The organism is Kineococcus rubinsiae (assembly GCF_011839805.1).
GTDB classification, from domain to species: domain Bacteria; phylum Actinomycetota; class Actinomycetes; order Actinomycetales; family Kineococcaceae; genus Kineococcus; species Kineococcus rubinsiae.
This window is the reverse complement of the sequence record NZ_VWPY01000030.1, coordinates 1-55,949: the sequence shown is the minus strand read 5'-3', so window position 1 is coordinate 55,949 and position 55,949 is coordinate 1. Positions and strand designations below refer to the sequence as shown.

The following is a 55,949-nucleotide window of genomic DNA, read 5'->3' as shown; positions in this document are numbered from 1 at the left end:
CCCGGGGGTGCGGCGCTTGAACCCGAACATGTCGTGTGGCTGGCACATGTGGTACTGCCCGCGGTCGCAGTAGCGGCAGTTCCAGCACGGCACGATCTGCTCGGCCACGACCCGGTCACCCTCGACGACCCCCCACCGGGCGGACGCCTCGGCGTCGATCTCGACGATGCGGCCGGTGAACTCGTGACCGGGGCTGGTCATCGTCTCCGCCCACGCGGGACGGTTCTCGTCGCCCCAGAACTTCGCCGCACCGTGGTAGCACTTCAGGTCCGAGGCGCAGATCCCGACGGCCTCGACCTTCAGCAGCGCCTGACCCGGACCCGGCGTCGGGATCGGCAGCTCTTCCAGCCGGTAGTCGCGCGGGCCGTGGACCACGACCGCCTTCATCGTGCTCGTCATGACTGCTCCTTCGCAGAGGGATGCCCCTGCCGGAGCGGGGACGGGGGCGGTGAGCGGACGTGCCGCTCGCCGCGCGGGCCCGTCCACGCTATGACGGCTCTGCACATCTGTCCAGCACAGATGTGCAGAGCCGTCGTGCGGTGCGGCCGGGCCGCCCCGGAGTCCCGCCGCTCAGCCGAGCAGGCGGGCCAGGTCCTCCAGCGCCGCGAGGCGGTCGGCCCCGACGGGGATGAGGACGACGCTGTCGGCGCCCGCGGCGTGCAGCTGCGCGACGCGCGCCCGGGCGGCCGCGGGCGTGCCGACCACGGCCAGCTCGTCGACCCACGCGTCGGGCAGGGCCGCCGTGAACTCCTCGCGCGTGGCGCACCGCTCGCGCAGCGCCCGGAACTCGGCCGCGAAGGGCGAGGGGGCGATGTGCACGGCGCAGTCCGGCTCCCCGGCCCACTCCAGCGCCGGCCGCACCAGCCGCCGCGCCCGGTCCGCGTCGTCGTCGACCACGGCCACTTCGAAGGCCACGAGCTCGTGCGGCCCCGTGGCGCCGATCTGCTCGCGCGCGGCCGCCAGGTACTCGGTGGTGACGGGCTCGGCGAGGATCGTGCCGTCCGCGCAGCGCCCGGCCACGGCCAGCGAGCGCGGGCCGCGCACGCCCGCCAGCACAGGCGGGGCCTGCGCCGGCGGCGACGCCAGCTGCAGGTCCCGCAGCTGCACGTAGCGGCCCTCGACGTCCACCCGCTCCCCGTGCAGGAGCGCGCGCACGGCGCCCAGCTGCTCCTCCAGCAGGGTCAGCGGGCTGGCCGGCCACGCGCCGACCTGCCGCATCCAGGCGGGCATGCCGTGGCCGATGCCGAAGGACGTGCGCCCGGGGAACAGCTCCGCGAGCGTCGCCGCCTCCATGGCGGCGAAACCCGCGTTGCGGGCGCCCGCCGGGGCGATGCCGATCCCGACGGCGATCCGCGAGGTGCTGCCCAGCACGGCCCCGGCCTGGGCCACACCGCCGCGGAACGACAGGTCCTCGACGACCCACAGCTCGTCGAACCCCAGCTCCTCGGCGCGCCGCGCGAAGGGCAGCACCTGCGCCGTCGGCAGGTCCCGGGGCAGCATCACCCCGGTGCAGCTCACGGCTGCGCCTGCGCGTTCGTCGCGGCGGCGCGCTCGGCCAGCGAGCTCTCCTCGACGGGGGAACCCGGGAACCGGGTCAGGCGCACCAGGGGGATGGCGCGCATCATCTGCCCGTTGTGCGGGTCGTCCAGCATCCCCTCGAAACCGGTGCCCGCGATGGCCTCGCGCAGCACCGGCCCGGCGACGGGGTGGGCCAGCCACTCGCCCACCTCGGAGTCCGGCGCGAGCGGCGGCCGCACGTCCTCACCCGTCAGGCGCACCGTGGCGGCCAGCCGCACGTCGCGCGAGGAGGCGCCGACGCGGACGCCGAACTCCCCGCCCTCGACGGTCCACCGGCCGAGGACGCTGTGCCAGAACGCGAACGCCCGGGCGTCGAGGCGGACCGCCACCTGCTGCGACGCACCGGGGGCGAGGTGCACGCGGGTGAACCCGCGCAGCTCCTGCTCCGGGCGCTGCACGCTGGCCTCGGGGTCGCTGACGTAGACCTGCACCGTCTCGGTGCCCTCGCGGTCGCCGGTGTTCGTGACCGTGACGCGCACGTCCACCACCGGCACCGGCCCGTCGGTGACCACGTCGACCTCGAGGTCGGTGTAGCCGAACGTCGTGTAGGACAGGCCGTGGCCGAAGGGGTGCGCCACGCGCAGGGCGTGGGCGTCGTACCAGCGGTAGCCGATGAGCAGCCCCTCGCCGTAGCGGACGTGCCCGAGCTCGCCGGGGAACGCCCCGACCGTGGGGTTGTCGAGGTAGTGCACGGGCAGCGTCTCGGCGAGGCGGCCCGACGGGTTCGCCCGGCCCAGCAGCAGGTCGGCCGTCGCGGCCCCGCCGGCCTGGCCGAGCAGCCAGCCCTCGAGCAGGGCGCGGGTGCGCTCCTGCCACGGCTCGACCGCGACGACGGAGCCGTTGGACAGCACGACGACCACGTTCGGGTTCGCGTCGGCGACCGCGTCGAGCAGCTCCAGCTGCGTCGCGGGCAGGTTCAGGTGCTCGCGGTCGTAGCCCTCCGACTCGTAGGAGGCGGGCAGGCCGAGGAACAGCACGACGACCTCGGCGGCCCGGGCGGCCTCGACGGCCTCGGCGACCAGGGCCGCGTCGGTCTCCTCGGACTGCGGGTCGTAGCCCGCCGCGAAGGTCACCTCGCGCGAACCCGCGAGCTCGGCGCGCAGGCAGCCCAGGGCGTCGTCCAGCCGGGTCGGGTTCACCTGCGAGCTGCCGGCGCCCTGGAAGCGCGGGGTGCGGGCGAACTCCCCGACCACCGCGACCGGGCCGCCGGTCGCGGCCAGCGGCAGGACGCCGTCGTTGCGCAGCAGCACGGCGCTGGCCGTGGCGGCCTCGCGGGCGAGGGCGTGGTGGGCGGCCGCGTCGACGGTCAGGGGTTCCGCGAGCCCGGGCGCGGCGCGCCGGACGAGGTTCAGCACCCGCAGCACCGCGCGGTCGACGTCGGCCTCGGCGAGGGTCCCGGCGCTCACGGCCTCCAGGATCCGCTGCGCCCCCAGGCCGCCCGAGCCGGGCATCTCCAGGTCCAGCCCCGCGCGCACGCCGTCCTCGCGCACGTCGACCGCACCCCAGTCGGACACGACGAGACCGTCGAAGCCCCAGTCGCCGCGCAGCACGTCGGTCAGCAGCCACGGGTCCTGCGAGGCGTAGACGCCGTTGATCTTGTTGTACGAGCACATGACCGTCCACGGCTGGGCCGTGCGCACGACCCGCTCGAACGCGGGGAAGTAGATCTCGCGCAGCGTGCGCTCGTCGACGTCCGCGGAGATCGTCATGCGCTGCGTCTCCTGGTTGTTCGCCGCGAAGTGCTTCAGCGACGTCCCGACGCCCTGGCTCTGCACGCCCCGCACGAGGCCCGCGGCGAGCTCGCCGGCGAGCAGCGGGTCCTCGGAGAAGTACTCGAAGTTCCGCCCGCACAGCGGCGAGCGCTTCATGTTCACGCCCGGCCCGAGGAGCACGGCCACGCCCTCGGCGCGGCACTCGCGCCCCAGCGCCTCCCCGACCCGGGTGAGCAGGTCGACGTCCCACGTCGAGGCCAGCCCCGCGGCGGGCGGGAAGCAGGTGGCGGGCACGCTCGCGGTCAGGCCCAGGTGGTCGCCCTCGCCGTCCTGCTTGCGCAGGCCGTGCGGGCCGTCGGTGACCATGACCGCCGGCACGCCGAGGCGCTCGACGGCGGTGGTGTGCCAGAAGTCGGAGCCGCCGAGCAGGTCGGCCTTCTCCTCCAGCGTCAGCTGCCGCAGGACCTCGGTGGGCGAGGCGGGGCGGTCGGAGGGCAGGGCTCGGTCGGAGTGCAGGGCGTCGTCGTCGTGCACGGCGGGAGGGGTGCTCATGGCCGAGACCGTACCCCCGAAGCCGACCGAGTGGTAGCTTTCCGGGGTGGCGGAGGAGCGCGGGTACGCCAAGGGCCGGGCCCGCCGGCAGCAGATCCTCGAGGAGGCCGTGCGCCTGTTCGGGGAGGTCGGCTACCGGGCGGCGTCGCTGCGCGAGCTGGCCCAGCGCTGCGGCCTGTCCCACCCCGGGCTGCTGCACCACGTGGGGGACAAGGAGTCGCTGCTGCTCGCCGTCCTGGCCCACCGCGACGCGGCGGACGCGGCCGAGACCGGCCTGCTGGCGGCCGAGGGCGCCGACCGCCTCGACGCGCTCGTCGAGGTGATGCGGCGCAACGCCTCCCGGCGCGCCATCGTCGAGCTCCACTGCGTCCTGTCCGCCGAGGCCACGGCGGCCGACCACCCCGCGCACGCGTTCTTCGCCGAGCGCTACGCCCGCACCGTCGCCTCCCTCGTGCCCGCCTTCCCCGGCGAGGCCGACCCGGTCTCCGCGGCCCGCCGGGTCGTCGCCCTCGCCGACGGCCTGCAGGTGCAGTGGCTGCTCGACCCCGACGGCGTCGACATGGCGGCCGAGCTGAGCCGCCACGTGGCGGGACTGCGCGGCGCCGCGCAGGCCGGCTGACGCGGAGCGGCCTCGGAGCGCGCCGTCCGGCGCGGTCGGGACTAGGGTCCCTCGTCGTGTCCATCCTCGTCGTCCGCCACGGTCAGACCGACTGGAGCCTCACGGGCCAGCACACCGGCACCACCGACGTGCCGCTGACCGCGCAGGGCGAGGCGCAGGCGCGCGCCCTGGCTCCCGCTTTCGCGCACCGCTCCGTCGCCCTCGTGCTCACCAGCCCCCGCGAGCGCGCCCGCCGCACCGCCGAGCTCGCCGGCCTCACGGGCCCCGGCGGGTCCGCCGCCCAGGTCCGGGTCGACGAGGACCTCGCGGAGTGGGACTACGGCGCCTTCGAGGGCCGCACCACCGCCGAGATCTCCGAGGAGCTCGGCCGGCCGTGGTCGGTCTGGCACGACGGTGTGGAGCCCGGGAAGACGCCGGGGGAGACCGTGCACCAGGTCGCCTCCCGCGCCCGCGGCGTGCTGCGCGCGGCCACGGCGGCCGACACGGGGGACGGCGACGTCGTGCTCGTCGCGCACGGGCACTTCCTGCGCATCCTCACCGCCACGTGGCTGGGCCTGTCCCCGACCGCGGGCGCGCTGTTCGCCCTCGAGGCCGGCACGTGGGGCGAGCTGGGCCGCGAGCACGACCGCCCCGTGCTGACCCGCTGGAGCGTCCCGCCCGTCATGTGAGGACCGCGCTCCGGGCGGCGGGGTCCGCGAGCCCTCACGTCGGGCACCCGCGGGCCGATGGACGGGCGTGCCCCCCGCCACCACCGCCTGGGTCGCGCTCGCCCTCGTGGTCGTGGTCGCCGCCGTCGCGGTCACCGTGCTCGTCGGGCAGCGCGACCGCGCCCGCCGCCGGCAGTCGCTCACCGACCCGCTGACGGGGCTGGGCAACCGGCTGGCGCTCGCCGAGGCCGCCGCCCCGCTGCTCGCGGCCGGGACGCCCGTCGGGCTGCTGCTGCTGGACCTCGACGGGTTCTCCGCGGTCAACGACACCCTCGGGCACGCGGCGGGCGACGAGCTGCTCGTCCAGGTCGCCGACGCCCTGCGCGCCGGGACCGGGCCCACCGGCACCGTGACGCGCCTGGGGGGCGACGAGTTCGCCGTGCTCGCGCCCGCCCCCGTCTCCGCCGAGGCCGTCGACGTGCTCGGCCGGCAGCTGCTGGCGGCGCTGAGCATGGGCGCGTTCTCCGCGGCCGGGATCCAGATCGACCTGCAGGGCAGCATCGGGACGTCCCGCTCCCCGGCCGACGGCACGACCCTCGGCGACCTGCTGCAGCACGCCGACGTCGCGATGTACGCCGCCAAGCGCGGCCGCCTGGGTCTGCTGGCCTACGACGCCGCGACCGACGGGCACTCCGCGCGGAGCCTGGAGCTCCTGGGGCAGCTGCGCGCCGCCCTGGCCGACGGTGAGCTGCTGCTGCACTACCAGCCCAAGGTGTCCGGGGCGGGGGGCCGCCTGCTGGGGTTCGAGGCCCTGCTGCGCTGGGAGCACCCCGAGCGCGGCCTGCTGCCCCCGGCGGAGTTCCTGCCGATGGCCGAGCGCACGAACCTCGTGCACACCCTCACCCGCTGGGTGCTGCTCACCGCCCTGCAGCAGGCCTCGCGCTGGCGCGCCCAGGGCCTGCTGGTCTCGATGTCGGTGAACGTCAGCGCGGTGTCGCTGGAACCCGGGCTGCTCGGCATCGTCGAGGAGGCGCTCGCGCTGACGCGGTGGGCGGCGGCGGACCTGGTGCTGGAGGTGACGGAGACGGCGATCATCGCCGACGGCGTCCGCGCCCGGGCCACCATCGACGCGCTGCGCGCGCGCGGCGTGCGCGTCTCCGTCGACGACTTCGGTGCGGGGTTCACGAGCCTCGCGCACCTGCGCGGCCTCGCCGTGCACGAGCTCAAGATCGACCGGCAGTTCATCAGCGACCTCACCGACTCCCCAGACGACGACGTCATCGTCTCCGCCGTCATCGACCTCGGCCACCGGCTGGGGCTCGTGGTGGTGGCCGAGGGCGTGGAGACCTCGGAGACCGCGCTGCGGCTGGAGGCGCTGGGCTGCGACGAGCTGCAGGGCTACCTCTTCGCCCGGCCGCTGCCGCCCGCGCAGGCGCTGGCCTGGGTGCGCGAGCGCGGCCTCGTACCCGATCCCGTTGCGGCGCAGGCCGACTGAACCCGGGCGGGACCACGGCCCCCGTCTGCGAGGATCCCCGGGTGAGCCCCCACCCCACCCCGCGCCGGCCGGACGTGACCGGCGCCGAGATCGTCGGGGGGCCCGAGCGGCTCGTGGTCGGGCTCGCGGAGCACGACGACCGCTGGGCGCAGGCCTACCGCGAGCACCGGCGGCGGATCCTCGCCGCGCTCGCCCCCGCGCCGGTCTCGGTCGAGCACATCGGGTCGACGGCGGTCCCCGGGCTGGCCGCCAAGCCCATCGTGGACATCGCGGTCGCGGTGGAGGACGTCACGGCCGAGGAGGACTACCTCGAACCGCTGCTGGCGGCGGGGTACGTGCTGCGCGTGCGCGAACCGGGACACCGCCTCGTGCGCACGCCGTCGCGGGACACCCACGTCCACGTCTACGGCCGGGGCGACCCCGCGCTGGCGGAGTACCTCCTGCTGCGCGACCACCTGCGCACCGACGCCGCGGACCGGTCCCTGTACGAGAGCACGAAGCGCGACCTGCTCCGCCGGGCCTGGGACGACATGAACGCCTACTCCGACGCCAAGACCGAGGTCATCGACGCCGTCAAGGCGCGGGCGCGGGCCGCCCGCGCCTGACGCGGGGCGCTCAGCCGCGACGGTCCGCCCGGCGGCGCCGCAGGGCGGCCAGGCCGACGGAGGCGGCCATCGTCAGGCCGGCGAGGGCCGCCTGCAGGAACGGGGCGAAGAGCAGGCCGAGCGAGGCGGTGGAGGACTCCGACGTCACGACGCTCCACAGCAGCCAGCCGGTGAGGGCCGTCAGCAGCAGGCCCCCGGCGAGCGCGGCGGGAACGCCCCCGCGCCAGTGCCGGTGCACGGAGACGCCCACCGCGACCGCGAGCGCGAAGGGCAGCAGCGCCCACACCGCGAACACGAGGGTGAACAGCACCGCCCCGGCGTCCGCGGTGACGAGGTCCCAGCTCGTCAGGCGCGCCGAGACGACCAGCGTCGTGACCGCCCCCACCGCGGGCAGGGCCACGAGGGCCGGCAGGAGGGGGTCCCGGCGCCGGGCCCGGGCGGTCGCGGTGCTCACGCTCCCACCGTGCCACGCCCGCGACCGGGCATCAGGAACTCAGGCCAGGACGGCCAGCGCGTCGATCTCGACGAGCATCTCCTCGCGCGGCAGGCCCGTCACCACGGTCGTGCGGGCCGGCAGGACGCCCGAGGGGCAGCGGGGGACGAGGAACGCCCCGTAGGCCTCGTTCATCGCGGCGAAGTCGTCGCGCGTCGTCAGGTAGACGCGGAGCATGAGGACGTCGTCGAAGCTCGCGCCACCGGCCGTCAGGACGGCCTCGACGTTGGCCAGGGTGCGGGCGGTCTGCGCGCGCACGTCGCCCGGGTGCAGGTACTCCCCGGTCGCCGGGTCGACGGGACCCTGGCCCGCGACCTGCAGCAGGGGTCCCTGGCGCACGGCCTGCGAGAACGTGTGGGCGGGCGCGGGGGCGTCCGGGGTGCTGACGGCGGTGCGGGCGGTCATGAGGGCTCCTCCGGGAGGTGGGGGCGGTACCCGCAGTCGCGGGAGACGTCCGCGGTCGCGGACAGCAGCGGGGGAACGAGGTCGAGGACCCGTTCGCGGGGCAGCAGCACGTCGGGCACCGACACCGACACGGCCGCGAGGGTGCGCCCGTCCGGGCCCAGGACGGGCGCGGCGACGCAGTTGATGTACGTCTCGTTCTCGGCGTGGTCCTCCGCCCAGCCGCGGCGCTCGACGAGCGCCACCTCGGCCAGCAGGGCGGAGGCCGTCGTCAGGGTGCGCGGCGTGAGAGCCGGCAGGTCGAGGCCCGCGACGAGGTCGGCCCGCTCGCCCGGCACGATCCCCGCGAGCAGGACCTTGCCGACGGCGGTGCAGTGCAGCGCCGCGCGCTGGCCGATCCGCGAGGACATCCGCACGGCGGTCTCGCGGGGTTCCAGCTTGTCGACGTAGGTGACGGCCGCGCCGTCCAGCACCGCCAGGTGGACCGTCTGCCCCGTCTCGTCGCGCAGCCGCCGCAGCCGGGCCGCGGCCAGGGCCCGCACGTCGACGGAGTCCAGCGCCTGCTGCGCGAGGCGGAACAGGTGCGCACCCAGGGCGTAGCGGTGCTCCCCGTCGCGGTGCACGTACCCCTCGTCCTCCAGGACGCGCAGCACCCGCAGCACGGTGCTCTTGTGCACGCCCTCCGCCTCGGCGAGCTCCGTCAGGGTCGAGGTGCCCGCCGCGACGCGGTCCAGCAGGGACAGGGCGCGCGCGACGGACTGGCTCACAGCCCGGCCGGCAGGTCCACCGGCCGGTCCTCGCGCACCACGAGAGCGGCTGCGGCGCAGCGGTGACCGAGTTCCACGGCGGGCACGACGTCGAGGCCGCGGACCGTGCCGGCCAGGTACCCGGCGGCGAACGCGTCGCCCGCCCCGACGGGTTCGACGACCTCGACGGGCTGCACGGCGACGTGGTGGGTCACGGCGCCGCCCTCGACGACGACGACGCCGCGCTCCTCGTCCTTGAGCAGGATCCGGCGGGCGCGGGGCAGCAGGGCGGCCAGGCGCGCCGGGTCGTCGGTGCCGAACACCACGCGCGCCTCGTCCGCACCCAGCAGCACGTCGTCGGCCGCGTCGAGCAGGTCGCGCAGGGGGGCGTCGCTGCGTCCCGCCCACAGCAGGGGTCGGTGGTTGAGGTCCACGCAGAGGCGGGCGGGACCGGCGGCCACGGTCGCGGCCAGCGCCGCGCAGAAGGCGGCGGCGCCGTCGGAGAGCCCCGGCGTGATGCCGCTGACGTGCACCACCTCGGCGTCGCGCAGCCGCTCGGCCACCGCGCCGTGGCGCAGGAACCCCGGCGTCAGGGCCGCGGCCGCGGAACCGCTGCGGTAGTAGTGCATCCGGGAGCGGCGGGACCCGTCGGCCGCCACCGCGGGGGCCTTGACGTACAACCCGGTGGGGCGCTGGGCGTCGACCTCCACCCCCGCGGTGTCCACGCCGTGGGCGCGGGCCACGGCCAGCACGTGCTCGCCGAACCCGTCGTCGCCGAGCCGGGACAGCCACGCGGTCGGGACCCCCAGGCGCGCCAGCGTGAGCGCGACGTTGAGCTCGGCGCCGCCCACGGTGCGGGTGAACGTGGCCGCCTCCGCGAGGGGCACGTCCTCGGTGGGGGTGAGGACCGCCATGGCCTCACCGACGCAGACGACCTTTGACCCGGGCACCCGGCGATGCTAGAACGGCTCGCGACGAGGACGCAACCACCGTTGCGCTCCGTGCAACGGTGCCGAGGGTCTCGGTGCGGGGCAGGGCGCAGCCGAGCGACGGAGGCGGGATGAGCGAGCGGTACCGCTACGACGCAGCGGACCTGGGGGTGCTGGGGCCGGAGTTCAAGGCCGTCCCCGTGACGGCCCACGACCTCACCGGCGCGCAGTTCGTCGCCGAGACGCCCGCACTGGGCGACCTGCCGACCCCCCTGCTGACGCTCGACGCCGGGGCGCTCGCCGCCAACGTCGCGACGATGGCCGGCTGGGCGCGCGCCGCGGGCGTCGACCTGGCCCCCCACGGCAAGACGACCATGGCGCCCGCGGTCTGGCGCCAGCAGCTCGCGGCCGGGGCGTGGGGCATCACGGTCGCCACCCCCTGGCAGCTCGGCGTGGCCCTCGCCTCCGGCGTCCCCGTCGTCCTCGCCGCGTACCCGCTGCTGGAACCCGCGGTGCTGCGGGCGCTCACGACCCGGCCCCGCACGGCGCGCGTCCTCGTCTGGGCCGACGGCGTCGACGTGGTGGAGGAGATGGCCCGGCACCTGCCGGGAGGCGCTGCGGCGCAACCCGTCGACGTCCTCGTGGAGCTCGGGGCGAGCGGCGGCCGGACCGGGGCACGCTCGGTCGAGGCTGGCCTCGAGGTCGCGCGAGCGGTCGGCCGGGTCCCCGGGCTGCGCCTGGCCGGGGTCGCCGGCTACGAGGGCGCGCTGGCCCACGACGCGTCGCCGGCGAGCCTGGAGACGGTGCGCCGCTACCTCACCGACCTCGCCGGCCTGCACGCCCGCGTCCTCGCCGCCGGGCTGTACGGCGAGGTCCCCGGCGGCCTGGTCGTCAGCGCGGGCGGCAGCGCCTACTTCGACGTCGTCGCCGACGTCCTCGCGCCCCTGCACGACCCCGCGGGGGAGCACGGGCCGCCCGTGCGGACCGTCGTGCGCGCCGGGGCCTCCGTCGCCCACGACGACGGGTTCTACCGCGGCATCACGCCCATGGGCCGCGAGACGGGCGGCACCCTGACCTCGGCGATCCACGGCTGGGCGCGCATCGTCTCGCGCCCCGAACCCGGCCTCGCGCTCGCCGACGCGGGCAAGCGGGACCTGCCCTTCGACGAGGGCCTGCCGCAGGTGCAGGCCGTGCGCCGCAGCGGGTCTGGGCCCGCCGTACCCGTGACGGACGCCGTCGTGACGGCGCTGAACGACCAGCACGCGTTCGTCCGCCTCGGTCCCGCCGCCAAGGACCTCCGGGTCGGGGACGTGCTGCGGCTGGGGCTCTCCCACCCCTGCACGGCGTTCGACAAGTGGCGGCTGCTGCCCGTCGTCGACGACGCGCTGGCCCCGGAGCCCGTCGTCGTCGACCTCGTCCGCACGGTCTTCGGGTGAGCTCGCCGGACGGGGGACCCGCGCCCGCACCGCTGCACGTGCGCGGGGCGCTCCTCGTCGACGGCACGGGCGCCCCCGCGCGCCGGGGCGACGCCCTCGTGGTCGACGGGCGGATCGCGCAGCTGGGCGACGTGGACGCGCCCGCCGGTGCCCGCGTCCTGGACGCGGGCGGCCTCGCCCTCGCGCCGGGGTTCGTCGACCTGCACGCCCACTCCGACCTGGCCGTGCTCAGCGACCCGCAGCACCTCGCGAAGACCACGCAGGGGGTCACCACGGAGGTCGTGGGGCAGGACGGGCTGTCCTACGCGCCCGTCGACGACGACAGCCTGGCCGTCCTGCGCGAGCAGCTCGCGGGCTGGAACGGCACGGGCGACGACCTGGGCGCGGGGGCGGGTCCCGACTGGCGCAGCGTCGGGGAGTACCTCGACCGCGTCGACGCCGGGGCCGCCGTGAACGTCTGCTACCTCGTGCCCCAGGGCACCGTCCGACTGCTCGTGGTGGGCACCGAGGACCGGCCCGCCACGCCGGAAGAGCTGCGGGCCATGCGGGACGTCGTCCGGACCGGCCTCGCGGAGGGGGCCGTCGGGATGTCCAGCGGCCTCACCTACGTGCCGGGCATGTTCGCGGACACGGCCGAGCTCGTGGCCCTGGCGGAGGTCGTCGCCGAGGCGGGAGGTTTCTACGCCCCGCACCAGCGCTCCTACGGACGCGGTGCGCTGCAGGCCTACGCCGAGGTGATCGACGTCGCGCGCCGCTCCGGCGTCGCACTGCACCTGACCCACGCCACGATGAACTTCGCCGTCAACGCCGGCCGCGCCCGGGAACTCCTCGACGCCGTCGACGCGGGCCTGGCGGAGGGGATCGACATCACCCTCGACAGCTACCCGTACCTGCCCGGCTCGACCACCCTCGCGGCGCTGCTGCCGAGCTGGGCCTCGGCCGGCGGACCGGCCGCGACGCTCGCACGGCTGGCGGATCCGGCTGCGCGGCAGCGCATCCGCACCGACCTGGAGGTCGAGGGTTCCGACGGCTGCCACGGCGTCCCCGTCGAGTGGGGGACCCTGCAGGTCTCCGGGGTCCGGCACGCGGAACTGGGCGACGTCGTCGGGGCGCGGCTCGACGAGCTCGCCCGCCGCCGCGGCGCGGAACCCTTCGACGTCTTCGTCGACCTGCTGCGCACCGACTCCCTCGGCACCACGATCCTCCAGCACGTCGGCCACGAGGAGAACGTCCGGGAGATCATGCGGCACCCGCGCCACACCGTCGGCAGCGACGGCCTGCTCACGGGCGCCCGGCCGCACCCCCGCGCCTGGGGCACGTTCCCGCACTACCTGGGCCACTACGTCCGCGAGACCGGCGTGCTCGGGCTGGAGGAGTGCGTGGCCCGCATGACGTCGCGCCCCGCCCGCGTCCTCGGGCTGCGCGACCGCGGCGTCCTGCGGCCCGGCGCGGTGGCCGACCTCGTCCTGTTCGACCCCGCGACCGTCGCGGCCGGGGCGAGCTTCGACGAACCCCGCCGGCAGGCCGTCGGCATCCCGCACGTCCTGATCGCCGGCGTGCCCGTCGTCGCCGACGGCGAGCGCACCGCCGCCCTCGCCGGGCGCAGCCTGCGCTCCGGGCGCGACACCGTGCCCCGCCGACCACCCGCCCGACCACCCCAGAACCCCACTCCCGGAGGACCCTCGTGACCGACCCCACCCCCCCGAGCGCCCTCGACGCGATGGTCGCCGACCGCGTCATCTGCGTCGTGCGCGCCCCGCAGCTGCCCGACGCGCAGGCGCTGTGCCACGCCTTGGCCGACGGGGGCATCCGCACGGTCGAGCTGACGTTCACCACCCCCGACGTGCTGCGGCACCTGCGCGAGGCCGCCGACGCCGTCGCGCCCCGGGTCGTGCTGGGCGTCGGGACGGTCGTCTCCGCCGACGACGCCCGCGCCGCGATCGACGCCGGCGCCCGGTTCCTCGTCACCCCCGGGCTGCGCCCCGAGGTGGCGGCCGTGGCCACGGCCGCCGGCGTGCCCGTCCTCATCGGGGCGCTCACGCCGACGGAGGTCCTGCAGGCGCACGAGGCGGGGGCCAGCGCCGTGAAGGTGTTCCCCGCCTCGGTCTTCGGGCCCTCCTACCTCGGGGCGCTGCACGGACCGTTCCCGGACATCGACCTCGTCCCCTCGGGCGGGGTGACCGCGGACAACGCGAAGGACTTCCTCGACCACGGGGCGGTCGCCGTCACCGCGGGCACCGGCGTGGTGCCCCCGGCGACGGTCGCCGCGGGGGACTGGGCGGAGATCACGCGCCGGGCCCGGGAGTTCGTCGCCGGCTGGTGACGCGGGTGCGGGTGCCGGCGCGGCCGGGTGGTGATCGGCTCGAGCCCGGGTGCGCGGGGCGCCGCGGGTGGACCATGGGAGGGTGGACGCTGACGAACTGCCGCCGACCGGGTACGACCTCGCCCCGCAGGTCCTGAAGGCGCTCGCCGACCGGCTCGGCGAGGTCTCCGGGGTGGTCGGCGTCGCCCTGGGCGGCAGCCGGGCCCGCGGCACCGCCTCGCCGGACTCCGACTACGACCTCGGCGTCTACTACCGCCGCCCGCTGGACGTGGCCGGGGTGCAGCGGGTCGCCGAGGAGTTCGCCGGGGCGCCCACGAGCGTCAGCCGGCCCGGGGCCTGGGGGCCGTGGGTGGACGGCGGCGCCTGGATCAGCGTGCAGGGCACCCCCGTCGACCTGATCTACCGCGAGCTGGACCGCGTCGACGACGCGTGGTCGGACGCCGGCGCCGGGATCAGCCACTTCCACGCGCAGGTCGGCCACCCGCTGGGGTTCCCGCAGTTCGCCTACGCCGGCGAGCTCGCCCTCGCCATGGTCCTCGCCGACCCGTCCGGGTCGCTGCGCGCCCGCCACGACGCGATGGCGGAACCGCCCGCACCGCTGCGCCTCGCCCTCGTCTCGGGCCTGTGGGAGGCCGACTTCCTGCTCTCCTCGCTGGGGGGTGCCGCCGCGCGCGGGGACGTCGTGCACGTCGCGGGCGTGCTGTTCCGGGTCGTCGGCGTCTGCGCGCACGCCCTGCACGGCCACGCCGGGCGGTGGCTCGTCACGGACAAGGGCATGGTCGCGGCGGCGGCCGGCCTGCCCTGCGCACCCGCGGACTTCGCCGACCGGGCGCACGAGCTACTCGGGGCGCTCGGGCGCGCGCCGGCCGACCTGGCGGACGCCGTCGGGCGGGCCCGGGCGCTGGTGGCCGACGTCGTGGCGGCCTGCACGCGCTGACCGGTCCCGCTCCTCTCACCCCTTCCGGAACGACACTCAACGATATATCGTTGACGTGTCGGGACAGCACGGTGCTGCCCGCACGAGAGGAGCGCGAGATGCGCGGGATGTTCGAGGGCCCCGGACGGGGCCGAGGCCGGCACCACTTCGCCGAGGCGATGGCGGCGGCCGGCGGGCCGGGTGGACGACGAGGCCCCGGTGGGCCGGGAGGGTTCGGTCCCGGGGGGCCGGTGTTCGGCGACTTCGGGATGGGCGGCTTCGGCCGCGGGTTCGGGCGCGGCGGCTTCGGCCCCGGCGGGTTCGGCCCCGGGCGCGGCGGCCGCCGCGGGCGGGGTGACGTGCGGGCCGCGGTGCTCGCGCTGCTGGCCGAGGGGCCGAGCAACGGCTACCGCATCATCGGCGAGGTCGCGCAGCGCAGCGGCGGGGCGTGGCGGCCGAGCCCCGGGTCGGTGTACCCGACGCTGCAGCAGCTGCAGGACGAGGGGCTCGTCGAGACCGACCCCGCGGACGCCAAGCAGTTCGCGCTGACGGAGCAGGGCCGCGCCTACGTCGAGGAGCACCTCGCCGGGAAGCCGGCCCCGTGGGAGGCGCCGGAGTTCCGCGTCGAGGAGGGGGAGCAGTCGCTGCACACGCAGGTGCGCCAGATCGCCCTGACCCTGCAGCAGGTCGTCCTCGCGGGACGGCCCGGTGACCTCCAGCGGGTCAGCGACGTCCTGGAGCGGTGCCGCCGCGAGCTGGTGGCGATCCTCGGCGAGGACCTCAGGCCTGGGTCGGGAGACTGATCCGCAGCGGGCCCACCACGGGCGTGACCGCGTGCAGCAGCGTCCAGGCGCTGCGGCGCAGCCCGTCCGCGAGGTAGGCGTCCATGCGCAGGGCGAGGTTGGCCGTCAGGGCGTGGGTCGCCCCGCCGTCGCGGACGGGGCCCGTGCTGGCCGTGGCGCCCGCGACGTGGTGACGGGCGTGCTCGGAGATCCAGTCCGTCCCGACCGTGACGCCGGGACGGGTCGCCAGCAGCAGGGTCGTGCGCGGCGCGGTGCACCGCGCCGCCGCCTCGGCCGCCCCGCGCTGCAGGGCCTGATCCTCGTCGGCACCGCCCGCGACGGGGACGAGCCGGAGGTCGACCCCCTCGACCAGCGAGACCAGCGGCTGCCAGGGGTTCAGGACCGCGCTCGCGGCCGCGACGGGGACGGCCGCGACGAGGACCGTGGTGACGATCCCGCCCGCCGAGGCCTCGTCGGCCGCGGCGACGAGGTGCTCCAGGCACCCGTCGAGGGACGCGACGTCAGCCGGGAGCACGGGCAGGACGACGAACGCCCGGTCGATGACCACGCCGCCCCCCTCCCGCTCGCCGTCCCGCGCGGCAGGCCCGGAGAGCGCCGCCAGATGCACTGAACGTACACAGCAGTCGACAGGCTGTCACCGGAACTGGAGCGCCGGGAGCGGTCGGCCGCGCAGTTCGCCCACGGGGTGCCCGCCGCCCAGCACGGCGACGCTCGCGAACGGGGCGAGCAGCCCGGGGTCGACGCCCAGCCGCTCCAGACCCGGCACCGCGACGGGCAGCCGCGCGCGGTCGCTCCCGTCGGCGATCTTCAGGGCCAGGGCGCCGCCGTCGGGGAGCCCGGCGATCTGCACCGCCTCCGCCCCGTCCTTGGCGAGCAGCCCCGGCACCGCCCGCACGAGGGCCGTCACGTCGCGGCCCTCGCCCGCGACGAGCTCGGGGTGGGTGCGCAGCGCGTGGGCGACCCTGCCCTCCGCGCTGCCCTCGGCGGCCCCCGCGATCCGGCCCACGGCCCGCGCGAGGGCGTGCAGGCCGAGGGAGAACAGCGGTGCGCCGCAGCCGTCCGTCGTGCGGTGGGCCGGCTCCTCACCCGCGAGCTCGGCGACGGTCGCGGCGACCGCCTGCTGGAGCGGGTGCTCCGGGTCGAGGTAGCCCGCGAGGTCCCAGCCCGCGGCCCGGCACGTCAGCAGCATCGCGGCGTGCTTGCCGGAGCAGTTCTGCGTCAGCGGCTCCGCGACGCCGCCCGCGGCGGTCCACGCTGCGCGCTCCTCGGCGCCGAACGGCAGGTCCGGGGTGTTGCGCAGGTCCGCCGTCGTGCAGCCGGCCAGCTCGAGGATCCGCCGCACGCCGTCCAGGTGCACGGCCGAGCCGGAGTGGCTGGCGCTCGCGAGCGCCAGCAGGTCCGGCGGCAGGTCGAGGCCCGCCCGGACCATCGCGACCGCCTGCAGCGGCTTCAGCGCCGAGCGCGGGTACACGGGGGACACGACGTCGCCCACGGCGGCCAGCAGCTCCCCGTCCGCGCCGACCACGGCCATCGACCCGGAGTGGACGCTCTCCACGAGGCCGCCGCGGACCAGGTCGGCGACGGGGACGTGGGCCGGGGGCGGGGTGGGCTGCGGGTCGGCGGGCACGGGCTGCGGGGGCGCGGAGGTCACCGGGGCAGTCTGCCGCCCCGCGGAGTTCGCCGGCCGGGCACCCGGCCGCCACCGCGGTGTCGGAGGCCTGCCGCAAGGTGGGTCCCATGAGCGCCTCCCCGAGCGAGCCCGCGACGACGGCCGGCACCGCCGCCGCCCCACCCCCCGGGCTGGACGGCCGGGCCGGCTACGACCCGCGGTTCCTCGCCCCGGGCCCGGAGCTGCCGGTGCCGCTGCCCACCGACGGCACCGAGGTCGTGGTGCTGCCCTACACGCACTTCTCCGTGGTGCTGCGCCCGGACCGGCGGCTCGCGGCCGCGACCGTCGTCGGCATCGACGGCGCCGCCCTGCTCGACCTCGACCGCGGGGACGACGCCTGGTACCTCGACCCGCGCGTGCGCCCCGACGAGCAGGCGGGCGCGGAGCTCTACGCGCGCAACGACCTCGACCGCGGTCACCTCGTGCGCCGCCGCGACCCGGTGTGGGGGTCGGCGCAGGAGGCGCGCGCCGCGAACGCGGACACCTTCAGCTACGCGAACGCGGCCCCGCAGCACGCCCGGTTCAACCAGGCCCTGGAGCTGTGGCTCGGCCTGGAGGACCACGTCCTCGCCTACGCGCAGCGCTGGGCGCAGCGCCTCGTCGTCGTCACCGGGCCGGTGTTCGCCGACGACGACCCGGTGTACCGGGGCGTGCGGATCCCGCTGCGCTTCTTCAAGGTCGCCGCCTACCTGCTGCCGCAGCCCGACGGCGAGGTGGCCGCGCTCGCGTCGGCGGCCTTCGTGCTGGACCAGACGCCCCTCGTGGGGGAGGTCCTGGCCTCCGCGGCACCGGAGGTCCCGCCCCTGGGCGCCTACCGCACGTTCCAGGTCCCGGTCGCCGACGTCGCCGAGCTGACGGCCCTCGACCTGGGCCCGCTGGTGGCCGCCGACCGGCTCCCCGTGCTCGTGGCCTCGGCCGCACCGGACGGTGGTGCCGGGAACGAGGGTGGAGCCCAGGGGGACGTCCCCGCGTGGCGGTCGGTCGCCGGCGCGGGCGACCTGCTGCTCTGACGCGGGGCGGGCCGGCTCAGTCGCCGACGGGCTGGTCGCCGACGGGCTGGTCGCCGAGGGGCAGCGGGTCGGGCCGCTTCCCCGTGCGGTGCGCCCCCGAGGAGGTGCGGCGCAACCGGCGCCCCACCCACGGCAGGACGTGCACGCGGCCCCACCGCAGGTCGTCCTGCCACACCTCGCGGCGCGCGCGGGCGAGGGCGGCGGGCAGGGGGTCGCGGTGGTCCGGCGCGCCCTCGGGGCGCTCGCGGCCCAGCGCCTCCAGCGCCGCCAGCGCGACGGTCGCGTGCGCCGCCGACGACAGGTGGATGCGGTCCTCGCCCCAGGACCGGCGGTCGTGCAGGGCCTCGAGGTTCCACAGGTCCAGGACGCTGCAGCCGTACCGGCGGGCGATGCCCCACAGGTGGTTGTTGTAGATGGCCACGGCGTTCCGGTTGCGCCGCAGCAGGGTCGCGGTGCGCGTGTCGAAGCCGGTCCCGATCAGCACGTGCGCGCCGGTCGCCGTGAGCGTGGCGACCGCCTCGGCGAAGAGCGCCGCCATGCTGTCGGGGTCGTTGCCGGGCCGCAGCAGGTCGTTGCCCCCGCCGACGAGGCTGACCAGGTCGGGCCGCAGCGCCACGGCCTGCGGGACCTGCTGCGCGACGATCTCGGGCAGCAGCCGCCCGCGCACCGCGAGGTTCGCGTACTCCAGCGGCGCTTCCCCCGCGGCGCGCAGCGGGGCGTCGAGGTGCTCCGCGAGCCGGTCGGCCCAGCCGCGGTACCCGCCGTCGGGGGTGGCGTCGACCATGCCCTCCGTCAGGGAGTCGCCGAGGGCCACGTAGCGGTAGGGGCTCACGCCCGCATCCTTCACCCCGCCGTGCGGTGGCGCGCGGCGCGGGGTGCGGCGCCGGATCCGCTGGGCCGCAGCCGTGACGGCCACCACACGCGGTCGCCCAGGTCGTGCGCGAGGGCCGGGACGAGGAACGAGCGCACGAGCAGGGTGTCGAGCAGGACGCCGAAGGCCACGAGGAACGCGATCTGCGCCAGGAACAGCAGCGGCACCACGGCCAGGGCCGCGAAGGTCGTGGCCAGCACGACGCCCGCGGAGGTGATGACCCCGCCCGTGGCCCGGAGGCCCCGCAGGGTCCCCACCCGGGTCCCGTGGTGCACGGACTCCTCCCGCACCCGCGTCATGAGGAAGATCGAGTAGTCGACCCCCAGGGCGACGAGGAACACGAACGCGTACAGCGGCACGACCGGGTCCGCGCCCGGGAACCCCAGCACGTGGTCGAACACCAGGGCCGCGATGCCGACGGTCGCGGCGTAGGAGAGCACCGTGCAGGCCATCAGCACGGCGGCCGCGAGGATCGAGCGCAGCAGCAGGACCAGCACGACGAACACGGCGGCGCCGACGACGGGGATGATCAGCGCGCGGTCGTGGCGGGCCGCGTCGAGGGTGTCGAGCTGCGTCGCCGTCGTACCGCCCACGAGGGCGGGGACGTCCGCGCCGGCCAGGGCGGTGCGCAGCCGCTGCACCGTCTCGGTGGCCGCGGGGGAGTCCGGGCCGTCGGAGAGGACCGCGTTCACGACGGCGGTCGTCGCGTTCGCCGGGCCGGCGGCCACGGAGTCGATGCCGGCGACGGAACCCGCGACCCGGGTGGCGGCACCGGCGTCCGCCGCGGCCACGACGACCTCCGCGGGTTCCCCGGACCCGGCCGGGAAGTGCTCGGCCAGGACCTGGCTGCCCTCGACCGACTCGACGCTGGAGAGGAACGTGTCCGACTGGCTCACGCCGTCGGCCTGGAACGTCGGGAAGAACGCCGCGAACGCCGCCAGGACGACCGCGCAGACGATCCACGTCCGCCGGGCGTGCCGCTCCACGACGCCGGCGACGCGGTCCCAGATCCCGCGGCGGGCGGGGCGCGCGGGGGTCGCGACGGTGGTCGCGGGGATCTCATCGGGAGTTCCGGCGGTAGTTCCGGCAGGGGCCGCGGCGGTGGCGCGCGGGATCCGCGGCCAGAACAGCCAGCGCCCGCCCAGCAGCAGCACGGGCAGGAACGTCAGCGCGGAGAGCAGGGCGGCCACGATGCCGATCGCGGCGACCGGGCCGAGGGAGCGGTTGGAGTTCAGGGAGCTCAGCAGCAGGCACAGCAGGCCGATGACGACCGTGGCCCCGGACGCCGCGATCGGTTCCAGCGCAGCGCGCCAGGCCCGCCACAGCGCCGTCCGGGCGGAGGCGGTCAGGCGCAGCTCCTCGCGGTAGCGGGACACGAGCAGCAGCCCGTAGTCGGTGGCGGCGCCGACCACGAGGATCGAGAGGATCCCCTGGCTCTGCCCGTTCAGCGCGAGGACGTCGGACGCGGCGAGGTGGTAGACGACGAGGCCCGCGAGCGAGAGCGCGAACACCGAGGTGAGCAGCACGGCGAACGGCAGGACGGGGGAGCGGTAGACCAGGACGAGGATGACCAGCACCGCGCCGAGGGCCACGAACAGCAGGACGCCGTCGATGGCGCCGAACGCGGAGGACAGGTCGGCGCTCAGCCCGGCGGGGCCGGTGACCCACGTCTGCGCGCCGGGGAACTGCGCGAGGGCGGCCGAGCGCAGCGCGTCGACGACCGTCGCCAGGGGGGTCTCGCCGTCGGCGCCCGGGGCGGTGACCGCGGCCGCGTCGAGCGAGACCGCGACGAGGACGGCCTTGCCGTCCTGCGACGGGACCGGCGGGCTCGCCTCGCCGGCGAGGTAGGTCTGCAGCGGTTCGTCGCCCGCGGCCAGGGTCGGCAGCCCGGCGCTGAGCTCCTGCGCGGCGGCGAGGTCGGCGGGCGTCACGCCCGACGGCCGCTCGACGAGCAGGAACGCGGGCAGGGTGCCCGTCGCCTCGAGGCCGCGGACGGCGTCGGCCGCCCGCGTCGACTCGGCGTCGGCGGGCAGGAACGTCGAGGCGTCGTTGCTCTGCACCGAGGACAGGCTCCCGATCGCCGGGCCGCCCTGCGAGGCCAGGAACAGCCACAGGACGCCCAGCAGGCCGAGGCCGACGCGGATCAGGACGGACCGCCGCCGCCGATTGCTCACCATGCTTAGTGTTGTACCCGGTGCGCGCCGCGGAATCCAGTCCGGGAAGGTGGCGGGGTCGGCGCCGGGCCGGCGGGCGGGAGGAGGTGGACCGTGAGCGAGGGCGACGAGTGGCCCACGGGACGGCTGCTGTCCACGGCGGCCCGCCTCGTCGAGCACGCCTGGGACGACGTCCTCACCGGCTACGGCCTCACCCACTCCCGGCTCGTGATCCTGCACCTGCTGGCCGCGGGGCCCGCGACGCAGCGCGAGCTCGCCCGCCGCTCGGGTCTCGAGGAGCAGACGATGGGCCGGATGCTGCGCGGCATGGAGGAGCACGGCCAGGTGCTCCGCGAGCGCGACCCCGCCGACCGGCGCCGCAGCGTCGTCACGGCGACCGACGAGGGCCGGCGCGCGCTCGCGGCCGTCGTCGGCTCCACGAGCGCGGACGACCTGCTCGCCGACGTCCTCGGCGGCAGCGGTCACGACGCGGAGGAGTTCCGCGCCACCCTCCTGCACGTCGTGCGGCACTTCTCCGAGCGCCGGTGGCCCCAGGGACGGGGCGCGGGGGCCGCGGGGGACGACCCGCCCGCGGGCTGACGCCGGCCCGCGCTCACCCCGGCGGCTGGTCCTTCGTCAGGTGCAGCAGCCAGCCCTGCCCGGTGCGGATCAGCGCGTACCGGCGGGACTCGCTGCCGTGCAGGGTGAACAGCAGCCGGCGCTCGGTGCGGTCGTGCTCCTCCCACCACCCCGTGTCGGCGATGGACTTGTCGGCGTCGGTGTAGGTCAGGTGGTCCATCGCGTGGTCGGGCACGGCGATCGCGAGGCGGTTCTCGCCCGGGGTCGTCGGCATCCCGCGGGGCACGGCCCACGAGCGCAGCACGCCGTCCTCCTCCAGGCGCAGGTCGAGGTGCGGGCGCGGGCGGCGGTGGTCGTGCAGGACGAAGGCCGGGCGCATCCGCCCAGTAGAGCGGCCCGGGCTGAGCAGGGCTGGGCCGGGTCGGTCCGGCCGGGGTGGGCTCGCGGGACCCGTGACAGGCCTCACGGGTCGACCGTGCGCGCCGGCCGGGAACTCGTGCACGACGGCACGGGCCGCGGCCCCGGTCGGCACCCAGGCTGGACGCATGACGAACCTGGACGGGCTCCTCCACCGCCCCGCCTCCCCGCGCCCCGCCACCCCGCGACCCGCCACCCCGCCGCCCGGCGGGCCCGGCGCGAACGCCGTCGACGTCACCGACCTGCGGCGCTCGTTCGCCTCGGGCGCGGAGGCGGTGCGCGGCATCAGCTTCAGCGTCCGCCCGGGAGAGGTGTTCGCCCTCCTCGGCACCAACGGCGCGGGCAAGACGTCCACGGTCGACGTCGTCGCCGGGCTGGCCCGCCCGAGCGCCGGGACGGTCCGCGTCCTCGGGCACGATCCCGTGCGCGAGCGGCGCCTGGTCCGCCCGCGCACGGGCGTCGTCCTGCAGTCCGGCGGCCTGCCGGGCGAGCTGACCGTGGCCGAGGCGGCGCGGATGTGGGCGGGCACGCTCAGCCGTCCCCGCCCGGTCGAGGAGGTCCTCACCGCCCTGGACCTGCTCGACCGCGGCCCCGTCGCGGTCAAGGCGCTGTCCGGGGGCGAGCGCCGTCGCCTCGACCTGGCCCTCGCCCTGCTCGGGACGCCGGACCTGCTCCTGCTCGACGAGCCGACGACGGGTCTGGACGCGGAGAGCCGCCGCCGCGTCTGGGACCTCGTGCGCGCCCTCGTCGCCGGCGGCACGGCCGTCCTGCTGACCACCCACCACCTCGAGGAGGCGGAGGAGCTCGCCGACCGGCTCGCCGTCCTGCACCGCGGCCGCATCGTCGCGGAGGGGACGCTCGAGGAGGTGGTCGCGACCCACCGCGCCGAGATCCGCTGGCTCGCCGCGGCGGGTTCCCCGCCCGCCGCCGTCCTCGACGGCGGCGAGACGTCCGCGCTCGACGGCCGCCACGTCGTCGTGCGCACCAGCCACCTGCAGCGCACCGCCTCCCGCGTCCTGCGCTGGGCCGACGACGCCGGCGTCGAGCTCGCCGAGCTGCGCGCGACCCCGGCGTCGCTGGAGACCGCGTTCCTCGCCCTCGCCCGCACCGACCAGGAGGTCCTCCCGTGAGCACCACCGCACCCGCCGCCCACCCGACCGCCCCCGTCCCGCCCGTCCCCGTCCCGGCCGCGCCCGGCCGCCGGGACGTGCTGCGCCGCAGCTGGTCCCTGGCCCGGGCCGAGGTGGTCCTGCTGCGGCGCAACCGGACCCTGCTCTTCTCCGCGACGCTGCTGCCGCTGGGCCTGGTGGCGCTGCTGGCCACCACGGGCGGGGAGCGGCTGCGGACCGCCGACGGCGCCGCGGCCGTCGTCAGCCTGCTGACCGGGACGCTCCTGCTCCTCGTCGTCTTCTACACGGTGCTGAGCACGGCCGTCGCCCGCCGCGAGGACGGCGTGCTGCAGCGGCTGCGGACCGGGGAGTGCTCCGACGGGGAGGTCCTCGCGGCCCTGTGCGCGCCGCCCCTCGTCCTCGCCGCGGCGCAGGGCGTCCTGCTCACGGCGCTCGCCGCCGCCGTGCTGGGCCTGCCGCTGCCCGGGGCCCCGCTCCTCGCCCTGGCCGGGCTGCTGCTCGGCGCGGTCCTGTTCTGCCTCGTCGGCCTCGTCACGGCGGCGGCCACCCGCACCGTGGAGTCCGCGCAGCTCACGAGCCTGCCGGTGCTGGCCGTGTGCCTGCTCGGCGCGGGCCTGGTCGTCCCCCTCGACAGCCTGCCGCCGGCCGCGGCCGCGGTCGCGGAGCTCACGCCGCTGGCCGCGGTGCTGGAGCTCGTCCGCGCCGGCTGGGCCGGCGCCGTCGACGGGAAGGAGGCCGTCGGGCAGCTCCTCACCTGCGGAGCCTGGACCGTCCTGGGCGCCTTCGCCGTGACCCGCTGGTTCCGCTGGTCGCCGCGCCCGTGAGCGCCGGCGGGCACCCCGCGGCTGGCAGGGTGGGCCGCGTGGACACCGGACGCGTGCAGACGGGGCGCGTGGGCACGGGGCGCGGCCCGGGGCGGTGGCGGGGGCGCTGGGCGCAGACCGACGACGTCAGCCGGGTCGTCCTCTACACCCGCACCTCGCTGCCGCCCGTCTTCGTGGTCGTCGTCGCGGCCGCCTGGGTGGGGCTCTGGCCGCAGGTCCCGGACTCCGTGCCTGACGCTGTCGTCGTCGCGCTGCTCGCCGCGACCCTGCTGCAGACGGTCGTGACCTCGGTCGTGCTGGACCGCCGGGTCCGCGAGCGCCCCCTCGGGCGGCGCGGGCGGGTGGTGTGGGCGGCCCTCACGCTCGTCGCCGTGCTGCTGTGCTTCACGACGTCGGAGAACGTGCGCGGGCCCGTCCTCGGGTGCGTGCTGGCGCTGGCCGTCGCACCGCTGGGCGGTTGGGGCGCCCGCCGGTGGGTGCCCGCCTCCGTGCTCGGGGCCGTGCTGATCACGGCGGTCTCCGACGCGCCGGCCGAGGGCGCGCGGCTCGTCGTGCCCTTCCTCGCCGGGTTCACCGCGCTGTTCTGCGGCGCCGCCGGCACCGTGGCCGTCTCGCTCTGGATCGTCGACGTCGTGCGTCGGCTCGCGCGCGCCGAGGAGGACCGGGCGCGCCTCGCCGTCGCGGAGGAGCGGCTGCGCTTCGCCCGCGACCTGCACGACGTCGTGGGCCGGGACCTCGCCGCGATCGCCGTCACGAGCGACCTCGTCGCCGAGCTCGCCCGGCGCGGCCGGCCCGAGGCCGTCGAGCGGGCCGAGGAGGTCCGGCGCATCGCGCAGGACTCGCTGCGCGAGGTCCGGGCCGTCGTGCGCGGCTACCGCGGGGTCGACCTGGCCACGGAGCTCGACGGGTCCGCCGCGCTGCTGGCCTCGGCGGGCGTGCGCTGCACGGTCGAGGCCCGCACCGACGGGATCTCGCCCACGGCGAGGACCGCCGTGGCGTGGGTCGTGCGGGAGGGTGTCACCAACGTGGTCCGGCACTCCGCCGCCACGTGGTGCCGGCTGCGGGTCGCCGCCTCGGACGGACGCGTGGAGGTGCTCGTGGAGAACGACAGGCCGGTGGACGGCTCGCCCGCCGGCACGGGCTCGGGGCTCGCGGGGCTGGCCGAGCGGCTGCGCCCGCTCGCCGGCACCGTCACCGCCGGCCGCGACGGGGACCGCTTCGTCCTGCGCGCGCAGCTGCCGGCCGACGCGACGGCGGTCCCGGCGTGAGCGCCCCCGTGCGGGTGCTGCTCGCCGACGACGAGCACCTCGTGCGCAGCGCCGTGGCCGGGCTGCTCGACCTGCAGGACGACATCGTCGTGGTCGGGCAGGCGGCGTCCGGGCCGGAGGCGATCGCGGTGGCGCGCAAGGTGTCGCCCGACGTCGCGGTGCTCGACCTGCAGATGCCGGGGGCGGACGGGCTGGCCGTCGCCGAGGCCGTGCACGCGGGCGTCCCGGGCTGCCGCACGATGATCGTCACGAGCCACGGCCGGCCCGGCTACCTCAAGCGGGCGCTGGAGCTCGGTGTGCGCGGGTTCCTGCCCAAGACGGCGTCCGGCGCCGTGCTCGCCGACGCGATCCGCACGGTGGCGCGCGGCGGCCGCTACGTCGACCCGGAACTCGCGGCCGACGCGATCGCCGCGGGCGAGAGCCCGCTGACCCCGCGCGAGGCCGACGTCCTGGAGCTCGCGGCCGACGGCGCGGGCATCGAGGAGATCGCCGCGAAGGTGTCGCTGTCGCCCGGGACGGTCCGCAACCACCTGTCCTCGGCCACCGGCAAGCTCGGCGCGGCGAACCGGCACGAGGCCGTCGTCACCGCGCGCCGGCTCGGGTGGATCTGAGCGCTCCCGCTCAGACCGGCGGGACGGCCCGGCCGTCGGCCAGCGGCCGCAGCAGCGCCGACCGCCCCGCGGCCCAGGACGCGAGCAGGTGCTCCGACAGCCGCTCGTCGAGCACCGCCGTGGCCTGCATGCCGAAGACCACGTCCGCGGCCATCGCGGGGTCGGCCGCGACGAGCGGGGCGATGATGCCGTGCCGCACGACCTGCTCGTGCACGGCGTCGGCCTCGACGTGCTCGGCGTAGAACCCCTCCGTGGCGGGGCCGCAGCGCAGCCGCTTCGCCGCCCGCACCAGTCGGTCGGAGCCGGGCGACGACGTGAGCTCCACGACCGCGAACTGGCCGACCAGCGCGCCGCGCAGCGAGCGGTGCAACCCGCAGAGCGACATGAGGTTCACCTCGGCCAGGACGGCCGCGGGCGCCACGTCGAGGTAGTGGCCGTAGTCGTCGGACAGCCCCAGCTCGCGCATCATGTCGGCGAACAGCTGCGCGTGCATGCGGTCCCCGCGCCCCGCGCCGTACTCGTCGTGCTCGACGGTGACGAGCGCGGCCTTGGCCTCGCCCTCCAGGCGTGGGATGACCCAGGCCTGCGGGTCGGCCTCCTTGAGGTGGTAGATCGAGCGCAGCGCGATGTACTCGCGGAACTGCCACAGCTCGCCGTGCTTGCGCAGGTGCGCGGAGACCCCGGGTGCGTCGACGTGCTCGACGAGCAGGGCGTCGATCTCCCCGGCGAGGTCGTCCCCGCCCGCCACGGCTGCGCGCAGCGCCGCGAGGAAGACCCGCTCCAGGTCGCGGCGCAGCGCCAGCAGGTCCGGGTCCCACTCGAGGTCGTCCGCCACGCCGGCGAACCCCCGGTAGTGCAGCTCGTAGCAGGCGCAGAGCGCCAGCTGCAGGTCGTCGCCGAAGGGGTCGGCCGCCGCGACGTCGCCCCGCAGCGCGGCCGCGTCGGCCCCGCCGCCGCGCAGGGCGTGCAGGACGGCGGCGGACAGGGGGCCGCGGGCCTGCGGCAGCGCGGGACCGCTCGTGCGGACCGCTGCGCTGGTGGTGGTCATCGCTCCTCCTCGGGCTCCGCGCGGACGCGGCGGCGGTGGCTGGTGTCGCAGAACGGGTAGCGCTTCGAGCTGCCGCAGACGCAGAGGGCCGTCACGGGCCGCTCGGAGACGACGCGGCGCCCGTCGGGCAGGTCCACCTCGACGGGGCCCTCGAGGAGGATCGGCCCGTCGCCCGTGATGCGGACGCGGCGCGGGGCGCGGTCAGCGGGCACGTCCGGCCTCCCGCCGCGAGGCGTCCCGCCGCTCCTCGTCGAGGGCGGGGTCCACGAGGACGGGGTTCACGAGGGCGGGGTCCACGCCGACGGGGCGGTGGCCGTCGCGCAGGTCGAGGACCGGGCCCCGGCGCGCGGGGGTGGCGGGCGGCGGGTCCGCGACGGGCACGGCGACGGCCCGCGCCTCGACGACGACGAGCTCCTCGTGGTCGGCGTCGGGGGGCAGCAGCCCGCGCTCGCGCAGCAGGGCGGCCCGCCGGCGCATCACGGGGCCGAACGGCTCCGGCCGGCGCGCCACCACCTCGGCCTGGAGCCCCGCCTCCTGCAGGCGGCGCACCGTGAGCTGCTCGTCGGCGAGCACGGACTGCGTGAGCAGCAGGACGCCGTCCTCGGCCAGCACGTCGCCCACCCCGGCGCACAGGCGGTCCAGCAGGGCGCGGCCGTCGACGCCGGCGTCCCAGCAGCGGGCCGAGCGGTGGCGGGGGAGGGCGTCGGTCGCGGCCGGGACGTAGGGCGGGTTGGCGAGCACGAGGTCGAAGCGCTCCCCGGCGACGGGCTCGAACAGGTCGCCGCGGCGCACGTCCAGGTGGGCGTGGTGCAGCAGGCCGTTCAGCTTCGCGGTCACCACGGAGCGGCGCGAGAGGTCGACGGCGGTCACGGACGCCGCCCCCTCGGCGGCCGCGGCGAGGGCCAGCGCGCCCCCGCCCGTGCCGACGTCCAGGACGCGGCGCGCGGGCGCCAGCGCCCTCTCCCGCAGCGTGTCGGCGAGCAGCCGGGTGTCCCCCTGGGCGGGGTAGGTCCCGGGGAGCCGGATCAGGTCCACGCGGAACAGCTTCACCCGGTCCGCCGCTCGCCGCCCGCCGGCGCGGCGCGGGGGCGCGGCCGGCGGGAGGAGTCCCCGGACGCGACGGGGCCCCGCCGCGCGTGCCGAGGGGCACGCGCGACGGGGCCCCGGGGGGTCGCAGCGACTCAGGCCTTGGCGACCTGCACGACCGCCCACGACAGGGGCGGCAGCACGACGCTCGCGACGCCGTCGGTGACGGTGGCGTCCTGCAGCGGGCGCAGGCCCACCTGGTCGTGCGCGCCCGTGGCGTTGGTCGTGTCGCGGGTCTGGCCCTCGGTCGCGGCCAGGACCTTGGCGGTCACGACGCGGGAGACGTCGAACCCGCGCAGGTCCACGGTCACGGTCGCGGAGTCCTCCAGGTCGCGGTTGGCGAGGAACAGCGACACGGTCGAGGTGTCCTCGTCGTAGGTCGCGGAGGCGTCCACGACGTCGACGTCACCGAAGTCGGTGGTGGAGTACTTGTCGCTCGAGCTCGCGACCCGCAGCACGGTTCCCGTGGCCAGGCGGCGCATCTGCTCGAACGGGTGCGCGATGCTCTGCTTCCACGCGTCCCCGCCCGGCTCGCTGCGCAGCAGGCCGATGACGTTGACGAGCTGCGCCTGCGCGCCGATGGTGACGCGGTCGGAGTGGCGCAGCAGGGAGTTCAGCAGGGTTCCGACGACGACGGCGTCCGTGATCGAGTACTCGTCCTCGATGACGCGCGGGGCGACGTCCCACGGCTGGACGCCCTCGCCGTGGTGGGGACGCTTCTGGTACCAGACGTTCCACTCGTCGAAGGACAGGTTGATGAACTTCGAGTGCTTGCCGCGGGCGCGCACGGCGTCGGCCGTGGCGACGACCTGCTCGATGAACAGGTCCATGTCGACGGCCGAGGCGAGGAAGCTGCCCGCGTCGCGCGTGTCGTCGTCCTCCTGGTAGTAGGCGTGCAGCGACACGTAGTCGACGGTGTCGTAGGCCAGTTCCAGGACGGTGCTCTCCCACGCGCCGAACGTCGGCATCGAGCGGCTGGAGGAACCCACCGCGACGAGCTCGATGTCCGGGTCGATCTGGCGCATGGCGCGCCCGGTCTCGGCCGCGAGGCGCCCGTACTCGTGCGCCGTCTTGTGGCCGGTCTGCCAGGGGCCGTCGAGCTCGTTGCCCAGGCACCACAGCTTGATGCCGAACGGGTCCGTCGAGCCGTGCGCGACGCGCAGGTCCGAGTACTTGGTGCCCGAGGCGTGGTTGGAGTACTCCAGCAGGTTGCAGGCGTCCTGCATGCCGCGGGTGCCGAGGTTCACGGCCATCATCGGCTCGGTGCCGGCCTTGCGGGCCCACGCGTCGAACTCCGCGAGACCGAACTGGTTGGTCTCCACGGAGCGCCAGGCGCGGTCGATGCGGCGGGGGCGCTGCTCGCGCGGGCCGACCGAGTCCTCCCAGTCGAAGCCCGAGACGAAGTTCCCGCCGGGGTAGCGCACGACGGTCGGGCCGAGCTCCTTGACGAGTTCCAGGACGTCGGTGCGGAAACCGTCCTCGTCCGCCGTGGGGTGCTCCGGCTCGAAGATGCCGGTGTAGACGCAGCGGCCCATGTGCTCGACGAAGGAGCCGAAGAGCCGGCGGGGGACGGGGGCCACGGTGAACGCGGGGTCCAGGGTGAGTCGGGCGTTGCGCACGGGTTTCCTTCCGGTGCTGAGGGGTGCGGTGGTGCTGCTGGTGATCGCGGTGGCGCCGCAGGTCAGCGCGGGCCGGGGCCGCCCGTGCGGACAGGGCGGCGCGGCGGTGGTCTGCCGGTCATCCTCGACCTCCGTGGGACCTCGTCGTCGACGCCCGGAGGGGACCGCGGCGCCGGGGACCACGTTGACTTTACAACGTTGGAACGCACCCTGCCCCCAAAGTCGGGGTGACGTCAAGCGCTCGGTGGCATGATGCGGCGGTGCCTGCCTCCCGTGCGACGACGCTGCGTGACGTCGCCCTCGCCGCGGGTGTCTCGATCAAGACCGTCTCCAACGTGGTGAACGACCACCCCCACGTGCGGCCGGCGATGCGCGAGCGCGTCCGCGCCGTGATCGACGAGCTCGACTACCGCCCCAACGGCATCGGCCGGCAGCTGCGGCAGGGGCGCACGGGCCTCGTCGCCCTGGCCGTGCCCAACGTGACGAGCCCCTACTACGGCGAGCTCACCTCCACGCTCGTGACCGCGGCCCGCGCGCGCGGCCTGACGCTGCTCGTCGAGCAGACCGACGGCGAGACCGAGCGCGAGCGCGAGGTGGCGGCGGGGTTCCCGGTCCGGCTCGTGGACGGGCTCGTCTTCGTCCCCCTGTCCATGCCGGTCGAGGAGCTCGCGCGCCGCCGCGACTCGACCCCCGCCGTCCTCATCGGCGAGCACGGCGACGGCTCGGGCATCGACCGCGTCACCATCGACTCGGTCGGGGTGGGTGAGCTCGGCACCCGGCACCTGCTGGAGCGCGGCCGCCGCCGGATCGCCTTCCTCGGGGACAAGGAGCCGGTCCGCTCACCCGTCGTCGCCCAGCGCGTCGCCGGCTACGAGCAGGCCCTGCGCGCGCACGGCGTGCCCGTCGACCCGCGCCTGGCGTGGGTGACGCCCGAGTGGGAGCGCAGCCACGGCTACGAGGGGACCCTGACCCTGCTCGCCGCGCACCCCGACGTCGACGCCGTCTTCGCCGCCAACGACCTGCTGGCCTACGGCGCGCTGCACGCCCTGCGCCAGCTCGGGCGTCGCGTGCCCGAGGACGTCGCCGTCCTCGGCGTGGACGACGTCGAGCAGTCGCGCTACACGTCGCCGACCCTCACGTCGATCGCCCTCGACCGCGCTGTGATGGCCGACCTCGCGCTGGGGCTGCTCGTCGACCGCCTCGCGGGCGTCGAGGGGCCGCCGCGGCTGCTCACCGCGACGCACCACCTCGAGGTCCGCGAGAGCACCGCGGGGACCGGCCGGGCCTGACCCCGCTCACCCGGGCCCGCCGGTCGGGGGCCGCGGGCGGGGGTCGACGCACAGCGGCCGCGCGGCCGGACCCGGGGGTCCGGCCGCGCGGCCGACGAGGTGCAGGGGTGCTCAGGCGCGGACGTGCCGGCCGACGGGGGCACCCGCGACGATCGGTAGCGCGGTCGGCGAGGAGCGCCGCTTCTCCACGGCCACCGTGGTGACGGCGCCGAGGAACAGCAGGGCACCCAGCATCTCCAGGCCCTCCTCGAGCCCGACCACGAAGGCGTAGGGGACGTCGTGGACCACGACGGTCTCGCTCACCTGGGGGGTGCCGCCGTCGGTGACGACGGTGGTGGTGACGGGGACGGCGGCCGCGTTGTAGAGCGGGGACCCGGCCATCTCCATGCCCACGGCGCCGCCGAGGTAGACGACGGCGCTGAGCACGAACGTCCAGCGCGTCACGGCGGACTGCGCCCGCAGGAACCGCAGGAAGACGAGCCCGAACACGGCGACGAGCGGCACGGCCAGGACCACCCACGCGAAGGTGAGGACGCCGGAGGTGTCCAGCAGGGCGCGCAGGGGCAGGATCGCCTGCTCGTGCAGCTCGGTCAGCTCGTCCAGGGACAGGTAGACGAAGGTCGCCGAGAGCAGGCGCCAGTGCCGGTGCCACGGGGAGCCGGCCGCCTTCTCGTGCGAGGCGAGGCGCCAGAGCCGCTCACCCGCGACGAACAGCAGGATGGTCGAGAACCAGGCGGGGACGCCCATCTCCCGGTCCACGAAGAACCACCGCTCGAAGCTGTTCAGCCCCTCGAGGTCGAGGTCGAGGCCGTACTTGAGGACCTGCGACAGCACGCTGAGCACGGAGAGCACCGCGATGACCCCGAGCAGTGCGGGCGTCCAGCGACCCGGGAGCCGGAAACCCCGGAGCAGCGTCGCGCGCGAGGCGACCGACCGGGGGTTCGCCGTCGCGTCGGCGCGCGTTCGTCCGGTGTTCACCGGGGAAGAGTGACACCCCGCGCGGCGGTCCCGCGGCGAAAGCGGTGTGAACGGGTGAATGTACTCCGCTGCGTTGCAAGGCAACTCCGGTGAGTGCCCGGAATCAGCCGGTGGGGTGGCGCCGGCCGGTCCTCAGACCTCGCCGGCCAGCACGCAGAACTCGTTGCCCTCCGGGTCGGCCAGGACGTCCCACGTCACACCGCGTTGACCGATGTCGACGGAGCGCGCTCCTGCGGCCAGCAGCTCCCGCACGACGGCGTCGCGGCCGCGCCCCCCGCGCCGCGCGCGGAGGTCGAGGTGCCACCGGTTCTTGACCGTGTGCGGACCGGCGCCCCCGACGAACTCCAGGAACGGGCCCGCGCCGCCGCGGCGCAGCGCCGGCACCGGTCCGGCTCCGGGCACGGGGTCCCAGCCGGCGGCCGCGGCCCAGAACCGGCTCAGCGCCGGGGCGTCCACGGCGGAGACGACGAGGGCCGCCACGCGGCCGGTGCCCTCGTACTCGGGGCGGGGTTCGAGGACGCAGAACTCGTTGCCCTCCGGGTCGGCCAGCACCACCCACGGCACGTCGCCCTGTCCCACGTCGACGGGCGTGGCGCCCAGGTGCAGGAGGTGCTCGACCGTCTGGCGCTGCTCGGCGGGGGAGGAGGAGTCGAGGTCGAGGTGGAGGCGGCTGCGCGTCGTGCGGGGTCCGCCGACCGGGACGAAGACGAGGGGCACGCCCGGCTCGCCCTCGGGCGGGTCCACGTCGACCTCGTGCTCGTCGCGGTAGCCGAGGCGCCACTCGAGCGCCTGCGCCCACCAGTGCGCGAGGCCCGCGGGGTCGGCGGCGTCGACGACCACGTCCACCAGCAGGCTGCCGCTCATCCCCAGATCGTGCCAGCCGCGCGGCGCGGGGTCCGGGGGAACGCAGGACCGGCCGGTGCGCGAGCGCTCCGGCCGGTCTCTTGGTCAGTCGCGGCTCAGGCCCCGCGGCCGGTCTCCTTCTGCAGCTCGTCGATCATCTCGGACGCGCGCGCCTTGTCGAGGTCGGCGGGCACCTCGCGCCCCGCCTCGCGGGCGAGGGTCTCCAGGTAGCTCTTCTGCGGTCCGGTCATGGGCTCGTCGCCCGTCACCCAGGTCTCGGGGTCCTTCTCGGCGTTCTGCGTCGGGTCCGGGGCGGTGTTCTCACTCATGCCGCGACGCTACGTCGCGCCGGGCCGCACCGCCCGTCAGGACTCGGGCCCCGGAACGGCCCCCGGACGCGCCGCGGGCGGCGCGGAGGCGCTGGGGCGGCGGTGCCCCCGGGCCGTACGGTGGAGGCGTGGAGTTCCGACGCATCCCCGGCCTGCCGCCCTACGTGTTCACCATCATCGACACGCTGAAGGTGCAGGCCCGCCGCGCCGGCCGCGACGTGGTCGACCTGGGCTTCGGCAACCCCGACATCCCCTCGCCCCAGATCGCGGTCGACAAGCTGGCCGAGGCCGCGGGCAACGCCCGCAACCACCGCTACTCCGCGAGCCGCGGGCTGCCGAAGCTGCGCGAGGCCGCCGCTGCCCTGTACCTGCGCCAGTGGGGCGTCGAGCTCGACCCGGAGACCGAGGTCATCTCGACCATCGGCGCCAAGGAGGGTTTCAGCCACCTCATGTGGGTGCTGCTGCAGCCCGGTGACGCGGCGATCGTCCCGACGCCGTCGTACCCCATCCACCTGTGGGGGCCCTACTTCGCGGGCGCCGACACCCGCCAGGTCCCGATCGGGGCCGGCACCGCGGGCGGCGCCGCCTACGTCGACGGCGTCATCGACGCGTGGGAGCAGGGCTGGCCGCGGCCGCGCGTCGTCGTCTGCTCCTTCCCGCACAACCCGACGACCGCGACGGCCGAGCTGGCCGACCTGCAGCGGCTGGTGGACTGGGCGCGCGAGCGCGACGTCGTCGTCGTGCACGACTTCGCCTACGCGGACGTCGCCTTCGACGGCTGGCGGCCCCCCTCGATCCTGCAGTGCGAGGGCGCGAAGGACTGCGCCGTCGAGCTGTACTCCATGACCAAGTCGTTCTCGATGGCCGGCTGGCGGGTGGCCTTCCTGGCCGGCAACCGCGAGGTCGTCGGGGCGCTGGCGAAGCTCAAGAGCTACCTGGACTACGGCACGTTCCAGCCCGTGCAGATCGCGGCCACCGTGACGATGAACGAGGCCGCCGGCTACCCCGCCGAGGTCAACGCCGTGTACGAGTCGCGGCGCAACGCGCTGGTCGAGGGCCTGGCGCGCATCGGCTGGGACGTCCCCGCGCCGCGCGGCACGATGTTCGTGTGGGCGCCGATCCCGGCGCCGTACGCGCACCTCGGCAGCATCGAGTTCGCCAAGCTGCTCGTCACCGAGGCCGACGTCGCCGTCTCGCCGGGCGTCGGGTTCGGCGCCGGCGGCGAGGGCCACGTCCGCTTCGCCCTCATCGAGAACGAGCAGCGGATCGCCCAGGCCGTGCGCCGGATGCGCGCCGCCCTCACCGAGCTGGGCGCGGGTGGTGCCGAGCCTGGAGCCGGCTCCGTCGCGGGGACCGTCGGGGACGAGGGGACCGCCGGGGAGCAGGACGAGCCCGCCGCCCGGGCCGTCCCCGCCCCGTGAGCGCCGTGAGACCCGTGAGACCCGGGCCGGAGCCGGCGCCCGACGTGCCGCCCGGCGACGTCGTCACCGCGGCCCACGCCCTGGGCGCGCTCGCCGAGCGCCCCGACGACGACGCGCGCTGGGAGGGTCCCGCCCGGCCGACCCGCTGGAGCGCCGCCCGCAGCGTCAGCCACGTCGCCGACGCCCTCCTCTTCTACGCCGCGCTCGTCGCCACGCGGGCCACCGGCCCGCGCTCCCCGCTGCGCGAGGGCCGGCCGGTCGCGCCCGCCGAGCAGCTCGCCGACGTCGCGGGCGCCGCGGCCGTGCTCGCCGCGGCCCTGCGCGACCTGGGCGACGAGCGGGCCTGGCACCCCAGCGGCCTCGCGGACGCCGGCGGGTGGGCCGGGATGGCCGTCACCGAGGTGCTCGTGCACGGCCGGGACGCGGCCGGGGCCCTCGACGTCCGCTTGGAGCTGCCCGCGGACGTCTGCGACCGCACGGTGCGCCGCGTCTTCCCGTGGGCGGCGCCCGCCCTGGCCTCGGCCGGGCCCGCCGACGTGCTGCTGGCCGTCACCGGGCGCGCGGACCTGCCCGGCATCGAGCACGACCCCGACTGGTGGTGGCACTCCGAGCCGCTCGCGCACTGGGACGGCGCCCCGCGCCGGCGCTCCCGCCCGCCGCACTGGCACTGACGGCCCCGGACGCGTCCCTCCGGCACCGCCCTAGGATCGCTGCATGACCCACGTCCTCTCCGCGGTGGCCTGGCCCTACGCCAACGGCCCCCGTCACCTCGGCCACGTCGCCGGCTTCGGCGTCCCCTCCGACGTGTTCAGCCGGTACATGCGGATGGCGGGTCACGACGTCCTCATGGTCTCGGGCACCGACGAGCACGGGACGCCGATCCTCGTGCAGGCCGAGCAGGAGGGCGTGACGCCCCAGGCGCTCGCGGACCGCTACAACCGGGTCATCGCGGAGGACCTGCACGGCCTGGGCCTGGCCTACGACCTGTTCACGCGCACCACGACCGCCAACCACTACTCGGTCGTGCAGGAGATGTTCCGCACGGTGCACCGCAACGGGTACATGGTGGCGAAGAAGGCCATGGGCGCGATCTCGCCGTCCACGGGCCGCACGCTGCCGGACCGCTACGTCGAGGGCACCTGCCCGATCTGCGGCTTCGACGGCGCGCGCGGCGACCAGTGCGACAACTGCGGCAACCAGCTCGACGCGATCGAGCTGAAGAACCCGCGCAGCCGCATCAACGGCGAGACGCCGCTGTTCGTGGAGACCGAGCACTTCTTCCTCGACCTGCCCGCGCTGGCCGAGGCGCTGGGGGAGTGGCTGGCCGGGCGCAGCGAGACGGGCCGCTGGCGGCCCAACGTCCTGAAGTTCTCCCTGAACCTGCTCGAGGACCTCAAGCCGCGCGCCATGACGCGCGACATCGACTGGGGCATCCCCGTCCCGCTGCCCGGCTGGGAGGAGAACCCGGCCAAGCGGCTGTACGTCTGGTTCGACGCCGTCATCGGCTACCTGTCGGCGTCGGTGGAGTGGGCGCGCCGCACGGGGGACCCGGACGCCTGGAAGGCGTGGTGGACCGACCCGTCCGCGGAGTCGTACTACTTCATGGGCAAGGACAACATCACCTTCCACTCCCAGATCTGGCCCGCGGAGCTGCTCGCCTACGACGGCAGGGGCGCGCACGGCGGCGAGCCCGGACGGTTCGGCTCGCTGAACCTGCCCACCGAGGTGGTGGCCAGCGAGTTCCTCACCATGGAGGGCAAGCAGTTCTCCTCCAGCCGGGGCGTGGTCATCCACGTCCGCGACGTGCTGGCCCGCTACCAGCCGGACGCGCTGCGGTACTTCATCTCCGCGGCCGGCCCGGAGAACAACGACTCCGACTTCACGTGGTCGGAGTTCGCGACCCGGACGAACTCCGAGCTCGTCGCGGGCTGGGGCAACCTGGTCAACCGCACCGCGAGCCTCATCGCCAAGAACCTCGGGGCGATCCCGGCCGCGGGGACGCTGACCGACGCCGACCGGACGCTGCTCGCGGCGACCGAGGCGGGGTTCGACTCGGTCGGCACCCTCATCGGCTCGCACCGCCAGCGCGCCGGGGTCGCCGAGGCCATGCGCGTGGTCGGTGAGGTGAACAAGTACCTCACCGAGCAGGAGCCCTGGAAGATCAAGAACTCCGACCCCGAGCGGATGGCCACCGTCCTGCACGTCGCGGCGCAGGCCGTCTCCGACTGCCGGACGCAGCTCTCGCCGTACCTGCCCGCGTCCTCGCAGGCCGTGCACGAGGCGCTGGGCGGCACGGGCACGGTGTCGCCCATGCCGCGCCTGGAGGAGGTCACCGACCTCGACGACGGCCGGCCCTACCCGATCCTCACGGGCGACTACCGCCGCGGCGAGACGCTGCCCGCGTGGGGCCGCGTGCCGATCGTCCCGGGGACGCCGGTCGCGGCCCCGACGCCCGTCTTCACCAAGCTCGACGTCGCGGCGGTCGTCGAGGAGGAGCTCGCTCGCCTGCGGCCGGCGGAGTGAGCGACGCCGTCCCGCGCTCGCGCGTCGGCAGCGACGAGGGGGGCCGGCGGCGCGACCTCGAGCGCCCGCCGGCGCCCGAGCCGCTGTCCGTGGAGGTCGTGGACAACCACACCCACCTGGACATCGCCGACTCCGACGACGACACCTCGGTCGAGGACCTGCTCGCGGCCTCGGCGGCCGCGGGCGTGCCCCGCGCGGTGCAGATCGGCTGCGACCTGCCCGCCGCCCGCTGGACGGTCGAAGCCGTCGACCGCCACCCGCAGCTGCTGGGCGGGGTCGCCCTGCACCCCAACGAGGCGCCGTCGCTGGCCGCGGCGGGCGAGTTGGACGCGGCCCTGGACGAGATCCGCGAGCTCGCGCGCCACCCCCGCGTCCGGGTCGTCGGCGAGACCGGGCTGGACTACTTCCGGACCCCGCCCGAGGGGGTGGCGACCCAGCAGGAGTCGTTCCGCCGCCACATCGCGATCGCCAAGGAGCTGGGCCTGGCCCTGCAGATCCACGACCGGGACGCCCACGACGACGTCCTGCGGATCCTCGCCGAGGAGGGCGCGCCCGAGCGCACCGTCTTCCACTGCTTCTCCGGCGACGCGGCCATGGCCCGGACGTGCGCGGACGCGGGGTACTTCCTGTCCTTCGCGGGGACGGTGACGTTCAAGAACGCCGAGCCGCTGCGCGAGGCGCTGCGGGCCGCGCCCCGGGACCGGATCCTCGTGGAGACCGACGCGCCGTTCCTCACGCCGACGCCCTTCCGGGGCCGGCCGAACGCGAGCTACCTCGTGCCGATCACGGTGCGCAGCATGGCGAACACTCTCGGTTGCGACCTCGACGAGCTGTGCGGCGCCCTCGCCGCGAACACCGAGGCGGTCTACGGAACCTGGTGACCGTCGGTGATCTGCTGACGTGGGGCCGCGGCGATCACGGGAACTTGTCGGCGGGGTCTCGGGCGGGTTACGGTCCCGCCCAGTCGGCCGGGGTCGAGACCATCCGGGTGACACGCGAGGCGGAGCAGGCGCGACCGGAGACGGTCCCGCGGTGCCCCGTGTCCCGGGGGAGGGGTCCGCCCGGGATGTCCGAACCGTCGTCCCCGCGCCTGCGGGGAGGTCCTCGGCTGCGCGTGCGCCCGTCTCGTGCCCGGGACCATCGTCGCTAGGAACCCCGTGGCTCCCACGCTCTCCGCCAAGCTGCCCCGCTCCCGCACCGCGCGCCTCGTGGCCGGCGGCACCGCCCTGGTCGCCGTCGTCGGCGGCACGGTGGCCTTCACCACCTTCGACAAGGACGTCACGCTCGACGCCGACGGCGCCACCTCGCAGGTCAGCACGTTCGCGGGGACCGTGGGCGACGTTCTGGATGCCGAGGGCGTCACCGTGGGCCCGCACGACATCGTCGCGCCGGCCGCCGACGCGAAGCTGACGGACGGCGCCGAGATCGTCGTGCGCTACGGCCGCGAGCTGACCCTCACGGTCGACGGGAAGCAGCAGGTCCTCTGGACGACCGCGCACACCGTCGACGACGCGCTGGCCGACCTCGGGGTCCGCGCCGACGGCGCCAAGCTCTCCGCGTCGCGCTCCGAGCCGCTGGGCCGCCAGGGCCTCGCGCTTGACGTCGTCACCCCGAAGCCGGTCACCGTCGTCGCCGACGGCGCCGAGCGCCAGGTCACCAGCACCGCGAAGGACGTGGCCGGGCTGCTGAGCGAGACCGGCGTGAGCGTCCGCGAGGGCGACGAGGTCTCCGCACCCGTCACCGACGCGGTCACCGCGGGCCTGCGCCTGCAGGTCGTGCGCATCGACCGCAGCCAGAGCACCGAGGTCGTCGACCTGCCCCACGGCAGCCGCACCGAGAAGACCGACGCCCTCTTCACCGGGGAGCGGAAGGTCGTCACTGAGGGCGTCGACGGCTCCAAGACCGTGACGTTCGACGACGTCACCCGTGACGGCGTCCGCGCCCAGCACGACGTCGCCGGCGAGGTCGTCGACGTCGCCCCGGTCGAGGAGGTCGTGCAGGTCGGCACCAAGGCCAAGCCGGCCCCGGCGCCCGCGCCCGCGCCGAAGGCCGCCTCCTCGTCCTCGGGCGGCGGCAGCGCGCCCGCGACGGGTTCGGACGGGCTCAACTGGGGCGCCCTGGCGGCCTGCGAGTCCGGCGGCAACCCGCGCATCGTCTCCAGCAACGGGCTGTACCACGGTCTGTACCAGTTCAGCGTCAGCACGTGGCGCGCCGTCGGCGGCAGCGGGCTCCCGAGCCAGGCGTCCGCGGCGGAGCAGACCAACCGCGCGCAGATCCTCTACCAGCGCTCCGGCCGGGGCCAGTGGCCCGTGTGCGGGAGGAAGCTCTGAGCTTCCTGCTCACCGCGTCCGACGTCCGGGAGCTCGCCACCCGCCTCGGGGTGCGCCCGACCAAGACGCTCGGCCAGAACTTCGTCGTCGACGCCAACACGGTGCGGCGCATCGTCCGGGTCGCCGGGCTCACCGCGGACGACGTCGTCGTCGAGGTGGGCCCGGGCCTCGGCTCGCTGACGCTCGCGCTGCTCGAGGCCGTCGACCGGGTCGTGGCCGTCGAGATCGACCCCGTCCTGGCCGCGGAGCTGCCGCGCACCGCGGCGGGCCGCGCCCGGGAGGGCACGCAGCTCGAGGTCGTCACGGCCGACGCGCTGCGCGTGGAGGAGCTGCCCGGGCCGCCGCCCACGGCGCTCGTGGCGAACCTGCCCTACAACGTCGCCGTGCCGGTCCTGCTGACCATGCTGTCGCGCTTCCCGACGCTGCGCCGGGGCCTGGTCATGGTGCAGTCCGAGGTCGCCGACCGCCTCGTCGCACCGCCCGGCAGCCGCACCTACGGCGTGCCCAGCGTCAAGACGGCCTGGTACGCGTCCGCCGTGCGCGCCGGCTCCGTGCCGCCCCCGGTGTTCTGGCCGGTGCCCCGCGTCGACTCGGGCCTCGTCGCCCTCACCCGGCGCGAGCCGCCCGTGACGACCGCCTCCCGCGAGGAGGTCTTCGCCGTCGTCGACGCGGCGTTCGCTCAGCGCCGCAAGACGCTGCGGGCCGCGCTGGCCGGCTGGGCCGGGTCGCCCACCGCCGCCGAGGAGGCGCTGCGGGCCGCGGGCGTGGACCCCTCCGAGCGCGGCGAGCAGCTCGACGTCGCGGACTTCGCCCGCATCGCCGCGACCCGCGCGGCGGGCGGGGGCGCGGTCGGCCCGTAGGCTGGGCCGACGTGCCGAGTCCTGCTCCCGGCGCGGCCGTCACGGCCCGCGCCCCCGCCAAGGTCAACCTGCTGCTGCAGGTCGGCCCGCGACGCGACGACGGCTACCACGACCTCCTGACCGTCTTCCAGGCGCTGTCGCTGCACGAGGACGTCCGCGCCAGCCTCGCCGAGGGGCCTGCCGGCCGTGTCCGCGTCACGGGCACCGACGGCACGGACGTCAGCCGGGTCCCGCTGGACGGCTCCAACCTCGCGGTGCGCGCCGTGCGCCTGCTCGCGGAGCGCACCGGCACCGGGGGCGCGCTCGACCTGCACCTGCACAAGGGCGTCCCCGTGGCCGGGGGCATGGCCGGAGGCTCGGCGGACGCCGCCGCGGCGCTCGTGGCCGCCGACGCGCTGTGGGGCACCCACCTGGGGCTGGAGCAGCTGGGCGAGCTGGCCGCGGAGCTCGGCTCGGACGTCCCCTTCGCGCTGCACGGGCGCACCGCGGTCGGCACCGGCCGCGGTGAGCGGCTCGTCCCCGTCATGACGACGGCCACCTTCTCCTGGGTCCTCGTCACCTCGCCCGTGGGCCTGTCGACCCCCGCGGTGTTCCGCGAGTTCGACCGGCTGACGGGCGACGGCGGCAGCGACCTGGGCGACGTCCGGCGGTTGCGGGCCGTCGAGACCGCCCTGCGCGCGGGCGACCCCGCGCAGCTGGGCGCCGCGCTGCACAACGACCTCGCCGAGGCCGCCCTCTCGCTGGCCCCGCACCTGGCCGGGACGATGGAGGCCGGTCGAGCGGCCGGGGCCATGGCCGCCGTCGTGTCGGGCTCCGGCCCCACCGTGGCCCTCCTGGCCGAGTCCCCGGCGGCTGCCGCGGACCTCGCGGCGGCGCTGACGGACCGCCACGGCGCGCAGCACGTCCGCACGGCGTCCGGTCCCGTCCTGGGGGCGCACGTCCTCGAGGCCGTCCGCGCCACCGCGGTGACCGACCAGGGCGCGCGCGACGCCGGTCCCGCCGACGTCCGCACGAGCCCGCCCGCACCCGAACGCTCCGAGGGAGACGACTGAACCGTGGCCAACCCGAACCTGACGAACCTGGTCAGCGCGGAGGCGCTCACGGTCGTGCACGGCTCCCGCCTGCTGCTCGACCACGTGTCCCTGGGCCTGTCCGAGGGCGACCGCACGGGCGTGGTCGGCCGCAACGGCGACGGCAAGTCGACGCTGCTGCGGCTGCTGGCGAAGCGGCAGGAGGCCGACTCCGGCCGCGTGACCCACACCGGCGGCCTGCGCCTGGCGATGCTCGAGCAGGGCGACCCGCTGCCGCCGGGCGCGACCGTGCGCGAGGCCGTGCTGGGTGACGCCCCCGAGCACGCGTGGGCCTCGCAGTCGCGCGTGCGCGACGTCGTCTCGGGCCTGCTCGGCGGGCTCGACGCCGCCGACGTGGGCGGGCTCGAGGCGACCATCTCCACCCTCTCGGGCGGGCAGCGCCGCCGGGTGGCGCTCGCGGCGCTGCTGGCCGGCGAGCACGACCTCGTGATCCTCGACGAGCCGACCAACCACCTCGACGTCGAGGGCGTGGCCTGGCTCGCGGAGCACCTGCGCACCCGTTGGGCGCCCGGCCAGGGCGCGCTGCTGGTCGTCACCCACGACCGGTGGTTCCTCGACGCCGTCTGCGAGCGCGTCTGGGAGGTCCACGACGGGGTCGTCGACCCCTACGAGGGCGGGTACGCCGCCTACGTCCAGACCCGCGCCGAGCGCGCCCGCGTGCAGGCCTTCACCGAGGAGCGCCGGCAGAACCTGCTGCGCAAGGAGCTCGCCTGGCTGCAGCGCGGCGCCCCCGCGCGCACCAGCAAGCCGCGCTTCCGCATCGACGCCGCGACCGCGCTGATCGCCGACGAGCCGCCGCCGCGCGACACCGTCGCGCTGGCCCGGATGGCGACCACCCGCCTGGGCAAGGACGTCGTGGACCTCGAGGACGTCACGCTGGCCTTCGGCGAGGGCCCGCGCCGGCGCACGCTGCTCGACCACGTCACGTGGCGGCTGGGCCCGGGCGACCGCGTGGGCATCGTCGGGGTCAACGGCGCGGGCAAGTCCTCGATGCTCGCCCTCGTCACGGGGGCGCTGCAGCCGGACGCCGGGCGGGTCAAGCGCGGCTCGACCGTCGTCGTGGCCCAGCTGACGCAGGAGGTCCGCGAGCTCGACGAGGTGGCGGACCTGCGCACGCTGGAGGCCGTGGAGCGCGTCGCGGGCCACGTCCGCCTGGGCGACCGCGACGTGCCGGCCGGTCAGCTGCTGGAGCGCCTGGGCTTCACGGCCCAGCGGGCCTGGACGCGCGTGGGCGACCTGTCCGGTGGCGAGCGCCGCCGCCTGCAGCTGCTGCGCCTGCTGATGGGCGAGCCCAACGTGCTCCTGCTCGACGAGCCGACCAACGACCTCGACACCGACACGCTCGCCGCCGTCGAGGACCTGCTCGACGGCTGGCCGGGCACGCTCGTCGTCGTCAGCCACGACCGGTACCTGCTGGAGCGCGTCACCGACCGCCAGGTGGCCCTGCTGGGCGACGGCACCGTGCGCGACCTGCCCGGCGGCGTCGAGGAGTACCTGCGCCGGCGCGCCGAGGCCAAGGCCGGCGCCATCACCGACGCCCGCACGCAGGCCCGCAGCGCGACCGCCGCGGCCTCGGCGTCCGCCTCGGCCGCCGGGGCGCCCGACGCCGCGGCGGTGCGCGCCGCCCGCAAGGAGATGGGCCGGGTGGAGCGCCAGCTCGACAAGGTCGCGAAGCGCGAGGCGCAGCTGCACGCCGCCATGGCCGAGCAGGCGACCGACCACGAGGCCGTGCAGTCCCTCGACGTCGAGCTCCGCGGCCTGGCCGCCGAGCGCGAGCAGCTCGAGGAGTCGTGGCTGGAGGCGTCTGACCTCGTGGAGTGAGCGCCCGGGCGCCCGGGGGGTGAATCCGTCACCCTCCGTGAGGCCCGTTGACCCGATCGTCAACCCCTACCCGCCATCTGGTGCGAACGGGGGAGATCCGCCCCGTTTCGGGCCCTGCACCTTGCGGGGGCCCGGTGCGGCCCCCCTACTGTGTGCCTCGCAGGGGTCGGTCGCGGGGGCGATGACCACAGCAGGCCCGCCGGTCCACCGGTGGGCTCGCACCACTGTCCAGGGGGGACATTGAGCATCAGCGACTTGCCCGGAACCACGTCCGACGTCGGTGAGCTGGAGGACGAGCTCCTCGGGACGTCGCCAGCCGACGCAGACGCCCTCCGCCGTGAGCGGCTCCTCCTCCCGCGCCAGCGCGTGGCCCTCGGCACCGCCGAGCGCACGCCCGCCTGGCAGCGCAACTACGTCCAGCAGATCGTCGCGGTCGACGCGGTCGCCGCGGCCTTCGCCGCCTTCGTGGGCTTCTTCGCCCGCTTCAACGGCCAGCCCGCCGACCTCACGACCACCCCGGGACGCGCCGTCATGGCGTGCGCCGTCCTGCTGCCGGTGATCTGGGTGATGGCGATGGGCGCCTTCCGCACCTACGAGCCCCGCTTCCTGGGCGTCGGGTCCGAGGAGTTCCACCGCGTCTTCTCGGCCGGCCTGGCCGTCGTGGCCCTCCTCGGGACGACCTCGTGGGCCCTCGACCTCGACATCGCCCGCGGCTACGTCGTCGTCGCCTTCCCGATCGCGATCCTCCTGACGCTGGTCGGGCGCTACGCCACCCGCAAGCGGCTGCACGAGCGCCGCGCGCGCGGGGAGGCGGGGCAGACCGTCGTCGCCGTCGGCCACCGCGCCGCCGTCGCGAGCATGGCCCGCCAGCTGCACCGCGCCTCCTACCACGGCATGCGGATCGTCGGGGCGTGCGTGCCCGGCGGCAAGGGCACGCCGGAGCAGGACGCGGAGCTCACGGCCCTCGGCATCGAGGTCATCGGCAGCCTCGACGAGGTCCGGCACGCCACCGCCAGCGTGGACGCCGACGTCGTGGCCGTCACGGCCTGCCCCGAGCTCGACGGGCCGGCCCTGCGCCGCCTCGGCTGGGAGCTGGAGGCCACCCGCGCCGACCTGGTCGTCGCGCCCGCGCTCACGGAGGTCATCGGGCCGCGCGTCGCGATCCGCCCCGTCTGCGGGCTGCCGCTGCTGCACGTCGAGCGCCCCGAGCTCACCGGCATGCGCCGCTTCGCCAAGACGACCGTGGACCGCACCTCGGCCGCGATCGCCCTGCTCCTGCTCAGCCCCGTCCTGGCCGGGCTGGCGCTGCTGATCAAGCTGGACTCCCGCGGCCCGGTCTTCTTCCGCCAGGAGCGCATCGGCAAGGACGGCAAGCCGTTCACGATGTACAAGTTCCGCTCGATGGTCACCGACGCGGAGAAGCTGCTCATCGACCTGCGCGACGCCACCGACGGCAACGGCGTCCTGTTCAAGATGAAGGTCGACCCCCGCATCACCCGCGTGGGCCGCGTCATGCGCCGCTACTCCGTCGACGAGCTGCCGCAGCTCATCAACGTGCTGCTGGGCAACATGTCCCTCGTCGGGCCGCGGCCGCCGCTGCAGCGCGAGGTCGACACCTACGGCCTCGACATGCGCCGCCGCCTGCTGGTCAAGCCCGGCCTGACGGGGCTCTGGCAGATCAACGGCCGCTCGGACCTGGACTGGGACGAGTCGGTGCGCCTGGACGTCCGCTACGTCGAGAACTGGTCCTTCACGTTCGACTTCATGATCCTCTGGAAGACCGCCGGCGCGGTCTTCAAGGGTCGCGGCGCCTACTGAGCCGCACGCCTGCACGACACCGCCCCCGCCGTCCCCGACGGCGGGGGCGGTGTCACGTCCGGGGCCTCGGGGCTGGGTGGGTCTCGTCCGCGGCCTCGAAGGGGGCCGCGACGCGCCGCAGCAGGGCCGCGAGGGCGTGGCGCTCCTCCGGCGCGAGGACGCCGAGCATCCGGTGCTCCGCGCGCACCAGGTCCGCCAGTGCCGCGTCGACCGCCTCCGCCCCGGCGTCGGTGAGCCGGACCCGGACGCTGCGGCCGTCGGCCGGGTCGGGCCGGCGCTGCACGAGCCCGCGCGTGACGAGGCGGTCGACCCGGTTGGTCATGGTGCCGCTCGTGACGAGCGTCTGGACGAGCAGCTGCCCGGGGGAGAGCTCGTGCGGCGCGCCGGCCCGGCGCAGCGCCGCGAGGACGTCGAACTCCCAGGTCTCGAGCGCGTGGGCGGCGAAGGCGTCGCGGCGCAGGCGGTCGAGGTGGCGCGCGAGGCGGGCGACGCGGGAGAGGACCTCGAGCGGGTCGACGTCCAGCTGCGGCGCCTCGCGGCGCCACGCGGCGACGATCCGGTCGACCTCGTCCGCCGCGGCGGTGCGCTGACGACCGGTCTGCCCAGGACCGGCCTGCCCAGGACCGGCCTGCTCGGGACCGGTCTGCTCGGGATCGGGCACGTCCCGGACCCTAGTCGGCGTCCCCGCCGCGCCCGGCTGCGGCGCCGGGAGCGTGGGGGGAGGGGAGGCGGGAGGACAGGCCGCTCGGGGACAGCGCGGGGGAGCGCTCGAGGCCCGACAGGCCGTTCCAGGCGAGGTTCACGAGGTGCGCCGCGACCTCCTCCTTGGGCGGCTCGCGGGTCTCCAGCCACCACTGCCCGGTCATGGCGACCATGCCGACCAGCATCTGCGCGTACATCGACGCCGTCTGGGGCGGGAAGCCGCGCGCCGCGAAGGCGTCCACGAGGAGGTACTCGACCTGCCCCGCGACGTCGGAGATGAGGCTGGCGAAGTTGCCGGTGGCCTGGGCGACGGGGGAGTCGCGCACGAGGATGCGGAAGCCGTCGGTGGAGCCCTCGATGTAGTCGAGCAGAGCGATGGTCGAGCGCTCGAGCAGCGTCCTCGGGCTGCCCCGCCCGGACAGCGACCGGGCGATGCTGGACAGCAGGGAGGCGATCTCGCGGTCGACGACGACGGCGTAGAGCCCCTCCTTGCCGCGGAAGTGCTCGTAGACGACGGGCTTGGAGACGCCCGCGGCCGCCGCGATCTCCTCGACCGTGGTGCCCTCCACCCCGCGCTCGGCGAAGAGGTGGCGGCCGATGCCGATCAGCTGCTCGCGCCGCTCGCCACCCGTCATGCGGGAGCGGGGGCGGGGCGGCATGCGCCCATCCTGCCGGTCGGGGCCCCCGCCGGTGGCCGCGGGCGGCGGGTCGCGCGAGGTGGCGGGGTGCGCGCGGCGGCCGGACGCGGTCCGGGAGGGGCCGCCCGCGCGGGGCTGGCAGGATGGTCGGCGTCGGGGCCCGGCTCGCCGGGTCCGCCGTCCCGGGTGGTGTAACGGCAGCACGGCGGCCTTTGGTGCCGTCCAGTGGGGGTTCGAATCCTCCCCCGGGAGCAGACGGGTGGTCTCCCCGCCGACGGGGGACCGAACGTCCGGCGGTTGTTCGGCAGCGGGCACGGGGGCCGTTATCCTCGGGTCCGGGCCGCGTCCACCGGTCCGTCCTCCGACGCCCCCGAGCCCGCGAGGAGCGCCCAGCGCGTGAGCACCCCCGCCCGATCCGCCGTCCCCGCCGTCGCCGACGCCGGCAGCACCGACCCGTCGCCGCAGCCGGGCGGGGTGGCCGCCGTCGTCGTCCTCGCCGCCGGCGAGGGCACCCGGATGAAGTCGTCGCTGCCCAAGGTCCTGCACCCCCTCGGCGGTCGCCCGCTCGTCCAGCACGCGCTGGCCGCGGCCCGCGCCGCCGGCCCCGAGCACCTCGTCGTGGTGCTGCGCCACCAGGCGGAAGCCGTCGCCGCGCACGTCGCGGCCGCCGACCCGGACGTCCTCACCGCCCTGCAGGACGACGTGCCGGGCACGGGCCGCGCCGTCCAGTGCGGCCTCGAGGTCCTGCCCGCCGACCTCACGGGCACCGTCGTCGTCACCTACGGCGACGTCCCCCTCCTCTCGGGCGCGACCCTGCGCCGCCTCGTGGCCGCGCACGCCGAGGCCGGCAACGCTATGACCGTGCTGACCGCGGAGGTGGCCGACCCGACCGGGCTGGGCCGCGTGCTGCGCGACGCGGGCGGCGTGACCGCGATCGTCGAGCAGAAGGACGCCTCCCCCGAGCAGCTGGCCGTGCGCGAGGTCAACTCCGGCGTCTACGCCTTCGAGGCCGCGTCGCTGCGCTCGGCGCTCGCGCAGGTGGGCCGCGACAACGCGGCCGGCGAGGTGTACCTGACCGACGTGCTGGCGCTCCTGCGCGCGGCGGGCGGGCGCGTGCAGACGCTGCCGGTCGAGGACGAGTGGGAGATCCGCGGCGTCAACGACCGCGCGCAGCTCGCCGACCTAGCCGGAGAGGCCAACGCCCGGACCCTGCGCCGCTGGATGCTCGCCGGCGTGACCGTCGTCGACCCGCGCACCACCTGGGTCGACGCCGACGTGGTCCTCGACCGCGACGTGACCCTGCTGCCGGGCGTCCAGCTGCACGGCGGCACGCGGATCGCCTCGGGCGCGGTCGTCGGGCCGGACACCACGCTGACCGACGTCGAGGTCGGCGAGGGCGCGAGCGTCACCCGCACCCACGGCAGCGACGCCGTCATCGGCGCCGGCGCCACCGTCGGGCCGTTCGCGTTCCTGCGGCCCGGGACCCGGCTGGGGGAGGACGGCAAGATCGGCACCTTCGTGGAGACGAAGAACGCCGACATCGGCCGCGGCTCGAAGGTGCCCCACCTGACCTACGTCGGGGACGCCACCATCGGCGAGCACTCCAACATCGGCGCCTCGTCGGTGTTCGTGAACTACGACGGCGTCACCAAGCGCCGCACGACGGTCGGCAGCCACGTCCGCACCGGCTCCGACACGATGTTCGTGGCGCCCGTGACCGTCGGCGACGGCGCCTACTCCGGCGCCGGCACGGTGATCCGCAAGGACGTGCCGCCGGGGGCGCTGGCCATCAGCGTCGCGCCGCAGCGCAACCTCGAGGGCTGGACCGCCTCGCACCGCGCGGGCACGCCCGCGGCCGACGCCGCCGCCCGGGCCCTGGGCGCCGGCGACGCCACCGAGACCAGCACCACCGCCACCAGCGCACTCGGCAGCGACCGAGACGGCGACCACGACCGCAGGGAGAACTGACCCATGACCGGCATCACCACCACGGGCGAGAAGCGGATGGTGCTCATCTCCGGGCGCGCGCACCCGGAGCTGGCGGAGGAGGTCTCCCACGCCCTCGGCGTCGAGCTCGTCCCGACGTCGGCCTACGACTTCGCGAACTCGGAGATCTACGTCCGGTTCGAGGAGAGCGTCCGCGGGGCCGACGCGTTCGTCATGCAGAGCCACACGGCGAACGTCAACCAGTGGATCATGGAGCAGCTCATCATGGTCGACGCGCTCAAGCGCGCCTCGGCCAAGCAGATCACCGTGGTGGCGCCGTTCTACGGCTACGCCCGCCAGGACAAGAAGGGCCGCGGCCGCGAGCCGATCTCGGCCCGCCTGATCGCCGACCTGTTCAAGACCGCGGGCGCCGACCGGATCATGTCGGTCGACCTGCACACCGCGCAGATCCAGGGCTTCTTCGACGGCCCCGTCGACCACCTCTGGGCGCTGCCGCTGCTGGCCGACTACGTCGGCAAGCGCGTCGACCGCTCGAACATCACCATCGTCTCGCCCGACGCGGGCCGCGTGCGCGTCGCCGACCTGTGGTCGGACCGCCTGGGCGCGCCGCTGGCGATCATCCACAAGCGCCGCGACCCCACGGTCCCCAACCAGGTGAAGGTGCACGAGGTCGTCGGCGACGTCCGCGGCCGCACCTGCGTCCTGGTCGACGACCTCATCGACACCGCGGGCACGATCGTCCAGGCCGCGGAGGCGCTGAAGGCCAACGGCGCGGCCGACGTCATCGCGACCTCGACCCACGCCGTGCTGAGCGGCCCGGCCGTGGACCGGCTGAAGAACTCGCCGATCTCCGAGCTCGTCGTGACCAACACGCTGCCCATCTCCGAGGCGCAGACGTTCCCGCAGCTCACGGTGCTCTCGATCGCGCCGCTCATCGCGCGGGCCATCCGCGAGGTCTTCGACGACGGGTCCGTGACGTCGCTGTTCGACGGCCACAGCTGAGCCGTCCCCGCGGAGCCGGTGCGCGCTGCGCGGGTGGAGGGGCGACTGCCGTCCAGGGTTAGACTGGGCGGCAGTTGCCTCGGCGAGGGAGAGCGTGCGCGCCTCCGTGATCGACGCGGTGGACGCCGTAGCGCGCCCTCCCGAGGTGTGCCAGCGACCGCCGCCCGAGATCGAGACACCAGGAGCCCCCGTGGCCGAGACCCGCATCCCCGCCGAGCAGCGCACCGAGTTCGGCAAGGGCGCCGCCCGCCGCATCCGCCGCGCCGACAAGATCCCCGCCGTCGTCTACGGCCACGGCGAGGCCCCGATGCACGTGACGCTGCCCGGCCACGCGACGATGCTGGCCCTGAAGCACTCCAACGCGCTGCTCGACATCGACCTGGGCGACGCGCAGCACCTCGTGCTCCCCAAGGACGTCCAGCGCGACCCGATCCGCGGCACCATCGAGCACGTCGACCTCATCGTCGTGCGCCGCGGCGAGAAGGTCACCGTCGACGTGCCGCTGCACCTCACGGGTGAGGCCGCTCCCAGCACCGTCGTGCAGCAGGAGCTCACCACGGTCTCCGTCGAGACCGAGGCCACCCACATCCCCGACGCCGTCGAGGTCTCCGTCGAGGGGCTCGAGGCCGGCACGCAGATCGCCGCCTCCGACGTCACCCTGCCCGAGGGCACCACCCTCGTGACCGACCCCGAGGCCCTGGTCGTCGTCATCAGCGCCCAGGTCACCGCCGAGCAGGCCGAGGCCGAGCTCGAGGCCCTCGAGGCCGAGGCCGGGATCGTCCGCGACGAGCCCACGACGGACGAGGAGTCCACCGAGGCTCCCGCGTCCGACGAGTCCAGCGACTCCTGAGCCGGTGACGGAGGGGACCTGGCTCGTCGTCGGCCTCGGCAACCCGGGGTCCGAGTACGCCCGCACCCGCCACAACGTGGGGCAGGCCGTGCTCGACGAGCTCGCGACGCGGGCCGGGTCCTCCTTCAAGCGGCACCGCTCGCAGGCGCGGGTCGCCGAGGTCCGCCTCGGCACCCTGCCCGGCGGGGCGCCCGGCCCGCGGGCCGTGCTCGCGGCGCCGACGTCGTACATGAACGTCTCCGGCGGCCAGGTCTCCGGGCTCGCCCGGTACTACGGGGTCGACGTCGAGAACCTCGTCGTGGTCCACGACGAGCTCGACGTCGACTTCGGTGCCGTCCGGCTCAAGCGCGGCGGGGGAGAGGGCGGCCACAACGGCCTGCGCTCGATCTCGCAGTCGCTGGGCAGCAAGGACTACGCGCGGGTGCGCGTCGGCATCGGCCGCCCACCCGGCCGCCAGGACCCGGCGGACTTCGTGCTGAAGGAGTTCTCGACGACGGAGAGGAAGGAACTCCCGTTCCTCCTCTCCGACGCCGCGGACGCCGTGGAGCTCCTGCTCACGCAGGGGCTGGAGCCCGCCCAGCAGCGGTTCCACTCGCCCGCCTGACCAGGACGTTGCTGACGCGGTAGCCCAGGATCCGCTGGAACTGGTGCAGGCCCGTCGGCCAGCCGAACGGGCTGTTGACGATCATCGTGGTGGCGCCGCCCGCGATGGCCTGCTCCACCAGGTGGGTGTGCAGCAGGTAGCGGGCCGCGCTGGCCCCCTTGTCCTGCTCCACGGCGACGAGGAAGCGCATGAGCGCGACCTGCTCGTCGACGAGGACGAGCCCCACCGCGACGAGGTCGCCGTCGGCCGAGCGGGCCGCGAACCAGCGCGGGTGGTCGCCCCGGAGGTTGGCGTCCTCGGCGAGGGAGAAGCCGCGGGCCGCCTCGAGCTCGGCGATCGCGCCCCAGCGCTCCTCGGGGGTGAGCAGCTCGGTGCAGGTGAACCCGGCGCGCTTGGCCTGGTTCAGGCCCGTGCGCAGGGCCTGGCGCGGGCGCCCGCGCAGGTACTCGGGCAGCTCGGCCGGCAGGGCCAGGACGGACTGCGCGACGCGGGGCAGCGAGACGCCCGCGACGCTGCGGCCGAGGAAGCGCCAGGCCTCTGCCCCGACGGGGGTGTCCGACAGCGTGACCTCCACGCGCGGCAGGAGGGCGAGCAGCCGCAGGGTGACCGCGGAGTCGTCGGGCCGGCGGACCGTCACGCCGAGGCGGCGGAGCTTGCTGGGCGGCGTCTGCACGTCGGAGAGGAAGGCGGCGGCGCGGACGAAGTCGGCCCCGCCGAACTGCAGGACGGCCGGGTCCTCGCGCGTGGCGCGCAGCCCGCGGACCGTGGTCACGACCTCCCGGCTGCGCGCGAGCAGGCCGCGCCGCGGGGCGGCGTCCGTGCGCGCCACGGCGCCGGTGTCAGGGCCCTTCGCGGTGTCGTGGTTCGCGTCGGCGACCGGGACCGCGGGCCGGGTCGCCCGGCTGCGCTCGCGGTCGCCGTGCTCGCGGTGGGAGTCCCCCTGGGCGGTGCCCCCGTGCGTGGTGTCTGCCCGGTGCCGAGCCCCGGACCCCCCCGGTCGTTCCTGCGTCTCCGTCGTGGCGTTGTCGCCTCGGTCCAGCACGCTGCTTCCCCTCCACCGTCACTCGCTGCGCCGGCGGCGGCACGAGCGCGGACGGGTCATCCCCGGTCCGCGCGCAGTTCCCCCCGCTCGGCCTCATGACCAGGACGTCGGCGCACCCAGACCCCCTCGGCACGCCACCCCCCGGTGACCTGGACCTCGCCGTCCAGCACTGCACCTCACGGTGCGGAGGGATCCTGTCACGGAATCCTGTGCGCCCGTGGGCCAACCCCCCGAAAGGGGGTCGGCTCGGAGGCGTTCCGGCGCGGGGTTCACCCGTGCGGGTGACCGTCGGCGGCCGTCGTCGCAGGCTGCAGTCGGTGGACACGGTCGCCGTTAGAGTTCTGACCTCCAGCGACGTCACGTCCGCGTCGTCGCCCAGAACGAGGAGCGTGCAGTCGTGGCTGACCCCGTCGAGGTGGGTCCGGACCGGATGGGTCCAGATCAGGTGGGTGCGGACCAGGTGCTCGTGGACGGGCGTCGGCTGACGATCGTGCACGTGCTCAACGACGTCGAGGACCTCGGCAACGGCATCAACAACAGCACGGTCGAGCTGGCCTGCGCGCAGCGCGCGCTGGGGCACGACGTGGTCGTCGCGAGCGCGGGCGGCGGCCAGGTGGCCCTGCTGGAGCGCTACGGCGTCCGCCACGTCGTCCTGGTGCAGGAGCGCACCCCGGCGTCCCTGCTCGGCGCCCGGCGCCGCTGGGCGAGCCTCGTGCGCAGCCTGCGCCCCGACGTCGTGCACGTCCACAACCTCACGGGCGCGGTCCTCGCCGGGGCCGGCCTGCGCCGCCCGTACGTCCTGATCGCGACGCTGCACCTGGAGGAGAAGAAGGGCGTCGGCGCGATGGCGCTGGCCGACCGCGTCATCGCCTTCCACGACGCCGCGCGCCTGCGCAGCCTCGTGCCCGGCCGCGGCGACCGGCAGCTCGACGTCCTGCGCCAGGGGATCCTCGGCGGCGCCCGCTCGGCCGCCGACGACGCCTCCGTGCCCGACGTGCAGCACCCGGCCGTCGTGACGGTCTGCGGGATGTACGAGCACAAGGGCGTCTACGACCTGCTGCAGGCCTTCGAGGCCGTGCTCGCGGAGGTCCCCGCGGCGCACCTGTACTACGTCGGCGGCGGCCCGGACCGCGACGAGCTGCAGCGCCGGGTCGACGCGACCTCCTACGCCGACCACGTCCACGTCGTCGGCTTCCACCCCCGGCCCGCGCCCTGGCTGCGCGCCGCGGACGTCTTCGTCCTGGCCAGCCGGCGCGAGGTGGCCGCGCTGGTGCTCGCGGAGGCCCGCAGCTTCGGCCTCGCACCCGTCGCGACGCGCGCGGGCGGGATCCCCACCCTCGTCGAGCACGACCGGTCGGGCCTGCTCAGCGAGCCCGGTGACGTCGAGGCCCTCGGCGGCCACATCGTGGCGATGCTGACCGACGAGGACCTCGCGAAGCGGCTGTCGAGCTCGGCCGCCGAGGGTCTGGACGACCTGACGATCCGGCGCTTCGCCGTCGACGTCCTGGGCGTCTACGGCGAAGCGCTCGCGCAGCGTCAGGGAGCGGTGGCCACGGCCTCGCGCTGAGTGGTGGCGTGCGTGCCCTTGGTGCGCGCACGCTGCCCGACCAGCACGACCTCGGCGCCCTGCGCCTGCCAGCCCGACGCCGCGGCGTAGGCGGCCTCGACCTCGCGCGTGGAGCTGCGCCGCTGGGTGCCGACGAGCAGCACGGCGTCGGCGGCCCGGGCGTAGGCCACGGCCGGGAAGGGCCGGCCGGCCACCACCGGCGGGGCCAGCACGACCACGGCGTCGACCTCGCGCAGCAGCGCGGTCAGCGCCCGCTCGATCTCCGCGCCCGTCGCGGTCGACACGCGCAGCGGGTGGGTGCCGGCGTGCAGCATGCGCACGGTGTCGCGCCGCGGGACGGCCGCGACCGCGACGGGGGCCCCGTCGATGAGGTCGCTCAGCCCGGGGCGGGGCGTCTCGGGCACGCGGCCCAGGTCGACGACGGCGACGCTGAGGCCGGCCTGGACGAGGGTGCCGGCCAGCTCGCTGGCGAGGTCGGCCGCCGTGTCGGCGTCGGCCGGGGTGCAGGCGGTGAGCAAGAGGGTCTGGCCGTCGCCGCGGTCGCCGCTGAGGAGCTGGCGGTAGAGGGCGACGAGCGCCTGCGCGTCGTCCTGGGTGTGCCCGCGGCGCTGCAGCCACGTGGTGTGCTCGAAGGAGGACAGGTCGAGCAGGTCGCCGGGGCGGCGCAGCGTCGAGTTCATCCGGGCCACGAGCACGGCGGCGGCGAGGCCGACGACCAGGCCCACGACGAGGCCCATGACCACGAGGACCGGCGGCGTCGGGAAGCCCGCGGTCTCGGGGAGGTTGGCGGGCTCCACGATCTGCAGCAGCAGGGTCGCGGTGGCGTCGGTGCGCCCCTCGAGGGCGGCGGCGCGCTGGATGATCAGCTGCGCGGCGGCGTTCGCCTCCGCCTGGGCGAGCGTGGCGGAGTCGGCCTGCGCGGTGACGGCGAGCAGGACGGTGTTGTCCTTGATCTGCGCGGTGAGCTCGGGCTTCTCGGCCGCGCCCGTCGTCGTCTGGACGGTCCGCTCGAAGCTCTCGCCCTGCACGAGCTCCGCGTACGTCTGCGCGCGCTGCTCCAGGAAGCTGGAGCTGCCGAAGACGTCCGCGGCCGTGGCGGTGGGCGCCAGCGACACGTAGATCTGGGTGGTGGACGCGTACGTCCGGGGCAGGAGGGTCGCGGCCGCGATGCCGGCGCCGAGGCCCGCCAGCAGGCAGACCACGACGATCCACGCGCGGCGCCGCAGAGCCTTCAGCAAGATCGATCCCACGGTGCTCGCACTCTCCTGGTGTTCGGGGTCTGGGGCGGGGGTCCCGGCGGCCAGCCGGGTCGGGGTGCTCAACGCCGGCGCACCATGCGCAGGACGGAGGACGCGAGGAAGGCCGCGTCGGCACGGCGGGGCACGACGACGTCGCGGATGCGCTCGCCCGTGAGCCGCCGGAAGAGGACGAGCATGAAGACGCTGCCCGTCAGGTACGAGGCCAGGCTGCCCCACGCGGCCCCCATCCCGCCGAAGGGCGCGATGAGGCCGATGCTGAGGACGGCGACCACGAGGCTCGCGGCCTGCGCCGCGGACTGCGCGCCGGGCCGCCCGAGGGCGCTGATGGACCCGCCCAGGAACAGGTTGAGCCCGGAGAACATCGACGCGCCGAGCAGGACCACGGCCATCGGCACCGCGCCGGCGAACTCGCTGCCGAACAGCAGCGGGATGAGGAACGGGGTCGCCGCCATGCCGAGCACGACGGGGACGCCGATCGCGAGCAGGGCCAGGCGGCAGGCGCGGGCCGCGATCCGGGCGTCGCGGGTGGCCGCGACCTCCGTGAGCAGCAGCCGGCGCAGGTCGCCCAGCAGCATGGTCGGGACCTCGGCGAGGGCGACCGCGACGACGTACAGGCCCAGCTGGCTGGCGCCGGCCAGCGGCAGCATCACCGTCTGGTCCAGGCGCAGCACGATGAAGACGCTCAGCTCGCCGCCCCAGGCCCGCGAGCCGTAGGCGACGCCGGAGCGGGCGATCTCGTTGGCCTCCCGCCAGCGGGCCCTCGGCCGCGACAGCGCCACGAGCGCCGTGCACTGGGCGACGAGCAGGACGCCGACCTGCGCCCACGCGCCGCTCGTCACGGTGAGGGCGCCGCCGACGGCCAGCCCCAGCAGCACGGCCAGCCGCGACAGCCCGGAGATCCACCGCTCGGCGGCGAGCAGGTCGTAGCGACCCTCACCCACGCGCGTGGCCTGGATGATCGACAGGGCCATCGCGGGTACCAGCGTCAGGCCCAGCAGGCGCAGCAGCTGGATGCCCTCGGGGAACCTGGCCAGCAGCACCGGGGCCAGCAGCCACAGGACGGCCGCGCCGAGCGCGCCCGCCGCGGCGCCGAGGCCGCCGAGGACCAGGGCCACGTCGCCGGGCCGGCGGCCGCGGCGGGCCACGAGGTAGGCGGCGCCGTCACCGAGGCCGAAGGACAGCAGGTACGGCACGAGCGCCACGGGGGCCAGGACGGCCGACAGGTGACCGCGGCCCTCCAGACCCAGCACGCGGGCGAGCAGCGGGCCGGTCGCCAGGGAGACCAGCGGCAGCACCCCGGCGGCGAGCAGGAGGTGCACGACCGAGCGCACCTGGCTCGGGCGCTCGGTGGCGGGTGCGTCGGCGGGTGCGCCGTCGGGTGCGGGGGTCACGGCGGTGGAGGCCGCCGGGGCCTCGGGTGCCTCCGCGTCGCGGGGCGCGTCCGGCGCCCGGGTGGCGGCCGCCTCGGCCGCCGCGTCGCGGCGGGTGCGCACG

Annotated in this window: 54 protein-coding genes and 1 tRNA gene; 31 read left to right on the top strand and 24 right to left on the bottom strand. The window is 76.0% G+C overall.

Going from position 1 to position 55,949, the window contains the following annotated elements:
• The 3 genes from F1544_RS14690 to F1544_RS14680 all read right to left on the bottom strand — a co-directional run.
• On the bottom strand, positions 1-399 hold a 399-nt coding region (locus F1544_RS14690), incomplete at its 3' end, for an alcohol dehydrogenase catalytic domain-containing protein (protein ID WP_167586640.1).
• A gap of 171 nt (positions 400-570) precedes the next feature.
• Positions 571-1,500 carry an LLM class flavin-dependent oxidoreductase gene (locus F1544_RS14685; RefSeq protein ID WP_167586662.1) on the bottom strand — a complete coding sequence of 310 codons (930 nt, stop codon included), beginning with the start codon at positions 1,498-1,500 and terminating at the stop codon, positions 571-573.
• A gap of 14 nt (positions 1,501-1,514) precedes the next feature.
• Positions 1,515-3,842, bottom strand: a complete 2,328-nt coding sequence (locus F1544_RS14680) for a glycoside hydrolase family 3 C-terminal domain-containing protein (protein ID WP_167586638.1) — start codon at positions 3,840-3,842, stop codon at positions 1,515-1,517.
• Between the two features lie 46 nt (positions 3,843-3,888).
• Between F1544_RS14680 and F1544_RS26425 the strand changes: the two genes are divergently transcribed.
• The 4 genes from F1544_RS26425 to F1544_RS14660 all read left to right on the top strand — a co-directional run bounded on the left by F1544_RS26425 (position 3,889) and on the right by F1544_RS14660 (position 7,208).
• A complete protein-coding gene (locus tag F1544_RS26425) occupies positions 3,889-4,461 on the top strand; it encodes a TetR/AcrR family transcriptional regulator (RefSeq protein ID WP_167586636.1) in 573 nt (190 codons plus the stop codon).
• A 56-nt stretch (positions 4,462-4,517) separates the two neighbouring features.
• Positions 4,518-5,129 carry a histidine phosphatase family protein gene (locus tag F1544_RS14670; protein ID WP_167586634.1) on the top strand — a complete coding sequence of 204 codons (612 nt, stop codon included), beginning with the start codon at positions 4,518-4,520 and terminating at the stop codon, positions 5,127-5,129.
• A 67-nt stretch (positions 5,130-5,196) separates the two neighbouring features.
• Entirely contained in the window at positions 5,197-6,603 is a 1,407-nt protein-coding gene (locus tag F1544_RS26420; RefSeq protein ID WP_167586632.1) for a putative bifunctional diguanylate cyclase/phosphodiesterase, read from the top strand.
• A gap of 41 nt (positions 6,604-6,644) precedes the next feature.
• Positions 6,645-7,208, top strand: coding sequence for a GrpB family protein (locus F1544_RS14660; protein WP_167586629.1), 564 nt, complete (start codon positions 6,645-6,647; stop codon positions 7,206-7,208).
• A gap of 10 nt (positions 7,209-7,218) precedes the next feature.
• Here F1544_RS14660 and F1544_RS14655 read toward each other — a convergent pair whose 3' ends face one another.
• The 4 genes from F1544_RS14655 to F1544_RS14640 are packed head-to-tail and all read right to left on the bottom strand — an operon-like array spanning position 7,219 to position 9,799.
• The gene (locus tag F1544_RS14655) at positions 7,219-7,662 is read right to left on the bottom strand and encodes a hypothetical protein (protein WP_167586626.1); all 444 of its coding nucleotides are present in this window, start codon (positions 7,660-7,662) and stop codon (positions 7,219-7,221) included.
• A 39-nt stretch (positions 7,663-7,701) separates the two neighbouring features.
• On the bottom strand, positions 7,702-8,106 hold the full coding sequence (locus tag F1544_RS14650; RefSeq protein WP_167586624.1) for a RidA family protein: 405 nt from the start codon (positions 8,104-8,106) through the stop codon (positions 7,702-7,704).
• Positions 8,103-8,870 (bottom strand): IclR family transcriptional regulator, encoded by a 768-nt coding sequence (locus tag F1544_RS14645; RefSeq protein ID WP_167586621.1) that lies wholly within the window; start codon positions 8,868-8,870, stop codon positions 8,103-8,105. The genes F1544_RS14650 and F1544_RS14645 overlap by 4 nt, the downstream gene beginning before the upstream one ends.
• Positions 8,867-9,799, bottom strand: a complete 933-nt coding sequence (locus F1544_RS14640; RefSeq protein WP_167586619.1) for a sugar kinase — start codon at positions 9,797-9,799, stop codon at positions 8,867-8,869. Before F1544_RS14640 ends, F1544_RS14645 begins: the two co-directional genes overlap by 4 nt.
• A gap of 110 nt (positions 9,800-9,909) precedes the next feature.
• Here F1544_RS14640 and F1544_RS14635 point away from each other — a divergent pair, with 110 nt between their 5' ends.
• The 5 genes from F1544_RS14635 to F1544_RS14615 all read left to right on the top strand — a co-directional run bounded on the left by F1544_RS14635 (position 9,910) and on the right by F1544_RS14615 (position 15,256).
• Complete coding sequence (locus F1544_RS14635) at positions 9,910-11,214, top strand: type III PLP-dependent enzyme domain-containing protein (RefSeq protein WP_167586616.1); 1,305 nt, start codon at positions 9,910-9,912, stop codon at positions 11,212-11,214.
• Positions 11,211-12,902, top strand: a complete 1,692-nt coding sequence (locus F1544_RS14630) for an N-acyl-D-amino-acid deacylase family protein (RefSeq protein WP_308470094.1) — start codon at positions 11,211-11,213, stop codon at positions 12,900-12,902. Before F1544_RS14635 ends, F1544_RS14630 begins: the two co-directional genes overlap by 4 nt.
• Positions 12,903-12,934: 32 nt before the next feature.
• The gene (locus tag F1544_RS14625; protein ID WP_167586658.1) at positions 12,935-13,537 is read left to right on the top strand and encodes a bifunctional 4-hydroxy-2-oxoglutarate aldolase/2-dehydro-3-deoxy-phosphogluconate aldolase; all 603 of its coding nucleotides are present in this window, start codon (positions 12,935-12,937) and stop codon (positions 13,535-13,537) included.
• An 82-nt stretch (positions 13,538-13,619) separates the two neighbouring features.
• Positions 13,620-14,474 carry a nucleotidyltransferase domain-containing protein gene (locus tag F1544_RS14620; protein ID WP_208971904.1) on the top strand — a complete coding sequence of 285 codons (855 nt, stop codon included), beginning with the start codon at positions 13,620-13,622 and terminating at the stop codon, positions 14,472-14,474.
• Positions 14,475-14,545: 71 nt separating this feature from the next.
• A complete protein-coding gene (locus tag F1544_RS14615; protein WP_308470093.1) occupies positions 14,546-15,256 on the top strand; it encodes a PadR family transcriptional regulator in 711 nt (236 codons plus the stop codon).
• On the opposite strand, the gene F1544_RS14610 is transcribed toward F1544_RS14615, so the two are convergent.
• On the bottom strand, positions 15,234-15,803 hold the full coding sequence (locus F1544_RS14610; RefSeq protein WP_167586613.1) for a hypothetical protein: 570 nt from the start codon (positions 15,801-15,803) through the stop codon (positions 15,234-15,236). The two genes, F1544_RS14615 and F1544_RS14610, sit on opposite strands and share 23 nt — an antisense overlap.
• 87 nt (positions 15,804-15,890) lie before the next feature.
• Complete coding sequence (locus F1544_RS14605; protein WP_308470092.1) at positions 15,891-16,907, bottom strand: asparaginase; 1,017 nt, start codon at positions 16,905-16,907, stop codon at positions 15,891-15,893.
• A gap of 86 nt (positions 16,908-16,993) precedes the next feature.
• On the opposite strand from F1544_RS14605, the gene F1544_RS14600 reads away from it, so the two are divergent.
• On the top strand, positions 16,994-17,935 hold the full coding sequence (locus F1544_RS14600) for a DNA/RNA non-specific endonuclease (protein WP_167586607.1): 942 nt from the start codon (positions 16,994-16,996) through the stop codon (positions 17,933-17,935).
• Positions 17,936-17,951: 16 nt separating this feature from the next.
• Here the strand turns inward: F1544_RS14600 and F1544_RS14595 are convergent, their stop codons facing one another.
• Entirely contained in the window at positions 17,952-18,767 is an 816-nt protein-coding gene (locus F1544_RS14595; RefSeq protein ID WP_308470091.1) for an SGNH/GDSL hydrolase family protein, read from the bottom strand.
• A gap of 11 nt (positions 18,768-18,778) precedes the next feature.
• The gene (locus tag F1544_RS14590; protein WP_167586604.1) at positions 18,779-20,983 is read right to left on the bottom strand and encodes an MMPL family transporter; all 2,205 of its coding nucleotides are present in this window, start codon (positions 20,981-20,983) and stop codon (positions 18,779-18,781) included.
• Between the two features lie 90 nt (positions 20,984-21,073).
• Between F1544_RS14590 and F1544_RS14585 the strand changes: the two genes are divergently transcribed.
• On the top strand, positions 21,074-21,559 hold the full coding sequence (locus F1544_RS14585; RefSeq protein WP_167586601.1) for a MarR family winged helix-turn-helix transcriptional regulator: 486 nt from the start codon (positions 21,074-21,076) through the stop codon (positions 21,557-21,559).
• Between the two features lie 13 nt (positions 21,560-21,572).
• On the opposite strand, the gene F1544_RS14580 is transcribed toward F1544_RS14585, so the two are convergent.
• Complete coding sequence (locus F1544_RS14580; RefSeq protein WP_167586598.1) at positions 21,573-21,917, bottom strand: DNA polymerase ligase N-terminal domain-containing protein; 345 nt, start codon at positions 21,915-21,917, stop codon at positions 21,573-21,575.
• A gap of 166 nt (positions 21,918-22,083) precedes the next feature.
• On the opposite strand from F1544_RS14580, the gene F1544_RS14575 reads away from it, so the two are divergent.
• Genes F1544_RS14575 through F1544_RS14560 form a run of 4 tightly spaced genes read left to right on the top strand, consistent with a single transcriptional unit; the run spans position 22,084 to position 25,788 of the window.
• A complete protein-coding gene (locus F1544_RS14575; protein ID WP_167586595.1) occupies positions 22,084-23,085 on the top strand; it encodes an ABC transporter ATP-binding protein in 1,002 nt (333 codons plus the stop codon).
• Positions 23,082-23,909, top strand: a complete 828-nt coding sequence (locus F1544_RS14570; protein WP_167586592.1) for an ABC transporter permease — start codon at positions 23,082-23,084, stop codon at positions 23,907-23,909. The genes F1544_RS14575 and F1544_RS14570 overlap by 4 nt, the downstream gene beginning before the upstream one ends.
• A 38-nt stretch (positions 23,910-23,947) precedes the next feature.
• Complete coding sequence (locus tag F1544_RS25875; RefSeq protein ID WP_167586589.1) at positions 23,948-25,177, top strand: sensor histidine kinase; 1,230 nt, start codon at positions 23,948-23,950, stop codon at positions 25,175-25,177.
• Positions 25,174-25,788, top strand: a complete 615-nt coding sequence (locus F1544_RS14560; RefSeq protein ID WP_167586587.1) for a response regulator transcription factor — start codon at positions 25,174-25,176, stop codon at positions 25,786-25,788. The genes F1544_RS25875 and F1544_RS14560 overlap by 4 nt, the downstream gene beginning before the upstream one ends.
• A gap of 10 nt (positions 25,789-25,798) precedes the next feature.
• Here the strand turns inward: F1544_RS14560 and F1544_RS14555 are convergent, their stop codons facing one another.
• From F1544_RS14555 to arfA, 4 genes are all read right to left on the bottom strand, one after another.
• Positions 25,799-26,836 (bottom strand): iron-containing redox enzyme family protein, encoded by a 1,038-nt coding sequence (locus F1544_RS14555; RefSeq protein WP_167586586.1) that lies wholly within the window; start codon positions 26,834-26,836, stop codon positions 25,799-25,801.
• Positions 26,833-27,048: a CDGSH iron-sulfur domain-containing protein gene (locus F1544_RS23590; protein ID WP_167586584.1), complete on the bottom strand. Its 216-nt coding sequence runs from the start codon at positions 27,046-27,048 to the stop codon at positions 26,833-26,835. The genes F1544_RS14555 and F1544_RS23590 overlap by 4 nt, the downstream gene beginning before the upstream one ends.
• Positions 27,038-27,871, bottom strand: a complete 834-nt coding sequence (locus F1544_RS14545) for a HemK2/MTQ2 family protein methyltransferase (protein WP_308470090.1) — start codon at positions 27,869-27,871, stop codon at positions 27,038-27,040. Before F1544_RS14545 ends, F1544_RS23590 begins: the two co-directional genes overlap by 11 nt.
• A 146-nt stretch (positions 27,872-28,017) precedes the next feature.
• Positions 28,018-29,541 (bottom strand): arabinosylfuranosidase ArfA, encoded by a 1,524-nt coding sequence (gene arfA / locus F1544_RS14540; protein WP_167586582.1) that lies wholly within the window; start codon positions 29,539-29,541, stop codon positions 28,018-28,020.
• Positions 29,542-29,801: 260 nt separating this feature from the next.
• Between arfA and F1544_RS14535 the strand changes: the two genes are divergently transcribed.
• Positions 29,802-30,830, top strand: a complete 1,029-nt coding sequence (locus F1544_RS14535; RefSeq protein ID WP_167586580.1) for a LacI family DNA-binding transcriptional regulator — start codon at positions 29,802-29,804, stop codon at positions 30,828-30,830.
• Between the two features lie 111 nt (positions 30,831-30,941).
• Here the strand turns inward: F1544_RS14535 and F1544_RS14530 are convergent, their stop codons facing one another.
• The 3 genes from F1544_RS14530 to F1544_RS14520 form a co-directional block, all read right to left on the bottom strand.
• Positions 30,942-31,808 carry a DUF8692 domain-containing protein gene (locus tag F1544_RS14530; protein WP_167586578.1) on the bottom strand — a complete coding sequence of 289 codons (867 nt, stop codon included), beginning with the start codon at positions 31,806-31,808 and terminating at the stop codon, positions 30,942-30,944.
• Positions 31,809-31,940: 132 nt separating this feature from the next.
• The gene (locus F1544_RS24635; protein ID WP_167586576.1) at positions 31,941-32,672 is read right to left on the bottom strand and encodes a VOC family protein; all 732 of its coding nucleotides are present in this window, start codon (positions 32,670-32,672) and stop codon (positions 31,941-31,943) included.
• A gap of 95 nt (positions 32,673-32,767) precedes the next feature.
• On the bottom strand, positions 32,768-32,980 hold the full coding sequence (locus F1544_RS14520) for a DUF3072 domain-containing protein (protein WP_167586574.1): 213 nt from the start codon (positions 32,978-32,980) through the stop codon (positions 32,768-32,770).
• Between the two features lie 128 nt (positions 32,981-33,108).
• Here F1544_RS14520 and F1544_RS14515 point away from each other — a divergent pair, with 128 nt between their 5' ends.
• The 9 genes from F1544_RS14515 to F1544_RS14475 all read left to right on the top strand — a co-directional run bounded on the left by F1544_RS14515 (position 33,109) and on the right by F1544_RS14475 (position 44,844).
• On the top strand, positions 33,109-34,401 hold the full coding sequence (locus tag F1544_RS14515; RefSeq protein ID WP_167586572.1) for an aminotransferase class I/II-fold pyridoxal phosphate-dependent enzyme: 1,293 nt from the start codon (positions 33,109-33,111) through the stop codon (positions 34,399-34,401).
• A 14-nt stretch (positions 34,402-34,415) separates the two neighbouring features.
• Positions 34,416-35,072 carry a maleylpyruvate isomerase N-terminal domain-containing protein gene (locus F1544_RS14510; RefSeq protein WP_167586570.1) on the top strand — a complete coding sequence of 219 codons (657 nt, stop codon included), beginning with the start codon at positions 34,416-34,418 and terminating at the stop codon, positions 35,070-35,072.
• Positions 35,073-35,115: 43 nt separating this feature from the next.
• Positions 35,116-36,924 carry a methionine--tRNA ligase gene (gene metG / locus F1544_RS14505; protein ID WP_167586568.1) on the top strand — a complete coding sequence of 603 codons (1,809 nt, stop codon included), beginning with the start codon at positions 35,116-35,118 and terminating at the stop codon, positions 36,922-36,924.
• Complete coding sequence (locus tag F1544_RS14500; RefSeq protein ID WP_167586566.1) at positions 36,921-37,805, top strand: TatD family hydrolase; 885 nt, start codon at positions 36,921-36,923, stop codon at positions 37,803-37,805. The genes metG and F1544_RS14500 overlap by 4 nt, the downstream gene beginning before the upstream one ends.
• 276 nt (positions 37,806-38,081) lie before the next feature.
• Entirely contained in the window at positions 38,082-39,254 is a 1,173-nt protein-coding gene (locus F1544_RS14495) for a resuscitation-promoting factor (protein ID WP_167586564.1), read from the top strand.
• Positions 39,227-40,114, top strand: coding sequence for a 16S rRNA (adenine(1518)-N(6)/adenine(1519)-N(6))-dimethyltransferase RsmA (gene rsmA / locus F1544_RS14490; protein WP_167586561.1), 888 nt, complete (start codon positions 39,227-39,229; stop codon positions 40,112-40,114). The genes F1544_RS14495 and rsmA overlap by 28 nt, the downstream gene beginning before the upstream one ends.
• Before the next feature lie 11 nt (positions 40,115-40,125).
• A complete protein-coding gene (locus tag F1544_RS14485) occupies positions 40,126-41,166 on the top strand; it encodes a 4-(cytidine 5'-diphospho)-2-C-methyl-D-erythritol kinase (RefSeq protein WP_167586559.1) in 1,041 nt (346 codons plus the stop codon).
• An 18-nt stretch (positions 41,167-41,184) separates the two neighbouring features.
• On the top strand, positions 41,185-43,026 hold the full coding sequence (locus tag F1544_RS14480) for an ABC-F family ATP-binding cassette domain-containing protein (RefSeq protein WP_167586650.1): 1,842 nt from the start codon (positions 41,185-41,187) through the stop codon (positions 43,024-43,026).
• 255 nt (positions 43,027-43,281) lie between these two features.
• Entirely contained in the window at positions 43,282-44,844 is a 1,563-nt protein-coding gene (locus F1544_RS14475) for a sugar transferase (protein ID WP_244308669.1), read from the top strand.
• A gap of 52 nt (positions 44,845-44,896) precedes the next feature.
• On the opposite strand, the gene F1544_RS14470 is transcribed toward F1544_RS14475, so the two are convergent.
• On the bottom strand, positions 44,897-45,400 hold the full coding sequence (locus F1544_RS14470; protein WP_167586646.1) for a MarR family winged helix-turn-helix transcriptional regulator: 504 nt from the start codon (positions 45,398-45,400) through the stop codon (positions 44,897-44,899).
• A 115-nt stretch (positions 45,401-45,515) separates the two neighbouring features.
• Complete coding sequence (locus F1544_RS14465) at positions 45,516-46,205, bottom strand: TetR family transcriptional regulator (protein ID WP_208971903.1); 690 nt, start codon at positions 46,203-46,205, stop codon at positions 45,516-45,518.
• A gap of 159 nt (positions 46,206-46,364) precedes the next feature.
• On the opposite strand from F1544_RS14465, the gene F1544_RS14460 reads away from it, so the two are divergent.
• The 5 genes from F1544_RS14460 to pth all read left to right on the top strand — a co-directional run bounded on the left by F1544_RS14460 (position 46,365) and on the right by pth (position 50,587).
• Positions 46,365-46,436 (top strand) — tRNA-Gln (locus tag F1544_RS14460).
• A gap of 222 nt (positions 46,437-46,658) precedes the next feature.
• Positions 46,659-48,152 (top strand): bifunctional UDP-N-acetylglucosamine diphosphorylase/glucosamine-1-phosphate N-acetyltransferase GlmU, encoded by a 1,494-nt coding sequence (glmU, locus tag F1544_RS14455; protein WP_373368084.1) that lies wholly within the window; start codon positions 46,659-46,661, stop codon positions 48,150-48,152.
• A 3-nt stretch (positions 48,153-48,155) separates the two neighbouring features.
• On the top strand, positions 48,156-49,133 hold the full coding sequence (locus F1544_RS14450) for a ribose-phosphate diphosphokinase (protein WP_167586557.1): 978 nt from the start codon (positions 48,156-48,158) through the stop codon (positions 49,131-49,133).
• 190 nt (positions 49,134-49,323) lie between these two features.
• Entirely contained in the window at positions 49,324-49,983 is a 660-nt protein-coding gene (locus tag F1544_RS14445; protein ID WP_167586555.1) for a 50S ribosomal protein L25/general stress protein Ctc, read from the top strand.
• 4 nt (positions 49,984-49,987) lie between these two features.
• Positions 49,988-50,587 (top strand): aminoacyl-tRNA hydrolase, encoded by a 600-nt coding sequence (gene pth / locus F1544_RS14440; RefSeq protein WP_167586553.1) that lies wholly within the window; start codon positions 49,988-49,990, stop codon positions 50,585-50,587.
• Here pth and F1544_RS14435 read toward each other — a convergent pair.
• Positions 50,538-51,629, bottom strand: a complete 1,092-nt coding sequence (locus F1544_RS14435; RefSeq protein ID WP_167586551.1) for a hypothetical protein — start codon at positions 51,627-51,629, stop codon at positions 50,538-50,540. The genes pth and F1544_RS14435 overlap by 50 nt on opposite strands.
• Positions 51,630-52,026: 397 nt before the next feature.
• Here F1544_RS14435 and F1544_RS14430 point away from each other — a divergent pair, with 397 nt between their 5' ends.
• The gene (locus F1544_RS14430; protein WP_167586549.1) at positions 52,027-53,196 is read left to right on the top strand and encodes a glycosyltransferase family 4 protein; all 1,170 of its coding nucleotides are present in this window, start codon (positions 52,027-52,029) and stop codon (positions 53,194-53,196) included.
• Here the strand turns inward: F1544_RS14430 and F1544_RS14425 are convergent.
• Both F1544_RS14425 and F1544_RS14420 read right to left on the bottom strand, forming a co-directional pair.
• Positions 53,166-54,446 (bottom strand): Wzz/FepE/Etk N-terminal domain-containing protein, encoded by a 1,281-nt coding sequence (locus F1544_RS14425; protein ID WP_167586547.1) that lies wholly within the window; start codon positions 54,444-54,446, stop codon positions 53,166-53,168. The genes F1544_RS14430 and F1544_RS14425 overlap by 31 nt on opposite strands.
• A 68-nt stretch (positions 54,447-54,514) precedes the next feature.
• Positions 54,515-55,949: lipopolysaccharide biosynthesis protein (locus F1544_RS14420; RefSeq protein ID WP_167586545.1), on the bottom strand; the 1,435-nt coding region annotated here is incomplete at its 5' end.

Coding starts and splice junctions, on each gene's coding strand:
- F1544_RS14685 (WP_167586662.1), bottom strand. CDS start 1,500: ATGCTGCCCCGGGACCTGCCGACGGCGCAGGTGCTGCCCTTCGCGCGG.
- F1544_RS14680 (WP_167586638.1), bottom strand. CDS start 3,842: ATGAGCACCCCTCCCGCCGTGCACGACGACGACGCCCTGCACTCCGAC.
- F1544_RS14650 (WP_167586624.1), bottom strand. CDS start 8,106: ATGACCGCCCGCACCGCCGTCAGCACCCCGGACGCCCCCGCGCCCGCC.
- F1544_RS14635 (WP_167586616.1), top strand. CDS start 9,910: ATGAGCGAGCGGTACCGCTACGACGCAGCGGACCTGGGGGTGCTGGGG.
- F1544_RS14625 (WP_167586658.1), top strand. CDS start 12,935: ATGGTCGCCGACCGCGTCATCTGCGTCGTGCGCGCCCCGCAGCTGCCC.
- F1544_RS14600 (WP_167586607.1), top strand. CDS start 16,994: ATGAGCGCCTCCCCGAGCGAGCCCGCGACGACGGCCGGCACCGCCGCC.
- F1544_RS14590 (WP_167586604.1), bottom strand. CDS start 20,983: ATGGTGAGCAATCGGCGGCGGCGGTCCGTCCTGATCCGCGTCGGCCTC.
- F1544_RS14580 (WP_167586598.1), bottom strand. CDS start 21,917: ATGCGCCCGGCCTTCGTCCTGCACGACCACCGCCGCCCGCGCCCGCAC.
- F1544_RS14575 (WP_167586595.1), top strand. CDS start 22,084: ATGACGAACCTGGACGGGCTCCTCCACCGCCCCGCCTCCCCGCGCCCC.
- F1544_RS14555 (WP_167586586.1), bottom strand. CDS start 26,836: ATGACCACCACCAGCGCAGCGGTCCGCACGAGCGGTCCCGCGCTGCCG.
- F1544_RS24635 (WP_167586576.1), bottom strand. CDS start 32,672: ATGAGCGGCAGCCTGCTGGTGGACGTGGTCGTCGACGCCGCCGACCCC.
- F1544_RS14520 (WP_167586574.1), bottom strand. CDS start 32,980: ATGAGTGAGAACACCGCCCCGGACCCGACGCAGAACGCCGAGAAGGAC.
- metG (WP_167586568.1), top strand. CDS start 35,116: ATGACCCACGTCCTCTCCGCGGTGGCCTGGCCCTACGCCAACGGCCCC.
- F1544_RS14465 (WP_208971903.1), bottom strand. CDS start 46,205: ATGCCGCCCCGCCCCCGCTCCCGCATGACGGGTGGCGAGCGGCGCGAG.
- F1544_RS14450 (WP_167586557.1), top strand. CDS start 48,156: ATGACCGGCATCACCACCACGGGCGAGAAGCGGATGGTGCTCATCTCC.